The organism is Arthrobacter pullicola (assembly GCF_014836875.1).
GTDB classification, from domain to species: Bacteria; Actinomycetota; Actinomycetes; order Actinomycetales; family Micrococcaceae; genus Arthrobacter_B; species Arthrobacter_B pullicola.
The window spans coordinates 1-56,465 of the sequence record NZ_JACSQC010000009.1; the positions used below are offsets into that span (position 1 = coordinate 1).

At 66.7% G+C, this 56,465-nt stretch carries 56 protein-coding genes (1 of these 56 running past the window's edge); 33 read left to right on the plus strand and 23 right to left on the minus strand.

The genetic code is table 11. The features are described 5' to 3' along the window. Positions 1 to 184: 184 nt before the first annotated feature. Positions 185 to 1,339 (minus strand): non-hydrolyzing UDP-N-acetylglucosamine 2-epimerase, encoded by a 1,155-nt coding sequence (wecB, locus tag H9638_RS15575; protein ID WP_404799677.1) that lies wholly within the window; start codon positions 1,337 to 1,339, stop codon positions 185 to 187. A gap of 120 nt (positions 1,340 to 1,459) precedes the next feature. Beyond that, complete coding sequence (locus H9638_RS15580; protein WP_191748962.1) at positions 1,460 to 1,681, minus strand: hypothetical protein; 222 nt, start codon at positions 1,679 to 1,681, stop codon at positions 1,460 to 1,462. A gap of 207 nt (positions 1,682 to 1,888) precedes the next feature. Here H9638_RS15580 and H9638_RS15585 point away from each other — a divergent pair, with 207 nt between their 5' ends. The 3 genes from H9638_RS15585 to rsmD are packed head-to-tail and all read left to right on the plus strand — an operon-like array spanning position 1,889 to position 5,759. Further along, entirely contained in the window at positions 1,889 to 2,887 is a 999-nt protein-coding gene (locus H9638_RS15585) for a DAK2 domain-containing protein (RefSeq protein ID WP_191749122.1), read from the plus strand. 6 nt (positions 2,888 to 2,893) lie between these two features. Then, positions 2,894 to 5,119, plus strand: a complete 2,226-nt coding sequence (locus H9638_RS15590; RefSeq protein ID WP_225217527.1) for an ATP-dependent DNA helicase RecG — start codon at positions 2,894 to 2,896, stop codon at positions 5,117 to 5,119. Between the two features lie 37 nt (positions 5,120 to 5,156). Beyond that, entirely contained in the window at positions 5,157 to 5,759 is a 603-nt protein-coding gene (gene rsmD, locus H9638_RS15595; protein ID WP_191748964.1) for a 16S rRNA (guanine(966)-N(2))-methyltransferase RsmD, read from the plus strand. Between the two features lie 26 nt (positions 5,760 to 5,785). Here rsmD and H9638_RS15600 read toward each other — a convergent pair whose 3' ends face one another. Further along, the gene (locus H9638_RS15600) at positions 5,786 to 6,580 is read right to left on the minus strand and encodes a spermidine synthase (protein WP_191748967.1); all 795 of its coding nucleotides are present in this window, start codon (positions 6,578 to 6,580) and stop codon (positions 5,786 to 5,788) included. Continuing rightward, on the minus strand, positions 6,580 to 7,824 hold the full coding sequence (locus H9638_RS15605) for an aminotransferase class I/II-fold pyridoxal phosphate-dependent enzyme (protein WP_191748968.1): 1,245 nt from the start codon (positions 7,822 to 7,824) through the stop codon (positions 6,580 to 6,582). Before H9638_RS15605 ends, H9638_RS15600 begins: the two co-directional genes overlap by 1 nt. 41 nt (positions 7,825 to 7,865) lie before the next feature. Between H9638_RS15605 and coaD the strand changes: the two genes are divergently transcribed. Further along, positions 7,866 to 8,339, plus strand: a complete 474-nt coding sequence (coaD, locus tag H9638_RS15610; RefSeq protein ID WP_191748969.1) for a pantetheine-phosphate adenylyltransferase — start codon at positions 7,866 to 7,868, stop codon at positions 8,337 to 8,339. A 52-nt stretch (positions 8,340 to 8,391) separates the two neighbouring features. On the opposite strand, the gene H9638_RS15615 is transcribed toward coaD, so the two are convergent. Next, positions 8,392 to 8,988 carry a YdcF family protein gene (locus H9638_RS15615; protein ID WP_191748971.1) on the minus strand — a complete coding sequence of 199 codons (597 nt, stop codon included), beginning with the start codon at positions 8,986 to 8,988 and terminating at the stop codon, positions 8,392 to 8,394. A gap of 227 nt (positions 8,989 to 9,215) precedes the next feature. Between H9638_RS15615 and H9638_RS15620 the strand changes: the two genes are divergently transcribed. From H9638_RS15620 to mutM, 4 genes are all read left to right on the plus strand, one after another. Beyond that, complete coding sequence (locus H9638_RS15620) at positions 9,216 to 9,782, plus strand: YceD family protein (protein ID WP_191748972.1); 567 nt, start codon at positions 9,216 to 9,218, stop codon at positions 9,780 to 9,782. Positions 9,783 to 9,784: 2 nt separating this feature from the next. Continuing rightward, complete coding sequence (rpmF, locus tag H9638_RS15625; RefSeq protein WP_055240805.1) at positions 9,785 to 9,988, plus strand: 50S ribosomal protein L32; 204 nt, start codon at positions 9,785 to 9,787, stop codon at positions 9,986 to 9,988. 82 nt (positions 9,989 to 10,070) lie between these two features. After that, a complete protein-coding gene (gene rnc / locus H9638_RS15630; protein WP_191748974.1) occupies positions 10,071 to 10,778 on the plus strand; it encodes a ribonuclease III in 708 nt (235 codons plus the stop codon). A gap of 11 nt (positions 10,779 to 10,789) precedes the next feature. Then, positions 10,790 to 11,755 carry a bifunctional DNA-formamidopyrimidine glycosylase/DNA-(apurinic or apyrimidinic site) lyase gene (mutM, locus tag H9638_RS15635; protein WP_191748976.1) on the plus strand — a complete coding sequence of 322 codons (966 nt, stop codon included), beginning with the start codon at positions 10,790 to 10,792 and terminating at the stop codon, positions 11,753 to 11,755. Positions 11,756 to 11,801: 46 nt separating this feature from the next. Here mutM and H9638_RS15640 read toward each other — a convergent pair whose 3' ends face one another. The 5 genes from H9638_RS15640 to H9638_RS15660 are packed head-to-tail and all read right to left on the minus strand — an operon-like array spanning position 11,802 to position 17,880. After that, entirely contained in the window at positions 11,802 to 12,293 is a 492-nt protein-coding gene (locus H9638_RS15640) for a hypothetical protein (protein WP_191748978.1), read from the minus strand. Between the two features lie 50 nt (positions 12,294 to 12,343). Further along, complete coding sequence (locus tag H9638_RS15645; protein WP_191748980.1) at positions 12,344 to 13,162, minus strand: serine hydrolase domain-containing protein; 819 nt, start codon at positions 13,160 to 13,162, stop codon at positions 12,344 to 12,346. Between the two features lie 10 nt (positions 13,163 to 13,172). Continuing rightward, a complete protein-coding gene (locus H9638_RS15650) occupies positions 13,173 to 14,201 on the minus strand; it encodes an NAD-dependent epimerase/dehydratase family protein (protein WP_191748982.1) in 1,029 nt (342 codons plus the stop codon). Further along, complete coding sequence (locus H9638_RS15655; RefSeq protein ID WP_191748984.1) at positions 14,198 to 16,861, minus strand: alpha/beta fold hydrolase; 2,664 nt, start codon at positions 16,859 to 16,861, stop codon at positions 14,198 to 14,200. Before H9638_RS15655 ends, H9638_RS15650 begins: the two co-directional genes overlap by 4 nt. Next, a complete protein-coding gene (locus H9638_RS15660; protein WP_191748986.1) occupies positions 16,855 to 17,880 on the minus strand; it encodes a 3-oxoacyl-ACP synthase III in 1,026 nt (341 codons plus the stop codon). Before H9638_RS15660 ends, H9638_RS15655 begins: the two co-directional genes overlap by 7 nt. Positions 17,881 to 18,093: 213 nt before the next feature. Here H9638_RS15660 and smc point away from each other — a divergent pair, with 213 nt between their 5' ends. After that, entirely contained in the window at positions 18,094 to 21,747 is a 3,654-nt protein-coding gene (smc, locus tag H9638_RS15665; protein WP_191748987.1) for a chromosome segregation protein SMC, read from the plus strand. A gap of 27 nt (positions 21,748 to 21,774) precedes the next feature. Here the strand turns inward: smc and H9638_RS15670 are convergent, their stop codons facing one another. Both H9638_RS15670 and H9638_RS15675 read right to left on the minus strand, forming a co-directional pair. Beyond that, positions 21,775 to 22,506, minus strand: a complete 732-nt coding sequence (locus H9638_RS15670; RefSeq protein ID WP_191748988.1) for a glutamine amidotransferase — start codon at positions 22,504 to 22,506, stop codon at positions 21,775 to 21,777. Then, positions 22,503 to 23,741, minus strand: a complete 1,239-nt coding sequence (locus tag H9638_RS15675; protein ID WP_191748989.1) for an MFS transporter — start codon at positions 23,739 to 23,741, stop codon at positions 22,503 to 22,505. The genes H9638_RS15670 and H9638_RS15675 overlap by 4 nt, the downstream gene beginning before the upstream one ends. Before the next feature lie 112 nt (positions 23,742 to 23,853). On the opposite strand from H9638_RS15675, the gene ftsY reads away from it, so the two are divergent. Continuing rightward, entirely contained in the window at positions 23,854 to 25,050 is a 1,197-nt protein-coding gene (ftsY, locus tag H9638_RS15680) for a signal recognition particle-docking protein FtsY (RefSeq protein WP_191748990.1), read from the plus strand. 89 nt (positions 25,051 to 25,139) lie between these two features. On the opposite strand, the gene H9638_RS15685 is transcribed toward ftsY, so the two are convergent. After that, the gene (locus H9638_RS15685; protein WP_318241908.1) at positions 25,140 to 26,627 is read right to left on the minus strand and encodes a hypothetical protein; all 1,488 of its coding nucleotides are present in this window, start codon (positions 26,625 to 26,627) and stop codon (positions 25,140 to 25,142) included. Between the two features lie 465 nt (positions 26,628 to 27,092). On the opposite strand from H9638_RS15685, the gene H9638_RS15690 reads away from it, so the two are divergent. The 16 genes from H9638_RS15690 to H9638_RS15765 all read left to right on the plus strand — a co-directional run bounded on the left by H9638_RS15690 (position 27,093) and on the right by H9638_RS15765 (position 38,942). Then, positions 27,093 to 28,388 carry an ammonium transporter gene (locus tag H9638_RS15690; protein WP_191748991.1) on the plus strand — a complete coding sequence of 432 codons (1,296 nt, stop codon included), beginning with the start codon at positions 27,093 to 27,095 and terminating at the stop codon, positions 28,386 to 28,388. Continuing rightward, entirely contained in the window at positions 28,385 to 28,723 is a 339-nt protein-coding gene (locus tag H9638_RS15695; protein WP_066303074.1) for a P-II family nitrogen regulator, read from the plus strand. The genes H9638_RS15690 and H9638_RS15695 overlap by 4 nt, the downstream gene beginning before the upstream one ends. Positions 28,724 to 28,949: 226 nt before the next feature. Next, complete coding sequence (gene ffh, locus H9638_RS15700; RefSeq protein WP_191748992.1) at positions 28,950 to 30,533, plus strand: signal recognition particle protein; 1,584 nt, start codon at positions 28,950 to 28,952, stop codon at positions 30,531 to 30,533. 103 nt (positions 30,534 to 30,636) lie between these two features. After that, entirely contained in the window at positions 30,637 to 31,185 is a 549-nt protein-coding gene (locus tag H9638_RS15705) for an NUDIX domain-containing protein (protein WP_191748993.1), read from the plus strand. Positions 31,186 to 31,218: 33 nt separating this feature from the next. Continuing rightward, complete coding sequence (locus H9638_RS15710) at positions 31,219 to 31,932, plus strand: alpha/beta hydrolase (RefSeq protein WP_191749001.1); 714 nt, start codon at positions 31,219 to 31,221, stop codon at positions 31,930 to 31,932. 60 nt (positions 31,933 to 31,992) lie between these two features. Next, entirely contained in the window at positions 31,993 to 32,169 is a 177-nt protein-coding gene (locus H9638_RS15715) for a hypothetical protein (RefSeq protein ID WP_191749002.1), read from the plus strand. A 59-nt stretch (positions 32,170 to 32,228) separates the two neighbouring features. Beyond that, positions 32,229 to 33,116 carry a VOC family protein gene (locus H9638_RS15720; protein WP_191749003.1) on the plus strand — a complete coding sequence of 296 codons (888 nt, stop codon included), beginning with the start codon at positions 32,229 to 32,231 and terminating at the stop codon, positions 33,114 to 33,116. 451 nt (positions 33,117 to 33,567) lie between these two features. Beyond that, complete coding sequence (gene rpsP, locus H9638_RS15725) at positions 33,568 to 33,975, plus strand: 30S ribosomal protein S16 (RefSeq protein WP_191749004.1); 408 nt, start codon at positions 33,568 to 33,570, stop codon at positions 33,973 to 33,975. 1 nt (position 33,976) lies between these two features. Further along, positions 33,977 to 34,219 carry an RNA-binding protein gene (locus H9638_RS15730; RefSeq protein WP_066303058.1) on the plus strand — a complete coding sequence of 81 codons (243 nt, stop codon included), beginning with the start codon at positions 33,977 to 33,979 and terminating at the stop codon, positions 34,217 to 34,219. Positions 34,220 to 34,338: 119 nt separating this feature from the next. Further along, positions 34,339 to 34,881: a ribosome maturation factor RimM gene (gene rimM / locus H9638_RS15735; RefSeq protein ID WP_191749005.1), complete on the plus strand. Its 543-nt coding sequence runs from the start codon at positions 34,339 to 34,341 to the stop codon at positions 34,879 to 34,881. Next, positions 34,882 to 35,682, plus strand: a complete 801-nt coding sequence (trmD, locus tag H9638_RS15740; protein ID WP_191749006.1) for a tRNA (guanosine(37)-N1)-methyltransferase TrmD — start codon at positions 34,882 to 34,884, stop codon at positions 35,680 to 35,682. A gap of 253 nt (positions 35,683 to 35,935) precedes the next feature. After that, positions 35,936 to 36,295, plus strand: coding sequence for a 50S ribosomal protein L19 (gene rplS / locus H9638_RS15745; protein ID WP_066303052.1), 360 nt, complete (start codon positions 35,936 to 35,938; stop codon positions 36,293 to 36,295). 62 nt (positions 36,296 to 36,357) lie between these two features. Continuing rightward, positions 36,358 to 37,008: a signal peptidase I gene (lepB, locus tag H9638_RS15750; protein ID WP_318241911.1), complete on the plus strand. Its 651-nt coding sequence runs from the start codon at positions 36,358 to 36,360 to the stop codon at positions 37,006 to 37,008. An 11-nt stretch (positions 37,009 to 37,019) separates the two neighbouring features. Next, a complete protein-coding gene (lepB, locus tag H9638_RS15755) occupies positions 37,020 to 37,805 on the plus strand; it encodes a signal peptidase I (RefSeq protein WP_225217531.1) in 786 nt (261 codons plus the stop codon). Next, on the plus strand, positions 37,802 to 38,611 hold the full coding sequence (locus H9638_RS15760; protein ID WP_404799678.1) for a ribonuclease HII: 810 nt from the start codon (positions 37,802 to 37,804) through the stop codon (positions 38,609 to 38,611). Before lepB (H9638_RS15755) ends, H9638_RS15760 begins: the two co-directional genes overlap by 4 nt. 7 nt (positions 38,612 to 38,618) lie before the next feature. Beyond that, on the plus strand, positions 38,619 to 38,942 hold the full coding sequence (locus tag H9638_RS15765) for a DUF2469 domain-containing protein (protein WP_066303048.1): 324 nt from the start codon (positions 38,619 to 38,621) through the stop codon (positions 38,940 to 38,942). Here the strand turns inward: H9638_RS15765 and H9638_RS15770 are convergent. Further along, a complete protein-coding gene (locus H9638_RS15770; protein WP_191749013.1) occupies positions 38,920 to 39,552 on the minus strand; it encodes a GNAT family N-acetyltransferase in 633 nt (210 codons plus the stop codon). The genes H9638_RS15765 and H9638_RS15770 overlap by 23 nt on opposite strands. Positions 39,553 to 39,603: 51 nt before the next feature. Between H9638_RS15770 and H9638_RS15775 the strand changes: the two genes are divergently transcribed. Further along, entirely contained in the window at positions 39,604 to 40,236 is a 633-nt protein-coding gene (locus H9638_RS15775; protein WP_191749015.1) for a 2'-5' RNA ligase family protein, read from the plus strand. 25 nt (positions 40,237 to 40,261) lie between these two features. On the opposite strand, the gene H9638_RS15780 is transcribed toward H9638_RS15775, so the two are convergent. Genes H9638_RS15780 through otnK form a run of 3 tightly spaced genes read right to left on the minus strand, consistent with a single transcriptional unit; the run spans position 40,262 to position 42,956 of the window. Then, the gene (locus H9638_RS15780) at positions 40,262 to 41,068 is read right to left on the minus strand and encodes a DeoR/GlpR family DNA-binding transcription regulator (RefSeq protein WP_191749017.1); all 807 of its coding nucleotides are present in this window, start codon (positions 41,066 to 41,068) and stop codon (positions 40,262 to 40,264) included. Positions 41,069 to 41,082: 14 nt separating this feature from the next. Then, positions 41,083 to 41,730 carry a class II aldolase/adducin family protein gene (locus H9638_RS15785; RefSeq protein WP_191749019.1) on the minus strand — a complete coding sequence of 216 codons (648 nt, stop codon included), beginning with the start codon at positions 41,728 to 41,730 and terminating at the stop codon, positions 41,083 to 41,085. Next, positions 41,727 to 42,956, minus strand: coding sequence for a 3-oxo-tetronate kinase (gene otnK / locus H9638_RS17125; protein WP_191749021.1), 1,230 nt, complete (start codon positions 42,954 to 42,956; stop codon positions 41,727 to 41,729). The genes H9638_RS15785 and otnK overlap by 4 nt, the downstream gene beginning before the upstream one ends. Before the next feature lie 179 nt (positions 42,957 to 43,135). On the opposite strand from otnK, the gene H9638_RS15795 reads away from it, so the two are divergent. The 6 genes from H9638_RS15795 to H9638_RS15820 all read left to right on the plus strand — a co-directional run bounded on the left by H9638_RS15795 (position 43,136) and on the right by H9638_RS15820 (position 49,944). After that, positions 43,136 to 44,506, plus strand: coding sequence for a homoserine dehydrogenase (locus H9638_RS15795; protein WP_191749023.1), 1,371 nt, complete (start codon positions 43,136 to 43,138; stop codon positions 44,504 to 44,506). Between the two features lie 57 nt (positions 44,507 to 44,563). Continuing rightward, positions 44,564 to 45,919: an SLC13 family permease gene (locus tag H9638_RS15800; protein ID WP_191749024.1), complete on the plus strand. Its 1,356-nt coding sequence runs from the start codon at positions 44,564 to 44,566 to the stop codon at positions 45,917 to 45,919. 221 nt (positions 45,920 to 46,140) lie between these two features. Next, complete coding sequence (locus H9638_RS15805) at positions 46,141 to 46,515, plus strand: YraN family protein (protein ID WP_191749026.1); 375 nt, start codon at positions 46,141 to 46,143, stop codon at positions 46,513 to 46,515. Beyond that, positions 46,515 to 48,068, plus strand: a complete 1,554-nt coding sequence (locus tag H9638_RS15810) for a YifB family Mg chelatase-like AAA ATPase (protein ID WP_191749028.1) — start codon at positions 46,515 to 46,517, stop codon at positions 48,066 to 48,068. Before H9638_RS15805 ends, H9638_RS15810 begins: the two co-directional genes overlap by 1 nt. Continuing rightward, a complete protein-coding gene (dprA, locus tag H9638_RS15815) occupies positions 48,065 to 49,324 on the plus strand; it encodes a DNA-processing protein DprA (RefSeq protein ID WP_191749030.1) in 1,260 nt (419 codons plus the stop codon). Before H9638_RS15810 ends, dprA begins: the two co-directional genes overlap by 4 nt. Positions 49,325 to 49,419: 95 nt before the next feature. Further along, a complete protein-coding gene (locus H9638_RS15820) occupies positions 49,420 to 49,944 on the plus strand; it encodes a methylated-DNA--[protein]-cysteine S-methyltransferase (protein ID WP_191749032.1) in 525 nt (174 codons plus the stop codon). Between the two features lie 96 nt (positions 49,945 to 50,040). On the opposite strand, the gene H9638_RS15825 is transcribed toward H9638_RS15820, so the two are convergent. From H9638_RS15825 to H9638_RS15850, 6 genes are all read right to left on the minus strand, one after another. After that, positions 50,041 to 51,522, minus strand: a complete 1,482-nt coding sequence (locus tag H9638_RS15825; RefSeq protein ID WP_191749034.1) for an FGGY-family carbohydrate kinase — start codon at positions 51,520 to 51,522, stop codon at positions 50,041 to 50,043. Further along, the gene (locus H9638_RS15830) at positions 51,519 to 53,156 is read right to left on the minus strand and encodes a fucose isomerase (protein ID WP_191749036.1); all 1,638 of its coding nucleotides are present in this window, start codon (positions 53,154 to 53,156) and stop codon (positions 51,519 to 51,521) included. Before H9638_RS15830 ends, H9638_RS15825 begins: the two co-directional genes overlap by 4 nt. Before the next feature lie 100 nt (positions 53,157 to 53,256). Next, positions 53,257 to 53,703 (minus strand): GlcG/HbpS family heme-binding protein, encoded by a 447-nt coding sequence (locus H9638_RS15835; RefSeq protein ID WP_191749038.1) that lies wholly within the window; start codon positions 53,701 to 53,703, stop codon positions 53,257 to 53,259. Between the two features lie 35 nt (positions 53,704 to 53,738). After that, complete coding sequence (locus H9638_RS15840; protein WP_191749040.1) at positions 53,739 to 54,647, minus strand: dihydrodipicolinate synthase family protein; 909 nt, start codon at positions 54,645 to 54,647, stop codon at positions 53,739 to 53,741. Next, positions 54,641 to 55,468 (minus strand): SDR family oxidoreductase, encoded by an 828-nt coding sequence (locus H9638_RS15845; protein WP_191749042.1) that lies wholly within the window; start codon positions 55,466 to 55,468, stop codon positions 54,641 to 54,643. Before H9638_RS15845 ends, H9638_RS15840 begins: the two co-directional genes overlap by 7 nt. Before the next feature lie 108 nt (positions 55,469 to 55,576). Further along, on the minus strand, positions 55,577 to 56,465 hold the 3' portion of the coding sequence (locus H9638_RS15850; RefSeq protein ID WP_225217532.1) for a mandelate racemase/muconate lactonizing enzyme family protein. It continues 191 nt past the right edge of the window; the window shows 889 of its 1,080 coding nt (coding positions 192–1,080); its start codon lies beyond the right edge, outside the window — the gene reads right to left on this strand; the stop codon is at positions 55,577 to 55,579.

The following is a 56,465-nucleotide window of genomic DNA, read 5'->3' on the forward strand; positions in this document are numbered from 1 at the left end:
GACGGCACCTTGTTCGAAGACCCCGTGCCCAAGAACCTGCCCTCAGCCGCTTGACGAAAACCATAGAGGCACCCCCCAGCCAACAGATCGGCCGGTCGAGCGTATTCCTCCGAGGCTGCAGTACTGGGCATCAACCCAGCAAAGTGGAGTCGATGAAAGAATCATCCATGGAAATAGAGCGGTTTTATGGAAGATGACATTCCGTTTGGGCATCGCCAAATTCAGCGATCCGCGACCCTACCCCAAGGAGTTCCTCGATAGCTGCCACCGTCCGCGGTGCCGCTTTACCGTCGCCGTACGGGTTGACGGCATTGGCCATGGAATCGAAGTGCGCGCGGTCGTTCAGCAGCTGATCCACTTCCGCAACGATACGGTTTTCGTCAGTGCCGATCAGCTTGACCGTGCCGGCCACCACGGCTTCCGGACGCTCGGTGTTCTCGCGCATTACCAGTACAGGCTTGCCGAGGCTGGGAGCTTCTTCCTGGACTCCGCCGGAGTCAGTCAGCACAACGTGCGCCATGGAGAGCATCCGGGTGAACTCACCGTATGCCAGCGGCTCCACCACGATGACGTTCGTCCTACCTTCGATGAACGGGACGACGGCCGCGCGGACAGCCGGGTTTTTGTGCAGCGGAACGACAATCGTTAGATCAGGTTCCGCGTCAGCGATTCGAGCCAAAGCCCGGCCCACACCGCGCATCGCCTCGCCCTGGTTCTCGCGGCGATGAGTTGTCACGAGAAGAATGCGGGCTTCCTCGGCGACGAGCTTTTCAAGCTGCGGGTCCGTGAACGGCACCTTCTTGTCAACGGTCATGAACAGGGCGTCGATGACGGTGTTACCCGTGACGACAATGTCGCTGGCAGGAATGTTTTCCTGGAGCAGATTCGCGCGGCTTGTAGTTGTGGGAGCCAAGTGCAGGCTGGCGATCTGGGAAGTCATTTTTCGGTTGGCTTCCTCAGGGAACGGGGAGAAGAGATCCCCGCTGCGAAGGCCTGCTTCAACGTGCACAACCGGGATGCCGTGATAAAAGGCTGCGATAGCGCCTGCCGTGGAGGTGGTGGTGTCGCCCTGGACGATCACGGCATCCGGACGGTTGACGCTGAAGAGTTTGTCTAGCCCGTCAATCGTGCGGGTCAGGATCCCGTTCAAGGTCTGCCCCGGAGTAAAAATATTCAGGTCGTGATCCGGGACGATTCCAAACAGGCCGTTGACCTGGTCCAGCATCGAACGGTGCTGCCCCGTCACGGTCGTGAAGTGCTCCAGGGAAGTGGACTCCTGAAGGGCAGAAACGATCGGCGCCATTTTGATAGCTTCGGGCCGGGTTCCATAGATAGGCATAACGAGTGGCAAAGCGGTACCCCATAAGACGTGAGACTTAAAAAGTGTGAATGTTAGCGTGTGGTCCGGTCATCCTAGCCCATTCCCAGATTATTCCTGGGTCAGGGCGACTTCTTCGATTCAGCCAAAAAAGACCAGAAGCGTTACAAGCACAGGCACCGACACAAACACGCCCACAGTCAGAATCATGGCCACCGCACGCTTCCTGCGATAAGCCCTGGCCGGCTCGGCCTTGAACCCGCCGGAGGCACGCACCACTTCCTCCTCGAAAACGGGGCTGCGGTCGGTCCCCGAACTCATGTGCCGCGCTGCCGCAACCTCCGTATATAGCCGTTTGCCCATGTGCTCCACTTTCCCACAAGAACCGCAATCCTTAGGGGTGGCTGTCAGAGCCCTGCGGTACGCTTCTCACTGGGCAGGTTACTGATCGGGTCAACGGAGCCCCGGAGGCTGCCCAAGAACGAGCTGGCACAAACCGGAGTTCACGTATGAGCTACAGCACGGAACGGGATTACTTTGCAGACTAAGATCACCGCCAATGCGCAAGCGCTGAAGCGATGGTTGAGCAAGGCCGAGGTCTCTCTGGGGAACCACAGCGACCGGCTGAATGCCATCAACATTTTCCCGGTGGCCGACGGCGACACCGGAACCAACCTCTACCTCACCATGCGCGCTGCCTCCGCCGCAGCAGCCGATCAGGAAACGCATGACATCGGCGAACTGCTCTCCACGGCCGGCCGGTCTGCCATGGAACAGGCCCGCGGAAACTCCGGCACGCTGCTCTCCGTCTTCCTCACCGCGATGGCCGAGCCGCTGCAGGGACACAGCAGGCTCTCCGCGCCGCTTCTGGCCTTGGCGCTGGACCGGGCGCAGCTGCGCTCCTGGTCGGTGCTCAGTGATCCCGTTCCCGGAACCATGCTCTCCGTACTGGAAGAGGCTGCCCGGGGAGCATCACGGGTAGAGCCGGCCCAGAACGGCGATGATTCCAACGCGGGCCTGGCTGTAACCCTCCGCGCCATGATGACCTCCGCACTGGCCGCCGTCGTGCGCACCGAAGAGCAGCTGCAGACCCTCACCGATGCCCGGGTTGTCGACGCCGGCGGCGTGGGGTTCCTGCTGGTCCTGGATGCCCTGCGGGCCTCCGCCCTCGGCGAGGAACTCCAGGGAGAGCTCCTTGACGGACTGCACGGCTACGACGTCCAGGACCCGCATATCCACAGCAACCAGCCGCAGCTCGAAGGCGTGGAAGTCATGTGCACCATCACGCTTAGCCCGCTCGACGCCGCCACGATGCGGCTTTCGCTCGATGAGCTGGGGGAGTCCGTGATCATGAGCGCGGTCAGCCCCGTGGGGGACGGCTACCGGTGGCGGGTCCACGTCCATACTCCGGATGCGGGGGCTGCCCTGGAACTGCTGCGCACGGTTGGCGAACCGACCAATGTCACGATCACCGAGCTGTCCGCCAACGGGCACCAGACAACGGAAATCCCGCAGGTCCCGGTCCCCGGTGACCCCGCCGCCGGTGGCGGTCTGGCCCGCGAAGCCTAGAGGCCCATGCAGGACAGGATTCCCGGCGAACTCGACTACCCGCTTGACCGCCGGATTGGTAAACGCTCTGCGGACAGGATTGCCCAGCAGCTTGGGATCACCACTGTCGGTGAGCTGCTGCTGCACGTTCCCCGCCGCTACCTGGAACGCGGTGAACTCACGCCGATAGCGGAGATTCCCTTCGATGAGGAAGTCACGCTGGTTGCCCGCGTGCAAAGCAACAACGCCAGGCGGATGCAGACCCGCAAGGGAATGATTGTTGAGATCACGGTGACGGACGACGCCGGCGGATCGCTTGGGCTGCTGCACCTGACCTTCTTCAACGGCTACGGGGCACAGAAAGACCTGCAGGTGGGCGCCCGGGCCATGTTTTCCGGCAAAGTCGGCGTCTACAAAGGTCAGCTGACACTGACCAACCCCAACTACGTGCTCCTGGCCGACGATGCCGATGACGAAGAGGAAGCCAAACGGCCGATCCCCGTTTACCCGGCCACCGCCAAACTGACCAGCTGGGACATCAAAAAGACCATCGACCTGCTGCTGGACACCCTGCAGGCCGAGCGGCTGCGCGATCCGGTCCCGGAACAGATCCGCAGCCGGGAGCACCTGATGCCCCTGGCCGCAGCCTACGAGGCCCTCCACCGGCCGGCGGACATCCAGGAGGCGTATAAGGCACGGCACCGTTTCCGCTACCAGGAAGCCCTCGTCCTGCAGACGGCCCTGGCCCGCCGGCACGCGTTTACCGCGCTGCAGGACGCCACCGCCAGGCCGCCGGCACCCGGGGGTCTGCTGGACACCTTCGACGCCGCCCTGCCTTTCACCCTCACCGGCGGCCAGGGTCAGGTCGGGGCGGAACTGGCCGGTGACCTGGCCCGGGCACACCCGATGAACCGGCTGCTGCAGGGCGAAGTGGGGTCGGGTAAAACCCTGGTCGCGCTGCGGGCCATGCTTCAGGTGATCGACGCCGGAGGCCAGGCTGCGCTGCTGGCTCCCACCGAAGTCCTTGCCGCCCAGCACCACGCGTCGATTACCCGGACGCTGGGGCCGCTGGCGGAAGGCGGACTGCTCGGGGGCAGCGAACAAGGCACCCGCGTCACGCTCCTGACCGGGTCCATGGGGGCCGCCCAGCGGAAGGCTGCCCTGCTGGAAGCTGCCAGCGGATCCGCGGGAATCGTCATTGGTACCCATGCCCTGCTCGCCGAGCACGTTCAGTTCGCGGACCTCGGCCTCGTGGTTGTGGACGAACAGCACCGGTTCGGCGTCGAGCAGCGGGACATCCTGCGGTCCAAGGGCCGGCACAGCACGCCGCACCTCCTGGTGATGACGGCCACCCCGATTCCGCGCACCGTCGCCATGACGGTTTTCGGTGACCTCGACGTCTCCACGCTGGCCGAACTGCCGGCCGGCCGGGCACCGATTTCCACGTATCTGGCGCCGCTGACCGACAAGCCGGCGTGGGGTCCGCGGATCTGGGCGCGGGCACGGGAAGAGATCGACGCCGGACGGCAGGTCTATGTGGTCTGCCCCAAGATCGGGGACCGCGAAGAGGAGCCCGGCACCGAACTCGCCCTGATCGAGGAGCTCCCTGGCAAACCCGCTGCCCAGCGCAACCAGCGCCCGCTCGCTTCCGTGCTGGAGACCATGGAGCGGCTGCAGGAGCTGCCCGTCCTCGCCGGCACCCGGATGGCGATGCTGCACGGCCGGATGGACGCGGCGGATAAGTCAGCAACCATGGACGCCTTCAACCGCGGGGAGATTGACCTGCTGGTCTCCACAACGGTGATCGAAGTCGGAGTGGACGTGCACAACGCCACCATGATGGTGATCCTGGATGCCGAACGGTTCGGAATGTCCCAGCTCCATCAGCTCCGCGGCCGCGTGGGCCGGGGCGGGCTGCACGGCACCTGCCTGCTGGTGACGAATCTTGAACCCGGGCACCCGAGCCGGGAACGGCTGGACGCGGTGGCCGCAACGACGGACGGATTCGAACTCTCCCGCCGTGACCTGGAACTGCGCCGGGAAGGCGACATCCTGGGCGCCTCACAGTCCGGCGGGCGCTCCACCCTGAAGCTGCTGCGCGCCATCCAGGACGAAAAAGTCATCGAAAAGGCCCGGACAGACGCACAGGAACTTGTGGCCGTTGACCCCGACCTGCTCGATTATCCCGGCCTGAACGAAGCGATTGACGCGTACCTGAACCCGGAAAAGGAAGCGTTCCTGGAACGGGGCTGATGCCGGGCGGGACCCCGCGGCTGGATAGAGTGGAAACATGAGCCGCATCATTGCCGGGGCCGCCGGCGGAACCACCCTGTCCAGCGTTCCCGGATCAGGAACCCGCCCCACCACGGACAGGGTGAAGGAAGCGCTCTTCTCCCGGCTCGAGTCCTACGAAATCCTCTCCGGCGCCTATGTCCTTGACCTGTTCGCCGGATCCGGCTCCCTGGGCGTCGAAAGCGCCAGCCGCGGAGCTGCCCGGGTTGACCTGGTGGAGCTGGCGGAGAAGGCTGCGGGGGTCTGCCGCAGCAACGCCGGACTGGTGAACCGCGTGCTGGGCAAGGAACGCGTGCGCGTGCACCGGGCCAAGGCCGAGACCTATCTGCTCCGGGTTCCCGAGGGCCTGGCCTGGGACCTGGTGTTCCTTGACCCGCCTTATGACCTGGATGAAGACGGCCTGGCCGGCGTTCTGCAGGCCCTCACCGCGCACCTCGCGCCCGGCGCCGTTGTGGTGGTGGAACGTTCCACCCGGTCTCCGGAACCCGTCTGGCCCGACGGGCTGGAGCGCTTCAGTGAACGTGCCTACGGCGAAACAACCCTCTGGTTCGCCGAACCGGCCCAGACAGAACCAGCCCAGCCCGGTGACGCCAAAGGCTGACGCCTAAACGCCTAAACGCCCAGCGCTCAGCGCCCGGCCGCGAAGGCGTCCAGCTCGGCCCCGGTGAGGACGGCTGCGGGATGCGGTCCCGCCCCCAGCAGCGCCGTGGTCCAGTCCTGTGGCCAGCGGAACGGGGCCCCGGCCAGCACGATGTTCCCCGGGTGACGGCCGGTGAACATACTCGTGTCGCCCAGGGCAGCAACCTCGCCGCCGGCCGCGCCAAACACTGCCTGCATCGACGCGGCCTGCCGGCGCGCAAAGTTCAGCGGCGGATCATCGCCCACATTGACCAGCAGCACACCGGTGGCAGTGAGCAGCTCCAGCAGTTCGGCGTAGTACTCCGGCGCCGCCAGGTGTTCCGGAGCATCGGCACCGGCAAAGACATCCAGCACAATAACGTCGAAAGACGCCGGTTCGAACCGGTCGAGCTCCGCCCGGGCGTCACCGATGATGGTCTGCAGCCGGGTTCCTTCGGGCAGCGGCAGGTACGCCAGCACGTAGTCCAGGAGTTCGCGTTCAAGCTCGACGGCGGCCTGCTCCGAGCCGGGCCGGGTGGCCTGGACATAGCGCGCCAGCGTCAGGGCGCCGGCACCCAGATGCAGGGTCCGCAGCGGCTGGCCGGCCGGTGCGGCGAGGTCCAGGACGTTGCCGATCCTCCGGAGATACTCGTAGAAGATCTCCTGCGGCTGCGCTAGGTTCACATGCGACTGCTGGGCACCTCCGATGGACAGGATCCAGGCGCCCTCGGTGAACGCGTCCTCGTCCAGTTCGGCATGCGCACCGATACCGCGGAGCAGGCGCGACGGCGGACGGCGGGCCACTAGAGGACCTCCCCGAGGCGTGCGATGCGTTCCGCGGCTTCCTGCAGCACGTCGAAGCGTTTGCAGAACGCGAAGCGCAGCAGCGTGCGGGTCCGTTCGGCTCCCTCCGGATGGCAGAACATGGCCACCGGGATGGCGGCAACGCCCACCAGCTCCGGCAGCCGGCGGGCCAGGGCGGTGGCATCGGTAATGCCCAGGGGAGCGACGTCGGCGTTGACGAAGTAGGTGCCCTGCGGCGTGTAGACGTCCAGGCCGGCGGCCCGCAGCCCGGCGGAAAGGACGTTGCGCTTGGCCCGCAGGGTTCCGGCGGCGTCGGTGAAGAAGGAATCCTCCATCCGCAGGCCCGCGGCGATGGCGGCCTGGAACGGCGACCCGGAGCTGTAGGTCAGGAAGCTCTTGACGGTGCGTACCGCGGCCACCAGCTCGGCGGGCCCGCTCAGCCAGCCAATCTTCCAGCCGGTCAGGGAGAACGTCTTGCCGGCCGAGGAGATGGTGAGGGTCCGGTCCGCGGCTCCCGGGAGGGTGGCCACGGGGATGTGCCGGGGACCGAAGGTGAGGTGCTCATACACCTCATCGGTGAGGATCACGACGTCGTGCCGGATGGCCAGGTCCACGATCCGCTGCAGGACCGGTTCCGGGAAGACCGCGCCGGTGGGATTGTGCGGGTTGTTCACCAGGACCACGCGGGTGCGGTCGGTGAACGCCGCTTCCAGGGCGTCCAGGTCCGGCATGAAATCCGGTGCCAGCAGGGGAGCGGTGGTGTGGGTGGCGCCGCTCAGGCCGATGATGGCGCCGTAGGAGTCGTAGAACGGTTCGAAGGTCAGGACCTCATCGCCCGGCCCGGTCAGTGCCAGCAGCGCCGAGGCGATGGCCTCGGTGGCGCCCGTGGTCACAATGATTTCGGTCGCCGGGTCCAGGGTCAGCCCGTAGAAGCGTTCCTGGTGCTCGGCGACAGCCTCGCGCAGCACCGGCAGTCCCTGGCCCGGAGCATACTGGTTGGCGCCGGCCAGGATGGCCTTGCGGGCAGCGTTCCGGATCTCTGCCGGACCGTCCTCATCCGGGAATCCCTGGCCCAGGTTGATTGCCCCGTGCACGCCGGCCAGTGCCGTGATCTCCTCGAAGATGGTCACTCCCAGGTTTCCGTCCGCGCCGAGCAGGTTGGCACCTGCGGCTGTCCGCTGCCAGGGGGCGGGAGCTCCGTCCCGGGAGTCGCGGAGGGTTTGTGCGCGGGGTGTTGAAGTCATGCCTTCAAGTATTACCCGCACCAAGCCGGTAGATTCGACTTATGCGACGCGCAGTATGCCCCGGTTCCTTTGACCCGATCCACAATGGCCACCTGGAAGTGATTGCCCGGGCCGCCAACCTCTTCGACGAAGTCATCGTGGCCGTTTCCACGAACTACGCCAAAAAGTACCGGTTCTCCGAGGCCGAACGGCTGGAGATCGCCGCGGAAACACTCGGCTCCCTGGCCGGGGTGTCGGTGCTGCCCATGGGGCACGGGCTGCTGGCTGAGTTCTGCCGCGACCACGGTGCCAACGCAATTGTGAAGGGCCTGCGCTCGGTCCAGGACTACCAGTACGAGCTGCCGATGGCCGTGATGAACCGGCACCTGACCGGCGTCGAAACCGTGTTCCTTGCGGCGGATAACTCCTACACGCACCTGTCCTCCAGTCTGATCAAGGAAGTTGCCGCACTGGGCGGGGACATCGCCGAGTTCGTGCCGAGCGCCGTCCTGAAACGGATGGACGCGCTGCGCTAGCCGTGCCGGGGCACCCTGACCAGCTCGTTCCCAGCCGTGCGGGGCGCCGCTCCTAGCCGATCCGGCTGCCGCACGCCGGGCGCAGGAAAGCCGCCAGCAGGCCGCCTGTTTCCTCCACAAACCGCCCGGCCCACCGCGAGGGGCTCATCGTGGGCTCCGAAGCAACCATGGTGAGGTGGGCTGCCGAGCACTGGGTGATGTTGGCCTCCGCACGGACCACATGGTACGTCGAGGTCACCACGATGATCTCGTCCCAGCCGTTATCCGCGGCCAGGCGGGCAACCGAGCGTGCCTCGGCCCGGGTTGTCAGAGGAGACGGGGTGAAACACTCGATCGCCGGGTTGGTGGTGTACTCACAGACGAAGTCAGTGTTCGCATTGCCCGGAGTATCGGTGGTGGACAGGACGAGGACGGGAGCGTAGCCGTCCCGCAGCAGCTGCTGCCCGACCGGCAGGCGCTCCGCGGCAGCCCCGGCCAGCACCACAATGGCGTCCGCGCTGACCGCCTCACCGCTGGGATCCTTTGCGGCCTGGGGATACAGGAAGAGGTTGGCGGCGGCGAACAGCCAGACCAGCAGGGCGCACAGCACTGCCGTCCCGATCCGGACAAAAACGCGCCGGAAAGCGGCTGCGGGGCGAAGGAGAGACACACCGCAAGCGTAGGTGAGAGCTGGGCGTGAGCCGGAATCCGCCGTCGTGCCCCGGTGCGGCTAAACTGGAGCAGCAGCCGCGGTACGGCAGGCACGGGGCCCGGCCCCAGCGCCCGCCGGCGGGCCGGTTTGAGAGATTCCCTCCGGTCAGGCTAAGATGATATGTCGGTCTATGTTCTACAGGAGTTCTCATTAGCGTTTCATCGCGGTCACATCCGAGTTCCCCCTTGGCAGTCAATGTCAAGGATCTCGGGCGCAGCCCGGGAACCATGCGGACAATGCATGAGCATCTGCCGGCACCGAAAGACTTCGGTGTTGCGCTGATCGGCGTACCCGTGGGATCGGACATTGAGCTCGATCTGCGGTTTGAGGCCGTGCACGAAGGGATTTTGGTATCAGGAAACGCGGTTGTCCCAGTCCGGGGCGAGTGCGGCCGGTGCCTGACGCCCATCGCGTACGACCAGGACGTCGATGTGCAGGAACTCTTCTACTACGAGGACGCTGAGTCCTTCGGAGAAGAAGAGGAAGAAGAGCAACGCCGGATCGAGCGAGATGTCATCGATCTTGAACCGGTTTTGCGGGACGCAGTGGTCACCACCCTGCCGTTCCAGCCGGTGTGCCGGGAAGACTGCGAAGGTCTTTGCCCCGATTGCGGGGTGCGCCTTGAGGAGGATCCGGGTCACCACCATGAAGTCGTGGATCCTCGCTGGGCAGCCCTTGCCGGGTTGACTGGCACCGCCGCTGACAACGAAGCGGCAAAAAGTACAGAGTCAGACGAGAGAGAAGAGAGTTAGTCGTGGCTGTTCCCAAGCGGAAAATGTCCCGCTCGAATACGCGTGCACGCCGGTCCCAGTGGAAGGCAACTGCGCCCAACCTGGTGAAGACCGTTGAGAACGGCCGCGTAACCTACAGCCTGCCCCATCAGGCCAAGGTCGTAACCGACTCCGCAGGCACTGCGCTGTTCCTTGAATACAAGGGCCGCAAGGTAGCGGACGTCTAAGACCAGTGTTTACCCCTTTTCCGTCTGTCCTCTGAGGACATTCGTTGAAGGGGCACACTGCTTTTCGGGGCGATCTCAGCACGTGAAGAATACTGAAGAGCTTCAGAAGCGTCTCGGCGTCGACATCGATGCCGGGACGCTTCGTCTTGCGCTCACACACCGGTCCTACGCCTACGAACACGGCGGGATCCCGACCAACGAACGCCTCGAGTTCCTTGGGGATTCCATTCTCGGTTTCTCCATCACCGACGCGCTGTACCGGGACAACCCCGACCTCTCCGAAGGGGAGCTGGCCAAGCGCCGCTCCTCCGTCGTGAGCACCAAGGCGCTTGCCTCAGTTGCCCGCCAGCTGCAGCTTGGAGATTTCATCCTGCTGGGACAGGGCGAGAAGCTGACGAACGGCAAGGACAAATCCTCCATCCTGGCCGACACCACCGAAGCCCTGATTGGTGCGGTGTACCTGTGCCACGGGATCGAGACGGCCCGCGCCATGGTGATGCGGCTGATCGGTCCGCTGCTGCACGACGCAGACACCCTGGGCGCCGGAACCGACTGGAAAACCAGCATCCAGGAAATCGCTGCCGCCCGGAAACTCGGCGACATCGAATACCGGGTTACCGGCACCGGACCGGACCATTCCCGCAGCTTCGTGGCTGTCCTGCACATCGGCGGCCAGGCTTACGGCACCGGCAGCGGACGCTCCAAGAAAGACGCTGAGCAGGAAGCCGCAGCAGACACCTGCCGCCGGCTGAACGATACCGGCGTGCGTCCGGTCACCCCCTCCGTCTAGCAGATCCGCCCATGCCGGAACTTCCCGAAGTTGAGGTTGTGCGCCGCGGCCTGGCCCGGTGGGTACGGGGACGGAACATCGACGCCGCAGAGGTCCTGGACCCGCGCTCCGTCCGGCGGCACGCCCCGGGGCCGGATGATCTGCGGGCAAACCTGGAAGGCGCCCGCGTCCTGGACGTGGTCCGGCGCGGCAAGTTCCTGTGGATGCCGCTGGTCGAGGCCGGTGATGACGCCGGTGCCGTTCCTCCCTTCGCCCTCATGGCGCACCTGGGCATGAGCGGCCAGCTGCTGATGGAAGACCCGGCGCTGCCGGACGAGAAACACCTCAAAATCCGGCTGACCCTCAGCCCCGCCACGGACACCGACGGGTCACCCATGCCCACCGAACTCAGATTCGTGGACCAGCGCATCTTCGGCGGGATGTTCCTTGCCGATCTGGAGCCGACTCCGGACGGCGCGCCGGGCGGGCTCTCCGAAACCGGAATGCCGCTGCTGCCCTCTGAAGCCGCGCACATAGCCCGTGATCCGCTGGACCCGGCGTTCTCCTTCGACGAGTTCTACCGCAGGCTGCGTTCCCGCCGTACCGGAATCAAACGGGCACTGCTGGACCAGGGGCTGATCTCCGGCGTGGGGAACATCTACGCCGATGAAGCGCTCTGGAGCGCCAAAATCCACTTCGCCCGGCCCACGGACACCATGCGCCGTGCCGACGCCCTGCGGCTGGTGGAGACCGCACGGGACGTGATGACACGGGCGCTGGCCGCGGGCGGCACCAGCTTCGATTCCCTCTACGTCAACGTGAACGGAGCATCGGGGTACTTCGCCCGGTCCCTGAACGCCTACGGACGGGAAGGCGAGCCCTGCCTGCGCTGCGCCGAAGCCAGCCGCACCACGCTCATCCGCCGGGATTCCTTCATGAACCGGTCCTCCTACAGCTGCCCGGTGTGCCAGCCCAAGCCCCGCAACGGACGCTGGTAACCCCTCCCGGCGCCTGACGCGGGACGTCTGAGGCCTGGCAGTCCGCTCAGCGCAGGACCTCGATGAGGACCACCCACGCGAAGGCCGCCCCCGCGATCACGCCGAGGATTGCCCCGGCCCCCAGCCAGGCCAGCCCGGCGCCGTCGTCCATCAGGAGCAGGACCGCGCCCGCCGCATAGGCGGCAACCGGGGCCAGGAGCAGGAGAGCCTTAGGGAACCGCGTCCCGCGGGGCGCGCCGGAGCTGCGGTACACGGAGCCGACGGCGCGGATCACCACCACGGCCAGCGCGGCGGTGCCAAGCGCTGTCTCGGCGCCGTAGGCCCAGAGCGGCTGGCCGGGGACCAAGCCGAGCGCGCACACCACCAGCGCCAGCGTGAGCGTAGCAACGGCTGCTGCGGCACGGGACGGGAGCGGTTCCGCGGCGAGAATATCCTTGATATTCACCGACATCGCCACGATCAGCAGCCCCACCAGCGCCGCCGTGCCGCCCAGCATGGCCACGTTGAACTCACTCCAGGCTTCCAGCGGGGATTCCATGCCAGCACACTGTAGCGTGCACGGCCGGTGTTCTCAGCCGTGCCGGCGCGTTAGCTGCCGCGCAGCTCCGCAACCAGGGCGTCGTTGTAGACCGGCCAGGCTTCCGCTGCCCAGGGACCAAAGTCCCGGTCTGTGAGGGCGACGGCGGCTGCCTGCAGCTCGGGGTCCACCCACAGGAACGTGCCGGACTGCCCGAAGTGCCCGAACGTGCGCGGCGAATTGGTGCTCCCGGTCCAGTGCGGGGACTTGCTGCCCCGGATTTCGAACCCCAGCCCCCAGTCGTTCTCCTTCTGCCGGCCGAAACCCGGCAGGACTCCGGCGAGACCCGGATAAACGACCGTGGTCGCCGCGGCCAGCGACTCCGGCGTGATCAGCCGGGGCGCCTGCAGCTCCGCGGCGAACCGGGCCAGATCCGCGGCGGTGGAAACGGCGCCGGCCGCCGGAGAGCCCTCCAACGTGGTGTCCGCCATCCCCAGGGGCGCCAGCACGGCCTCCTGGAGATAGTCGGCAAACCCAATGCCGGTGGCCTCCTCCAGTGCCTCGGCCAGGACCTCGAAACCGGCATTGGAGTACAGCCGCCGCGTGCCCGGTTCGTACCGGACGGTACGGTCCCCGAAGTCGTAGCCGCCGGTGTGGGCCAGCAGGTGGGCGATCGTGGAACCGGGCGGCCCGGCGGGATCATCGAGGACCACGGCTTCCTCTACGAGCGCAACCTGGAAGGCGTACGCCGTCAGCAGCTTGGTCACGGAGGCCAGTGGAAAGCGCCGGCCCTGGTCGCCGTCGGCCCCCAGCACGGTGCCGTCGGCGGCGATGACAGCCGCGGCGGCGTGCTCGGCGGGCCAGTCCTGGATTAGTGCTGTGCTTTTCATCCCTGCCATCCTATGACGTCGGCCGGCTGGTGCTGTCCGGCACCGGCGCGGCCGTGCCGCCGTAGTGGGCGGCCAGGCGGCGCATACCCTCGTCGATGGAGACCTCGGGCGTCCAGTCCAGCACCTTGCGGGTGTGGCGCTGATCGAACCAGTGCGAGGTGGAGAGCTGCTCGGCCAGGAACCGGGTCATCGGGGGCTCATCGTGGACCAGGCCGCGCGCGCCGGCCGCCAGCCAGGCCTTCTCGATGATGCTTCCCGCGCCTCTGGCCAGCCAGCCCGGGACGCTGAACCCCGGTGCACGGACGCCGCCGGCGGCACAGATACCGGCCATCAGCTCGCCGACGGTGCGCGGCTGGCCGTTCGTGACCACCAGCGCCTGCCCGTGGGCGTGCTCCATCCGTTCCAGCCCGCGGACGATCGCCGCGGCGGCGTTGTCCACGTAGGTGGTGTCGATGAGGGCCGCTCCGCCGTCCAGCAGGGGCAGCCGGCCGGAGCGCGCCCGGTCGATCACGCGTTCCACCAGCTGGGTATCACCGGGGCCCCAGACGACGTGGGGACGGATCGCGGTGACCCGGAAGTCCGGCGAGTCAGCCGCCAGGGCCAGCAGTTCCGCCGCGGCCTTGGACCGGGCGTAGTAGCCGCGGGCCTGGTCCGGATCGGCCTGCCCGGCGCCGGCTCCGGCGATCGGCTCGCCGAAGTGGGCCACGGAGGGGGAGGAGACGAAGACCAGGTCACGGACCCCGGCGGCGCGCGCGGCGGCCAGGATGTTGCGGGTGCCCTCGATGTTGGTTGCTTCGAACTCGGACCACGCGCCGGTGAAAGACACCTTGGCCGCGAGGTGCACGACGGCGTCCATTCCCGCTACGGCCCGTGCCACGGCGGCCGGGTCGGTCACCGAGCCGGCCACCGATTCCAGACCGGAACCGGCTGCCGGCCGGCGCTGGAAGGTGCGGACCTGATGCCCGCGGTCGGCCAGCAGCTGGGCGACGGCGCCGCCGAGCAGGCCGCTGGCGCCGGTGACGAGGATACGCCGGCTCATCGCCGGGCTCCCGGTGCGCTGATCCGTCCGCCGGCCAGGACCTTCGCGGCCCAGTCGCCAAGGGCGGCGCGGTCGATTTTGGAGTTGTGCCGGATGTCGGTGGGCATCTGCGGCAGCACCAGCACCGCGGCGAGGTCCAGCCCGCAGGCTGCGGCGACGGCGTTCCGGACAGCCGCTGCCGTTTCCTGATCGGCCGGCCCTGCCCTTCGGGTGCCGCCGGCGGGTTCAATGACCGCCACCGGCACCTGTGCTCCGGCGGGGCCGACGCCGACCAGGGCGGCAAGCCGCACCGCCGGTACGCTCTCGGCAGCCTGCTCCGCCGCGACCGGTGTGACCGGACCGGCGGCCGTGGTGAGCACGTGCCCCAGCCGGCCTTCGACCCAGAGGCGGCCGTCGGCGTCGAAATGGCCCACGTCCCCGGTCCGGTGCCAGCCGGGCACCGAGGAACTGTGCTCTTCGGTGATCCAAAGCCTGTCGTACCGGTCCTTCACGTGCGGGGCGCTGACCAGGATTTCCCCGGTGACATCCGCAGCGTCGGAGAGCCCGGTTCCGGCGGAGCCGTCCTCGGCCAGCGGGGCGATGGCCACCCGGGCGCCGGCGACGGCGGTCCCCACGCAGACACCGTTGCCGGTGCCGGCCTTGCGGATCTGCTCCAGGCTGATGTCGGTGACCGGCAGGGCCTCGGTCATGCCGTACGGGGTGTGCAGGGCAGCCTGCGGTACCAGCAGCTGGACCCGGCTCAGCAGTGCTTCCGGAATCGGTGCGCCGGCGGAAAGCAGCAGGTCCACTCCGGCCAGCGCGGCACGCTGCGCCGCGTTGAGCTCATCCGCCGTGGCCAGGACGTTGGCCAAAGCGGCCGGAGACGCGAACACCGTGGTGGCATTCACGGCGGCTGCTGCGTCCGCCAGCGCCCGGGCGCTGAGCGTGCGCGGCGCGGTGACGTCCATGTCCGGGGTCACCGATGTGGCACCGAGGGCCGGGCCCAGCAGCGCGAACGGGGCGAAGCCGGCCACCAGTGAGGAACCGGCCCGCAGGTCGTAGGTCTCCTTCAGGGTGTCCCGCATCGCGGCGAGACGGCGGTGGGTGTACACGGCGCCCTTAGCCGGTCCGGTGGAACCGGAAGTGAAGAGGACGGCGGCATCGGCGTCGGGGTCCGTGCGGTAGTCCGGAACCGGCTGGCCGGTGCCTGCCTGCACCAGCTCCGAAACCGTGTGCTCCACGCCCAGCAGCCTGCGCCGCAGGGGCGCGGCTTCGCCGGCCAGGATCCGCTGCCCGGGCCAGCCGAAGAGCCGGGCTCCGGTGATGGCCCGTTCGATTCCCACGATGAACTGCGGTCCGGCGCCCTTGATGGCCCGGCTCAGGCCCTTGGTGCCCAGCCCGGCGTCCGCCACCACCACCACGGCGCCCAGGCGCAGGCAGGCGTAGATCAGCGAGGTCAGCTCGATGCCGGGCGGCACCAGCAGGTTCACCCGGTCGCCCGGACGGACGCCGATTCCGGCGAGCCCCGCGGCGAGGGCATCAACCCGGACGGCGAGCTGTTTCCAGGAAAGAACCTTAGGAGCAGCAGGGGCGGCTGCGTCACCGCCGGAGGTGGCCGGAGCCATGTCGACGACGGCGGGGGAGTCATCCCCGGAGCGCTCGTCCAGTTCCGCGAGCATGGGCCGGAAGGGGACCTGCGCGGCACCGGTTTCTGCGGAGGATGCTGCGGTGGTTCCCGCGGTGGCGCTGGGCGCGCTGACATTTTGCTGCAGCCAGCTGAACACGGGGGAAGCGATGTCCCGGTCTTCGGGCAGCAGATGGCCGGCGCCTTCGAACCGGTGCACATCGGCGTGCGGCAGCCGCCCGATCAGGTCCCGCAGGTAACGGTCGGAGAACACCGGGTCCTTGGGGCCCCACAGGGCCAGGGCGGGGACGTTGAGCCGGCGGATTCCTTCCGCAACCCGGGTCAGGGCCCGGTAACTGGGATGGGCTTCGTCCGCGGGAATATCCGCCACGAAGTTCCCGACGCCGGCGCGCCGCGGGGTTCCGCGGTACGGTGCGGCAAAGGCGCGGCGGACCTCCGGTGCCAGTGCCGGCTGGGCCAGGGCATGGGTGACCCGGAGGAAGGCATCGGTGCTGACGGTGCCCCAGCCATGCACGGCGGGATGAAGCGCCAGCCGGAGGGCCGGCGGAAGCGAGAATCCGGCGGGGTGCACGGCGGTGTTGGTCAGGACCACCCCGGCCAGCTGGCTGCGGTGCGCCAGCGCCCAGCCCAGGGAGATGATGCCGCCCCAGTCGTGGCCCACGGTGACCACCGGTCCGTCCAGCTCCAGGGCCGTGGTGAGGTCGGAGAGATCGCTGATCCGGTCCGCCAGCCGCCGGAAGGTGCCGGTGCGGGCCGAGTAGCCCATGTCCAGCTGGTCAACGGCGATGACCCGCCAGGGGCGTTCGGCGGTGCTGCCGGCAGCGGCCAGCGTCCGCCAGAGGTAGGACCAGGTGGGGTTGCCGTGCACGCAGAGCAGGGTGCCGGCCGGTTCCACGCCCCGGGCCTCGAGGTCCGGCGCGTTGTCGAGCAGATGCCACTTGTGGTGTGTTCCGGGGCGGTCGACGGCGGCGGTGGAGGGAACGTGGACATAGCGGGACCAGGCGGCCGGAACACCGGGCCAGAGTTCAGCTACCACGCGATTTCCATCATGGTGGTGTTCAGGCCGGAGCCAACGCCCATACACAGCACCCGGTCACCCGGGGCCAGGGTCTTGGATTCCTGCGCCAGGGTCATGGGCAGGGAGGCGGGCCCCACATTGCCCCAGCGGGGGAAGGTGATCGGCACCCGTTCACGGTCCAGGTCCACTGCCTTGATGATCGCGTTGGTGTAGGAATTGGACACCTGGTGGGTCACGTAGCGGTCCATGCCCTGCCAGTCCCACCCGTTCCCCTGGGCTTCATGCCAGGCCGTGACCACCAGCTCCAGTCCGCCGTCGAGCAGGCCCTTGGTGTCGGTGTACATGCCGCCCTCGCTGCCGACACAGAGTTCGTGGTGCTCGGTTCCGGCCCGGGAGACCCCGCCCAGGATCCGGTGCGAGCCGGGGTGGTCCGCAGCGCGGCCGATCACGGCGGCAGCGGCGCCGCTGCCCAGGGTCAGGGTGGCGAATTCCCGCAGGTAGTCCTGCCGGGTGGAGTCTTCCCGGTTCAGCCGCCCGAAGGTGGCTTCCTGGACGCCCTGGGAGTCTTCCCCCGCGACAATCAGCGCGTAGTCGATCTGCCCGGACTCGATCATGTTGGAGGCCATGGTGATTCCGTTCACAAATCCCAGGCAGGCGTTGGCCAGATCGAAGTTGAGGGCGGAGGAGGGCAGGCCCAGGTGGTGGTGGATCTTGACGGCGACGGACGGCTCCAGGTTCCTGCGCGTCACGGAGGTGTTGATCAGCAGCCCGATCTGCGACGGCTCCACCCCAGCCTCGGCCATGGCCTTGGCGCCCGCTTCGATGGCGCCGTCTTCGAAGGTGGTGCCCGGCGCCCACCAGCGGCGCTCGCTGACCCCTGCCACCCGCTCCAGCAGGCCCTTGGACAACCGCAGCCGCTTCAGGGAGGGAGAAAGCCGCTCATCGAATTCCGGTGAGCTGACAACGACGGGCGCCTCTACGCTCTTCACGCTCAGGAGTGCGGTGTTGGTGTGATGGAAGTTGAAGTTCCCGCTCAAAATGCCTGCCTTGTCTGCTGCCAAAAAGATCGCGGTCCGGGCCCGGTTGTAACCCGTAACGGCGCCGCCGAACCATATGATTCTTCTAGAAGCCTACTTTCCTGCCGGGCCCGGAAAGCGCGAAAGCCCGGATTACGCTCTGCGAGTACTGCGGTTAAGTGTGGGGGAAGCACCGGCTTTAGGGAATCTTCCACAAACGAGAGACAGCGGACAGTGCATTTAAAAACCCTCACGATGCGGGGCTTCAAATCCTTCGCATCGGCCACCACCTTTGAGTTCGAGCCGGGGGTGACCGCTGTTGTCGGTCCAAACGGCTCGGGCAAATCCAACGTGGTGGACGCCCTGGCCTGGGTGATGGGGGAGCAGGGCGCAAAAACCCTGCGCGGCGGCAAGATGGAGGACGTCATCTTCGCCGGGACGTCCGGCCGCCAGCCGCTGGGCCGTGCGCAGGTTTCCCTGACCATCGACAATTCCGACGGCGCGCTGCCGATCGAGTATTCCGAAGTCACCATCTCCCGCACCCTTTTCCGGGCCGGCGGCTCCGAGTACGCCATCAACGGAGCGCCCTGCCGGCTGCTGGACATCCAGGAACTGCTCTCCGACTCCGGCCTGGGCCGGGAAATGCACGTGATCGTTGGGCAGGGCCAGCTCGACAAGGTTCTGCACGCCTCGGCGGAGGACCGCCGCGGCTTTATCGAAGAAGCGGCGGGAATCCTCAAGCACCGCCGGCGCCGCGAAAAGACCGTCCGCAAGCTGGACGCCATGCAGGCGAACCTGGCCCGGCTGACCGACCTGACCACGGAACTGCGCCGGCAGCTGGGGCCGCTGGGCAAGCAGGCCGCCGTCGCCCGCCGGGCCAGGCAGGTCCAGCTGGACGTGCGGGACGCGCGCGCCCGGCTGCTGGCCGATGACCTGGTGACCCTGTCCACCGCCGTCGAGCGGGACACAGCCGCCGAAGAGGTTCTGAAGCAGCGGCGCCGGGAGGTGGAGCAGACGGTCCAGGTCCAGGGGGCACGCCTGGCCGAACTGGAACGGCTGGCGGCCGTTGCCACCCCGCGGGTGAACGCCGCGCGGGACGCCTGGTACCTGCTCTCCTCCGGCCGGGAACGGCTGAACTCACTCCAGGCGCTCGCCCGGGAACGCCAGCGGCTCCTCGGCTCCAGCGACGCTGCCCCGGACCCGGGGCGGGACCCGGAAAAACTCCAGGCACAGGCGGAGCGGATCCGCGCCGAAGCCGCCGGCCTTGAGGCCGAGGTTGAGGACCGAGACGGCGCGCTGGAAGACGCGGTGGAGATCCGCGCCGCAGCCGAGGAAGAGGCCGCCGCCGAAGAACGCCGGCTTGCCTCCCTGCTGCGCGCCGCCGCCGACCGGCGGGAGGGACTGGCCCGGCTGGCCGGATCCGTGGCTGCCGCCCGCTCCCGGGTGGAAGCAGCGGAAGCGGAACTGGGCCGGCTGCGCGCCTCCATCAGCCAGGGCGAGGAACGGCGCCGGAGCGCGGAAGCTGAATTTGCCGCCCTGGAAAACCAGGCAGCCGGCGCCGAAGCAGGCGAAGAAGGCCTGGATGCCCGCTATGAAGAAGCCGTTGCCCGGCTGGAAGCAGCGGAGGAACGGCTGGCTGAGCTGCAGGGCCAGGAACGGGAGGCCGTCCGCGCCAGGGAAACGCTGACCGCCCGGCGGGATGCGCTGGCCGTGGGCCTGGACCGCAAGGACGGTTCACAGGCGCTGCTGGATGCCGGAATCGACGGGGTCCTGGCGCCCCTGGCAGATCTGCTGAGTGTGCGTCCCGGCTATGAGCGGGCGGTCAGCGCCGCCCTGGGCCCGGCCGCGGAGTCCCTGGCAGTCCGGGGCACCGAACCTGCGCTCGCCGCCCTCGCCCTGCTCCGGGAATCCGGTGCGGGCCAGGTTTCGCTGGTCTTCGCCGGAAGCCCTGATCCTTCCAACGCGGGCGACGGCGGCTCGGCAGTGTCTGAACTGCCTGAACTGCCTGAACTGCCTGAACTGGCGGAGCTGCCCGCCGGCTGCGTCCGCGCCGTGGACGTGGTCGAAGCCGCCTCCGGGACCGGCGCCGCCCTGCGCGCCCTGCTGCGCGGCGTCGTCGTTGTCCCCTCGCTGGCGGAAGCCGCGGCTCTGCTGGCGGACGCACCCGGGGCGACCGCTGTGACCACTGTGACCATGGAAGGAGACGTGCTTTCCGCCTTCAGCGCCCGGGGAGGGTCAACCAGTGCTCCCGGGCTGATCGAAATCCAGGCCGCCGTGGAGGAAACCGAGGCACGGCTGGCCGAAGCAACGGCCCGTGCGGAGACCGCCCGGTTCGCGATTGCCGGAGCCGTAGGGGAACGGGACGCGGCGCAGGCACAGGTTGATGCCGCGCTCGCTGAACTACACGACTCCGATGCCCGGCTGGCTGCGGTAGGGGAACGGCTGGGCTCGCTGGGCTCCCTCCTGCGCTCCGCGGCCGGCGAAGCGGAACGGCTCTCACACCTGGCCGGAGCCGCCGAGGCGAACCTGGCACGGGAACAGGAACAGCTGGCCGCCGTCACGGAACGGCTCACCGCGGCACAGGAGAGCCCGGACGAGGCAGGGGAACCCTCCACCGACCGGCGGGACGCCCTGGCGCTCGCCGCCGCCCAGGCCCGGCAGGCGGAGATGGACGCCCGGTTGTCCCTCCGCTCGGCCCAGGAACGGCTGAAGGCCGTCTCCGGACGTGCGGAGTCCCTGGAGCGGGCGGCAGCAGCCGAACGCCGGGCACGGGCCGCCGCCGCTGAACGGGCCCGGGCGCGGGCTGCGCAGGCCGCGCGTGCGGCAGCTGTTGCCGAGGCTGCGGCCGCCGTCCGGCGCTGGGCCGATGCTTCCCTGGAAGCCGCCGCGGCGGAGCGGGATGAGGCTGAAGCCGTGCGGGCCGAATGGGACACCGAGCTGGCTGCCGTGCGGACCGCCCACGCTGCGGCCACAGCGGAACTGGCCAAACTTACCGACTCGGTTCACCGGGAGGAGCTGCTCCGCGCCGAGAAACGGCTGCGGATCGAAGCCCTGGAGGCCCGGGCCGTGGAGGAACTTGGCATCACCGCCGACCACCTGGTCGCCGAGTACGGGCCGGACCAGCCGGTCCCGGTGCCCGTGGAGGCCCCCGAAGCGGCGGGCAAGTGGGCCGCGCTCCACGTTCCGGTGGATGAAGACGGCAACCCGCTCACGGAGGGAATTCCCTATGACCGCGCCGAGCAGGAGAAGCGGCTCAAGCGGGCCGAGCGTGACCTGAGCTCGCTGGGCAAGGTCAACCCGCTGGCTCTGGAGGAATTCGCGGCCCTGGAGGAACGCCACCAGTTCCTCAGCACCCAGCTTGAGGACCTGAAGGCCACCCGCAAGGACCTGCTGGACATCATCCGGGAAGTGGACCAGCGGGTGGAGGAAGTCTTCACGTCGGCTTTCCAGGACACAGCCGTGCAGTTTGAGCGGGTCTTCGGCCGGTTGTTCCCCGGCGGCGAGGGACGCCTGGTGCTCACGGATCCCGCGGACATGCTCACCACCGGCATCGAGGTGGAAGCCCGCCCGGCGGGCAAGAAGATCAAGCGGCTCTCGCTGCTCTCCGGCGGTGAACGCTCCCTGACCGCCGTCGCGCTGCTGGTGGCGATCTTCAAGGCCCGGCCCTCGCCCTTCTATGTGATGGACGAGGTTGAAGCGGCGCTGGATGACACCAACCTGGGCCGGCTCATCACCATCTTTGAAGAGCTGCGCGAATCCAGCCAGCTGATCGTGATCACCCATCAGAAGCGCACCATGGAGGTGGCAGATGCCCTGTACGGGGTGTCGATGCGCGGCGACGGGGTCTCCGCGGTGATCAGTCAGCGCCTGGACAAGGCCGCCGTCTGACCCGGGCCGGGTACCTGTCCGGTACGGCTAGCGCGCGTAGCGGGCGGTGAAGTTCCGCAGGATCAGCGGAGGATCGGTGACCTCCTGGAAGCGGATCGAGTCCATCACGGCATCGGCTTCCTCCGGCGGGAAGTATCCGGCGTTGCGGTAGACCGAAATGCGGGTCAGCAGGCCGGCCACGTCGAGTTCGGGATGGAACTGCGTGGCGTACAGGTTGGTCCGGACCCGGAACATCTGCACCGGGCAGCCGGGGGAGCCGGCCAGGTTCACGGCGTGGGCCGGGAGCTTGGACACGGCTTCCTTGTGGCCCACGAACGCGGCAAAGGTATTGGGCAGCCCTTCCAGCAGCGGATCCCGGCGTCCTTCAGGGGTGAGGGACACCGGCACCGCCGCGATGGCCTCACCGAACTGCCGGTCGACGACGGCGCCCTGGTGCCGTCCCAGCGTGCCGACTCCGTAGCAGGCACCGAGGAACGGGAAGTCCCGGGCCACCACAGCATCCAGCAAGGCGCCGAGTTCCTTCTCCACGCGCAGCTGCAGGGAAGATTTGGTTTCCTCCGGGTCCGAGGAGTTGAAGGGGCTGCCGCCCACAATGATGCCGCTGTAGCGGTCCAGGTCAATCGGGGGCAGGGGAGCGGCTTCCACCCGGACCCGGTGCAGCTGGGCAGGCAGCAGGCCGCCGAAGGCCAGATAGGACTCATATTCCTCCTCGGCGGCACCGTCTTCGGCGCGCGAGGCCAGCAGCAGGAAGGGCTTCATTCCTCGATGGTAGTTCGCGTCCCGCGCGTCCGCTTCACCCGCATCTGCGGTGCCAGGGATTCGCGGGCACCGAGCCAGACGAGCAGCGCTACGGCAGCGATCGCGCCTGTCACTGCGAAGGCCCAGGTATACCCGAGCCGGTCGGCCAGCACACCGGCCAGGATGGGCCCAATGATGGCACCGGTGTCGGAGGACATCTGGAAGGTGGCCAGGACCTTGCCGCCGCTGCGGCCGGAGCCAACGACGTCGGCCACCGCCGCCTGCTGTGCCGGGTTCAGCAGGCCCGTACCGATTCCGGCGATTCCCGAGACGATCAGGAACACGGCCACGGAACCGGAGAAACCGATGGCCGCAGTGGCGGCGGCATTAATCGCCAGGCCCGTGATGACCAGCGGTTTGCGCCCCCAGCTGTCCGCCAGCCGGCCGGAGAATGTCAGCGCCAGGGCTGTCCCGGCCGCGAAGGCCGTGAGCGAGATGCCGGCGATCTCCGGACCGGCGGACAGCACCGCTGCCGCGAACAGCGGCAGCAGGGAGTTCCGGACGCCGAAGGAGGACCAGCCGTTGGCGAAGCTGGAGACCAGGGCGGCCCGGTACGCGGAATCGGAGAGGGCTTCGCGGACGGTCAGGTTTGCCGGGGCCGGGCCGGCGTCCGGGCTGGGCCTGGTGCCTCTGGCATCCCGGAGCAGGAACGCCACCAGGACGGCGGTGATCAGCAGCGCCGCCGCATAGACCAGGAACGGCACCCGGAGTCCGAAGCCGGCCAGCAGCCCGCCGAGCAGCGGTCCGCCGATGTTGCCGAGCAGGAAGGAGGAGGCATAGGCGCCGGAGATCCGGCCGCGGATGGCAGGCGGAGCCAGGCGGATGATCAGGGCCATCGCCGAAATGGTGAACATGGTGGAGCCGATGCCGCCCAGGCCGCGGAAGATGAGCAGCTGCCAGTAGTTTTCCGCAAACGCACACGCCGCGGTGGACAGAGCCACGATCAGCAGTCCCATGACGTAGACCGGGCGCTCGCCGAGTTTTTCCAGCAGCGCTCCGCCGGCGGGGGCGAAAACCAGCCGGGTAAAGGCAAAGGCACTGACCACCACCGAGGACGCGGCAACGCCCACGTTGAAGCTTTGGGCAAACTGCGGCAGGACCGGCGCGACCAGGCCGAAGCCCAGGGCGATGAGGAAGGCGGCAGCGATAAGGACTTTGATTTCGCGGGGGATTGGAATCCGGGGAGAACGCACCATGATGTTCTGATTCTCGCAGAATCCTCCGCCGTTCCGCCCGGGGCGGAACGGGGGTGCGCCCGCCGGCCGCGGCGGGTGCCCCGCAGCTGTGGCGTATGACATGCTGGAAAGCGTGAATGAGACTCTTTCGATAGTGATCTATGTGGTCATCGGGCTTGCCGTAATCGGCTCGGTGGCGGCGCTGCTGGTGCGCACCCGGCGCATGCCCAAGGGCATGTACCCCACAACCCGCGACGCCGACGACCAGCCCGGCGGCAGCACCGCTGTCCTGGACCGTCCCGGGACGGCCGAGCCCGGAACGGATACCGCCGTCACGGTCCCCGACGATCTGCGGGACCTCGAGGAAGCACCGGCTGAGCCCCAGGCACCGGCGCTGGAGACCCCCGAACCCGTCCAGGGCCGCCTAGCCCGGCTGCGCGCCCGGCTCTCGAAGTCCAACAACGCCCTGGGCAAGGCCCTGCTTGCGCTGCTCTCCAGCGACAAGATCGACGAGGACGTCTGGGAGGAAATCGAGGAAACCCTGCTGCTGGCAGACCTCGGTACCGAGCCCACCATGGAACTGGTGGACGCCCTGCGCGAACGCGTCCGGATTTCCGGCAGCCGCGATCCCCAGGAAGTCCGCGGCATGCTGCGCGAAGAGCTGATCAAGCTGGTGGACCCCACAATGGACCGTTCCCTGGCCGTGGAACGCCACGCGGACAAGCCTTCCGTTGTGATGGTGGTGGGCGTCAACGGCGTCGGCAAGACCACTACGGTCGGCAAGCTGGCCCGCGTGCTCGTCGCCGAGGACAAGGACGTGCTCCTGGGCGCTGCTGACACCTTCCGTGCCGCCGCCGCCGAACAGCTGGCCACCTGGGGCCAGCGGGTAGGCGTGCCCACCGTGCGTTCCGACGTCGACGGCGCCGATCCGGCATCCGTGGCGTTCGAAGCCGTGAAGGCCGGAATCGACGGCGAAGTGGACACCGTGCTGATCGACACCGCCGGGCGGCTGCAGAACAAGGTTGGCCTGATGGACGAGCTTGGCAAGGTCAAGCGCGTCATTGAGAAGCAGGCCGAGGTGGACGAGGTCCTCCTGGTCCTGGACGCCACCACCGGCCAGAACGGACTGACCCAGGCGAAGGTCTTTGCCGAGGTCGTCAACATCACCGGCATTGTGCTGACCAAGCTGGACGGAACCGCCAAGGGCGGGATCGTCGTCGCCATCCAGCGCACCCTCGGGGTGCCGGTCAAGCTGGTCGGGTTGGGCGAAGGGCCGGATGACCTGGCACCGTTCGACGCCGAAGAGTTTGTGGACGCCCTGCTCTCCTGAGCGCCCAGTAACGTACAAAGCTCCCCGCACCGGATCGGTGCGGGGAGCTTTTTTGTGCCGTACGGCTGCGGTCCGGTTACCTGTAGCGGTTAATCCTGGAACGTGAAGTTCAGGACGGTCACTGTGCCAGCCGTCAGGACGAACTCCTGGGTTGCTGAACCGTAAGCGAAGCCCGGGAGCGTGAGGCGCTCGCTTACCGGCACAGCTTCAGTTAGCTGACCATCAATCATGGTGCTGTCCTCGGAGGTGTACGAGCTCCCCGTCAGCTGGGACATCGCCGCGGTGAGTGGACGGCCCGGGAGCACCAGGCTGACGTTCATCTGCGCGTCAGTTTCCGGGTTGTTGGCGTTGACCAGAACCACGCTGATGCTGCCGTCCGCATGGCGCACCGCGTAGGAGTGGCTGAGGCCTCCGCCCGTCTCTTCCGCCGCCAGGAACTCTCCGGGCTGCATCTCGGCGATCATGGACAGCCCAAAGTAATTGGCACGTTCCTCCACTGCGCCATTGGGCTGCAGGTATTCTCCCCCGGAGCAGATGGCGGACATGGGCGGGCCGCCCCTGCATGTGATGAGCGAACTGTGGAAACTCAGCCGGCTGACGCCCAACTGGGCGCCGCTTATGGCGTAGTCAGCCGCCCAGAGCGCCGATGCATGGGTCTTGGTCGTCTCATTCGATCCGGGGCACGCAGAAACACCGGTCTCAGTGATCCAGGTTTCCAGGCCGGCTGCGCTCGCAGGTTTTAGTGCTTCACCTCGGTAATAGTCCGCGTGGTCATGAACGTTCTGGCTCATCAGGTTCGCCAGGATGGGTTCACCGTTGGCATCGCTCTTCCCATCACAGCTGGAAAGGGGGTAATGGTGGAAGGAAAAGACCTTCTGCTGGGGCAAATCCACCTTGGCGAAGGGCTCCCACCAAGCCTCGGAATAGACGCCGGGGCCAACAATTTTCACATCCGGCGCCACCTCATAGATCGCCTGTGCATAGGCCTTGAGTTCCGTGAGGTAATCCTCCATGGTCCAACCGGAATCCCGCAGTCCGTTGCTCGGGTACCCGTTGGGTTCATTCCCTACCGTGATTCCCGCCAGCCGGTCCCCGAAAATTCGGGATGCATGGGCCGCCATGTCGGCGGCACGCGCAGGATCGTAGTGGCCCAGGTCAACGGTCAGGTTGATGGCGGCATCCGTTGCCTCCAGCAGCGTGTTCACCCGTTCAAGGTCAGCGGGGGCGACGGCGCGCACGGGATGGGCTTTGTCTCCCTTCAGATTGCTCGGAACCGGTTCTCCGGCCGAGGTCCAGAAGAAGCGCCGGTCCACGGCATTTCCGCCGAAACGCAGCAGGGGCTTGCCCAGCCCGGTGAGGGATTGAACCATCTCCGGGTTGTCTCCGGACATTGCCGGATCTGCCAGGTCGGTGGCTTCCAGCGACAAACCCACCAGTCCCGCTGGCAGGGAGGTTCCAGTCTTCGCTGCGCCTACCGTTAGCGCCAGCGGTTCAACCGAAGTCAGAGGAGATCCCTCCGGCGGGCCGATCTGGGTGTAGTAGGAGAAGACCGGTTCCGGGGGAAGCGGAGTTTCCACAGCTATGGTTTCGGGCTGCACCGGGGCCGGCGCGGCCGGATCCTCAAGGAGGAGCGGAACGCTGATACCGGCTGCAGCCAGGAGAAGCGCAGCGGTGCCGGCGGCTATCCATTTCCCCCGGCCTGGGCGGGGTGGCCTTTGGTGCCGGCGGCTGGGCGGGTCCTGGTTGGCAGGCCCAGGTATCGAAGTCCGTCCGGGCAAGGGCGGGTTGTCAGGCATGGGGGATATTCCTCCGGGGTAGTGAGACTCAGGGAACATCCTAGCCGTGGCCGGCTCGCACGCTGCGACGCAGCACCCCCGGCCGGTTCCCACCGGGTAACCTGCACGAAATCTCCCCGTCACCGCGGTTTTACCCAGCGGAGGGCTTTGTAATCTGCCGGCAATGGATCCGGCCGAATGCCGAAACTTCGCCCCGGCAGAGTTCTTTACGCGGGAGATGCCCGTGGATCGTGGAAGGACGTGGAGATGGATCTGTCAGCAGGTCACGTCTGGGTGATGGTGTCGGCGGCCCTGGTGCTGCTCATGACCCCCGGAGTGGCATTCTTTTACGGCGGTATGACCCGCGCCAAAGCGGCACTGAACATGATGATGATGAGCTTTGTGTCGATCGGGCTGGTCGGCGTGGTCTGGGTTCTGTGGGGGTTCTCCATGACGGGCGGCGAGGGGATCGCGGGCCTGTTCGGCAGTCCCTTTGCATCCTTCGGCCTTGAGGACCTGATCGGCACCGAGGACATGATCAGCGCCGGCTTCGGGGCTACGTTCGCCATCATCACCGTGGCCCTGATCAGCGGCGCCATTGCAGACCGTGCGAAGTTCAGCGCCTGGGCCGTCTTTGTCCCGGTCTGGGTCACCCTGGTCTACTGCCCGCTGGCCTTTATGGTCTGGGGCGGCGGACTGCTCGGAGCCGAGGGTGCCATCGGCTCGGTGGTCGGGGAGGCCATCGACTTTGCCGGCGGAACGGTCGTGCACATCAACGCCGGTGTCGCAGCCCTGGTCCTGGCCCTGATCATCGGCAAGCGCCGCGGCTTCGGAACCGACCCCAGCCACCGTCCGCACAACATTCCGTTCGTGATGCTCGGTGCGGCACTGCTCTGGTTCGGCTGGTTCGGCTTCAACGGCGGTGCCGCCGGCACCGCGGAGGAGGCCGGCCTGATCTGGGTCAACACCCTCGCAGCACCCGCAGCCGCCATGGTCGGCTGGCTGATTACCGAACGCATTCGCGACGGCCGCCCCACCTCGCTGGGCGCAGCATCGGGGATCGTCGCCGGCCTGGTGGCGATCACCCCGGCCTGCGCCAGCGTCAGCCCGGCAGGTGCACTCGGTCTCGGACTGGTAGCCGGTGTCGTGGCTGCGCTCGCGGTCGGGCTGAAGTACAAGCTCGGCTATGACGATTCCCTGGATGTTGTGGGTGTCCACCTGGTTGCGGGCCTGATCGGCACCGTGGCCCTGGGCTTCATCGCCCTGCCGGTCGACGGCGTTGGCGGCGGCCTGTTCTACGGCGGCGGATTCGCCCAGCTCGGCGCCCAGATCGTGGCGACCGTGGTGGCCATCATCTTCTCGGCCGTGATGACCCTCATCATCGGTCTCGCAATCCACAAGACCATCGGCTTCCGGGTTTCCGAGGAAGAGGAACTCAACGGCGTCGACCTCAGCGAGCATGCTGAGACCGCCTACGAACTCGGCGGAGTCGGCGTGGGCGGGACCTTCCGCCCGGTCGCCGAAACCGCGTCCGCAGCCACCAAGGAGAGCGTCAACTCATGAAACTCGTCACCGCAATCGTCCGGCCGGAGAAGTTCGACTCAATCCGCGGCGCACTGGAGAGCTACGGCGTCCAGGGGCTGACGGTCAGCCAGGCCAACGGCTACGGCCGGCAGCGGGGCCACACCGAGGTCTACCGCGGCGCGGAGTACACAGTGGACCTGCTGCCCAAGATCCGCGTTGAAGTCCTGGCCGCCAACGAATGGGTCAATGACATCGTTGATGTGCTGGTTTCCACCGCCAACACCGGCCGCGCCGGCGACGGCAAGGTGTGGGTCACCAACGTCGAAGAGGCGCTGCGCGTCCGCACCGGTGAACGGGGCGACTCAGCACTCTAGCTTCCACACCCAGGGCATCTGAGAAAGGAACCGCCCGGCTGCCATCCAGCCGGGCGGTTCCTTCGTTTGGCTGCAAAAGACCATGAACGGCTGCGGTGTGCCGCAACCTCCCTGCCGGCCGCAGGCAGATAGGAACCCGGCGGCGAATACCCACCGGCGCTTGGTACCCTTAACAGCTGGGCCTGGCAAACATGGCGAACTACCCGATGAAAGAAGTGCGCAGCGCGTGTTCAATTCACTGTCTGACCGGTTGACTTCCACGTTCAAGAACCTGCGTGGCAAGGGGAGGCTGAGCGAGGCCGACGTTGATGCCACAGTGCGGGAAATCCGGCGTGCGCTCCTGGACGCCGACGTCGCCGTCCCCGTGGTCCGCAGTTTCACCGCTTCGGTCAAGGAACGTGCCCTCGGCTCCGAGGTGTCCCAGGCCCTGAACCCGGGCCAGCAGGTCGTCAAGATCGTCAACGAGGAACTCGTTGGCATCCTGGGCGGACAGACCCGCCGCCTCACCTTCGCGAAGAACCCCCCGACTGTCATCATGCTCGCGGGCCTCCAGGGCGCCGGTAAGACGACGCTGGCCGGCAAGCTTTCGCGCTACCTCAAGGACCAGGGCCACAGCCCGCTGCTGGTCGCCGCCGACCTCCAGCGTCCCAACGCCGTGAAGCAGCTGCAGGTCAACGGCGAACGCGCCGGTGTTCCGGTCTACGCACCCCACCCCGGTGTCAGCTCCGAGTTTGAGGCAGCAACAGGTGATCCGGTCGCCGTCGCCCGCCAGGGCGTGGAGGAAGCCCGGACCAAGCTGCACGACATCGTTATTGTGGACACCGCCGGACGCCTGGGCGTCGACGCGGAACTGATGCAGCAGGCAGCTGACATCCGTGCCGCGATTACTCCGGATGAAGTCCTCTTCGTCATCGACGCGATGATCGGACAGGATGCGGTCGCCACCGCACAGGCGTTCAACGAAGGCGTCAACTTCACCGGCGTCGTCCTGACAAAGCTCGACGGCGATGCCCGCGGCGGTGCCGCCCTTTCCGTGGCCTCGATCACCGGCAAGCCCGTGATGTTCGCGTCCACCGGTGAAGGCCTGAAGGACTTCGAGGTCTTCCACCCGGACCGCATGGCCAGCCGCATCCTGGACATGGGCGACATCCTGACGCTCATTGAGCAGGCGGAGAAGTCCTGGGACAAGGACGAAGCCGCCCGCATGGCGAAGAAGTTCGCCGACCAGGAGGATTTCACCCTCGACGATTTCCTGGCGCAGATGCAGCAGCTGCGCAACATGGGCTCCATGAAGAAGATGCTCATGATGATGCCCGGCGCAGCCGGCATGCGTGAGCAGCTGGAGAACTTCGACGAACGCGAAATCGACCGCGTCGAAGCAATCGTCCGCTCCATGACCCCGCACGAGCGCGTTGCCCCGAAGATCATTAACGGCTCGCGCCGCGCCAGGATCGCCCGCGGCTCCGGTGTCCATGTCTCCGAGGTCAACGGACTCCTGGAACGCTTTGCCCAGGCCCAGAAGATGATGAAGAAAATGGCTGCCGGCGGCGGCATCCCCGGAATGCCGGGCATGGCCGGCCCGGGTGGTTTCAGCGGCGGACGCAAGAAGCAGCAGGCTGCCAAGGGCAAGAAGAAGGCCCGCTCCGGCAACCCGGCCAAGGCCGCCCAGGAGCTGGCCGAAGCGGAGGCACGGCGCGCCGGTGCCCGCAAGTCCCTGCCCACCGGCTCCGCTTTCGGCGCGCAGGGCGGCGACTTCGATCCCTCCTCGCTGAACCTGCCGAAGGGCTTCGAGAAGTTCCTCGGCAAGTAAGCTCCCGGTAACGGCTTTGGCTGTGCGCCGGCATTTGCTCCGGCGCACAGGATAGGCTTCTGCGGATTCACGCAGTAACCACCGGCGGTGCGGAGGGCAGGCTTTGGCAGGACAAGGACTGACACGGTTCTATGGCAGTGTCTTCCGGCGCCGGGTGGACACCGCGCTGCTGCTCCGGGACGGCTCCGGCGGAATCCTGATCGTGCGTGCCGGCAACGGCCCGTGGGCGCTGCCCGGTGGAGTGGTCAAAACCGGGGAAGACCCGCGCTCGGCAGCCGCCCGGGAAGCCTCGGCGGTGCTGGGGGACCGGGTCCAGGCCGGCAGGATGCTTGTGTTGGACTGTTCTGTGGTGCCCGCCCAGGACGGCGGTGCCTTGTCCTTTGTCTACGACGGCGGTTCGGTGGCGGCTGCCACCAGCGAGTTCCGTGCCGCAGGCGGTTCGCTCCAGGCCAGATTCCTTCCCGCAGAGGATTGCGCACGGCTGCTCGACGCACCGGAGGCAGCCCGCCTGGCAGCAGGCCTGCGCGCCTTGGAACTGCAGGGGGTGGCGGAGCTGGTGGACGGACAGGACACCACCGAGGACCTTCCCCGCCCTGCCGGTGCTCCGGCACTGATGCCGCGTCTGCCGGAAGTGTCACACCTGCTGGGGTAAACCGCCTTGGCTCTGCGGCGATACGCTGTTTGGATGGCTCAGCAACGCATTGTTTTTGTGCACGGTGCCGGCCGCGTTGGCGCCGCCGCGTGGCCCCGGCAGCATTCCCTGGCAGGCAGGTACGACGCCCTGTTCCTGCGCAGGCATGGCTACCGCCCGGATCTGCCGCCGGCTCCTACCGATCACCGTGCCGATGCCGCCGCCGTGCTGGCGGCGCTCGGTGCCGGCGGCCACGTCGTTGCGCATGCCGAAGGCGCTGTTTCGGCCATGATGGCGGCGGTGCTGGCCCCGGAGCGCGTCTGGTCCCTGACCCTGTGCGAACCTGCAGTTTTTTCCCTGACCCGTGACCTGCCGGCCACCTCGGCCCACCGTCAGCATCTGCAGGCGCTCTTCAATAATGCCCCGTACCTGAGCGATGAGGAGTACGCCGCCGAGTACCGCCGCCTGGTGTTCTCCGCGGAGGCGGCTGCTCCTCCCGGCGGAGACCCTTACGCCGCCGCCCGGCAGCGGATGCAGTCACCGCCGTGGGAGGCGCCGCTGGAGATTGTCCCGGGCGTCCCCACCCTGGTCCTGACCGGTGGATGGGAGCCGCTGTACGAAGAAGTGGCAGGTTTCCTGGCCTCGACGGGTGCCGACCACCGGGTCATCGGCGGTAACCACCGCCCCCAGGACACGGACGCGGGGCAGGAAGCGATCCGCGGGTTCCTTGCCGGCAGTCAGCCAGCCACAGCGGCAGCGGCCGGCTGATGCCTTCCATTCGGACCGCAACCCCCGCGGACCTGGTCCGGCTTCCCCGGCTACCCGGGAATGACCCTTTGCACGTTCCTGGATGTTCCGTTCAACGCACCCTTTTACCGCAGCTGCGGATTCGAGGTCATTGAGCCGCACGGCAAACCGGCCGCGCTCCGCCGTCGCGAAGCGGAGTGCGGGCTGGACGACGCGGGACGACGCGTCGCCATGTCCATCCGCTTCGGACCGGTTTAGTTCCGGTTTCTTCCGGGGGTCTCTTGGGATTACTCGAAGCTTCAAGTAATATGGTTTGCATGAACCTTCAAGTAAATTCCGCGGACCTGCTGCCTGCTGACCTCTCCATGGGGACGGTCATGCTCAAGGTGGGGGACCTGCCCAAGTTGTCCGCCTACTATCAGAGCGCCCTGGGCCTGGAAGTGGTGGCAGAGGCCGACGGCGGACTGTTCCTCGGGCGCGGAAATGTTCCGGTGGTCCATCTGGCGCCCGCCGGGGGACTGCAGGTCGCAGCGCGCGGGGAAGCGGGCCTGTTCCATACCGCAATCCTCTTTGAAACCCAGGCAGACCTCGCGGCCACCGTGGCCCTGGCTGCGCAGTATGATCCGGCAGCCTTTGTTGGCAGTGCCGATCACCTGGTCAGCGAGGCCTTCTACTTTACCGATCCCGAGGGGAACGGGATTGAGCTCTACTGGGACCGTCCGCGGGAAAACTGGGACTGGGACCAGGATGTGAACGGCAGGACGGTCCGGATGGCGTCACTGGCGCTGCCGCCCCAGGACTATTTCCGCAAGCATCTGTCCCAGACCGCGCTCGACGGCGTGTCTGATGCCGGTGCCGGGGTTGGCCATGTGCACCTGCAGGTAGGGGATACCGCCACCGCCGCCGCGTTCTATGTGGACACGCTCGGATTCGAGCGGACCGCCGATTTCCATGGGCAGGCACTTTTTGTCTCAGCCGGCGGCTACCACCACCACATGGCCATGAATGTCTGGAACAGCCGCGGCGCCGGCCCCCGCCGGGACACCCTCGGACTGGGGGAGGTGCTCATCAGCGTTCCGGATCAGGATGCGGTCGGGGCCCTCGCCGAGAGGCTGGCCTTCGCCGGGGTCGCCAGCCATCACACCGGTGCTGAACTGCGCTTCGAGGATCCCTGGCGCAACCGCCTCCGCGTCGCGGCAGCCTAAATCCGCCCTGTTCTGTCCGGGCGGACCTCCGCGTGGTGCTTGTTCTGCCGCCGACGGCAGTGTCGCGCAGTGAGGTTCTGCATGTTTTGGGACATTCCTGCCGCCAAGGGACTTTCCTGCCACGGCGCCGCGCAGGAAAGTCCCAATATGGCAGGGATGTCCCGGATGGGAGGGGATCGGCGCCGTCTGGTGTCCCGATCCGGCAGGGGTGTCCCAATCCGGCAGGACTATCGCACAAGCGCCGAGAACCCTGCCTCAACAGACCAGCCAGGTCCGCGGAGCGCCGCGAGTCGCGAAAGATGGTCCCGTCTGGCACAATGGACAGGTACTCGATCTGCGCGGCCCCTCTCTCCGTGCAGTATCTTGTCCTTTTGAACCCCAACGTTATGGCCCGCCCCACGGGAGCAGAAGTACGGGTTCGCCCCATTTCAGATCAGGAGTGACCACAAAAGTGGCCGTAAAGATTCGCCTTAAGCGCCTTGGTAAGAAGTTCTCCGCACACTACCGCGTTGTTGTCATGGATTCCCGTGCCAAGCGCGATGGCCGTGCCATCGAGGAAATCGGAATTTACCGTCCGACCGAGGAACCGTCGTACATCGACATCAAGTCCGACCGTGCCCAGTACTGGCTCGGCGTCGGCGCCCAGCCGACCGAGCAGGTCGCAGCTCTGCTGAAGATCACCGGTGACTGGCAGAAGTACAAGAACATCGATGGCCAGGAAGGTACCCTGCGTACCAAGGCTCCGAAGGAAGCCTTCGTGGCTCCCGAGAAGAAGTCTGTGATCGTCCCCGAGGCAATCACCCCGAAGGCCAAGAAGGAAGAGGCTGCAGCCGCTTCCACTGAGGCTGAGGCTGAGTAGATTGCTGGCTGAAGCGCTGGAGCACCTCGTCCGTGGAATCGTTGACTCCCCTGAGGACGTCAAGGTTTCCGCCAAGAACAACCGCCGGGGGGAAACCCTCGAGGTTCGTGTTCACCAGGAAGATCTCGGCCGGGTCATCGGCCGCCAGGGCCGTACCGCCCGCGCTCTGCGCACGGTGATGTCCGCCCTGGCCGGCAGCGACCAGGTTCGTGTCGACGTCGTCGACACAGACCGCCGCCGCTGACGCACCAGCAATTCAAGCAGTTCTTAGCATCCGGCCCCGGCACCAGATAATGGTGAAGGGGCCGGATGTTTTTTCGGCTCCGGCCCAATCGGCCGAGCTTTTCGATCCAAGGAGAATCCATGCAGTTGCAGGTCGCACGAATCGGCAAGCCCCACGGTATTCGGGGTGAAGTGACCGTCCAGGTCCTGACCGATGCACCTGAGGACCGCTTTGTTCCAGGTGCCGTCCTCACCGTCGAACCGGCTGCCAAGGGCCCGCTGACAGTGATCAGTGCGCGCTGGAACAAGGACATCCTGCTGCTCGGCTTCGAGGAAGTCGAAGACCGCAACGGCGCTGAGGAGCTGCGCGGGGTCAAGCTGTTCATCGACACCGATGAAGCTGACGCGGACGACGACGGCGAAGGCTGGTATGAGCACGAACTGGTGGGCCTGAAAGTGAAGGTGGGTAACGACGTCGTCGGCACCGTCACCGCGCTGCGCACCCTCACGGTTCAGGACCTGCTGGTCATCGAGGACACTGCGGGCCGGGAAGTCCTGGTTCCGTTCGTGGAAGCCATTGTTCCCGAGGTGAACACCGAAGACGGTTTTGTGCTGCTGACGCCGCCGGCTGGCCTGTTTGAGCTGAACCTGCCCGAGGCAGACAAGGGCGGGGCAGGGCGCTAAGTGCGTATTGACGTCTTCTCGATTTTTCCGGAGTACCTCGCCGCACTGGACCTGTCCCTGATCGGCAAGGCACGGCAGGACGGGATCCTGGACGTGCGGGTCCAGGACCTGCGCGCGTTCACCACCGACCGGCACCGCACAGTGGACGACACACCCTATGGCGGCGGCGCCGGCATGGTGATGAAGCCCGAACCCTGGGCCGAGGCGCTGTCCACCGCGCTCAGCGGCGGGACAGCCGAGGGGGAGTCCGGAGCCGGAGAACGCCCCACGCTCATTGTTCCCTCACCGGCGGGGGAAGTGTTCGCCCAGGCCACCGCCTATGAACTGGCGGAGAAGCAGCAGCTGGTCTTCGCCTGCGGCCGGTACGAAGGCATCGACGAACGGGTCCTGGAATGGGCGGGCGAGAATTTCGATGTCCGGCCCATGAGCCTGGGCGACTACGTGCTGAACGGGGGAGAGGTGGCAGTGCTGGCCATGGTGGAGGCCATTGGCCGCCTGGTGCCCGGCGTCGTCGGCAATCCGGAGTCCCTGGTGGAGGAATCGCACTCCGACGGCCTGCTCGAGTACCCCGTGTACACCAAGCCCTCGCTGTGGCGGGACCGGCCCATCCCGGAAGTCCTGCTCAGCGGTAACCACGCGAAGATCGCCCGGTTCCGGCGCGATGAGCAGCTTCGGCGTACCGCCGAACGCAGGCCGGACCTGATTGCGAAGCTCAACCCGTCCACGCTGGACAAAGCCGACCGCGCCGCACTGGAGGCACTGGGCTGGACGGTCACGGCGGAGGCCGTGCTGCCCCGGTAATCACAGGGGTTCCCGGACCCCCGGCGCAGCTGCCGGTTGGTTGGCTGCTCAGGGGTGTGGCAGAATGGATAGTTGTGTCATCTGGGTCCGCACCTGCCACAGGGGGAGCGAGACTAACAGCGAGACACACCGGCGCACCGATTCCCGGACAGCCGGTTTCTTTAGCTTCGGCGGTATTTGTGCGCTTACGGGCGCATCCTTGCCGCCGTGACCAAAGTGGATGACCTGTGGCGTTCACCAGGAGTGATAAACAATGCACATCCTAGATTCTGTTGATGCAGCTTCGCTGCGTTCAGACATCCCCGAGTTCCGCGCCGGTGACACGGTCAAGGTTCACGTAAACATCGTCGAAGGCAAGAACACCCGTGTTCAGGTCTTCCAGGGCTTCGTCATGAAGCGCCAGGGCGACGGCCTCCGCGAGACCTTCACGGTCCGCAAGGTCAGCTTCGGTGTTGGCGTGGAGCGTACCTTCCCGGTGCACTCCCCGGTCCTCGACAAGGTCGAGATTGTCACCCGTGGTGACGTCCGCCGTGCCAAGCTGTACTACATGCGCGACCTGCGCGGCAAGGCTGCCAAGATCAAGGAAAAGCGCGACTTCCGTCCCGCCAAGTAATTTTCTTGTCTGACACATCCGCAGATGGGGCCACGCCCCGGAAGCACACGAAACGCCGGTCCATTGCGGGCTGGCGTTTCGTGCTCTGCGCCGTCGCCGCCGCCGTCGTGCTGGGCGGTCTGGTCCGCGCGTTCGTCGTCGACGTCTACTACATTCCCTCGGGCTCCATGGAACCGCTGCTGGAACCGGGGGACCGGGTCCTGGTCTCCCGTACCGAGTACCGCACGGGCGAAATCCAGCGCGGCGACGTCGTCGTTTTCGACGGACGCGGCTCCCTGGCCCCGCTGCACAGTTCCGATCCTGTCCTGACGCAGGCCGTGAAACAGGCCGGGCAGTGGCTGGGGCTCACCGGCAGCGACACGGTCTACGTCAAGCGGGTTATCGGCGTCGCCGGAGACCGGATCGCCTGCTGCACCGCCGGAGATCCGCGGATCACGGTGAACGGCCAGCCGGTGGACGAACCGTACCTCTACCCGCAGGACGCCCCGAGCGAGCAGGCGTTCGACGTCGTGGTCCCGGAGGGGCGGCTCTGGCTGATGGGGGACCACCGGTCGGAGTCAGCTGACTCCCGGGCGCTGCTTGGCGCCCCCGGCGGCGGCCTCATCCCGGAGGACCGGGTGATCGGCCGCGCCCAGCAAATCCTATGGCCATTCGAAAGAAGCACAGAGATTCAACGGCTAGAGTTGGATTCTGTATGGAATTCAGCGGAATAAGAGGACAGCACATGGCGCAGGACTTCCCGGACGATCCCCAGGACGGGAACGCAGCCTCCGGCGAACCGCGCTCCCACGCCGCCCATGCTGCCGGGCAGAACGGCAAGGACGGCAAAAACCGGGGCTTCGGCGCCTGGCTGCGCGAGGTAGCAACGATCATTGTCATCGCTCTGCTGCTGTCCTTCCTGATCAAGACCTTCCTCTTCCGGGCGTTCTTCATACCTTCCGGGTCGATGGAGGAAACCCTGGAGATTGACGACAGGATCTTCGTGAACCTGCTGGTCCCGGAACCCTTTGACCTGGAGCGCGGCGACGTCATTGTCTTCAAGGACACCCAGGCCTGGCTGCCGCCGACGGAAAACGGCGGCGGGAACTTCATCCAGGACGCCCTCACCTTCGTTGGCCTGCTTCCGGACGAGTCCGAACAACACCTGGTCAAGCGGGTCATCGGTATGCCCGGGGACCATGTGGTGTGCTGCGACGCCGACGGCAAGATCACGATCAACGGCCAGGCCATCGACGAGCCCTACCTGTACCCGGGAGCACTGCCCTCGGAGACCCCGTTCGATGTAGTGGTTCCGGACGGAAAGGTCTGGGTGATGGGAGACCACCGCAACGCTTCGGCGGACTCCCGCGAGCACCAGAATGGTCCAAACGGCGGATTCATCGACATCTCCGATATTGAGGGCAAGGCGTCGGTTATTGCCTGGCCGCTGAGCCGGGCAGGCTTCATTGGAAGCTATCCCGAAGTCTTCGAGAACGTGCCGGACCCCGCCGGCGCCACGGTTGCACCGTGACCGCTGAGCCCCAGGCGGCACGGCGTGCTCCGGCAGGCGCCACGGCGGCCGCTGCTCCAGCCACGCGTACGGCACGGCGAAAGACCACGGGGACGACGGCGCCGACCCTGCGCTTTGAACGCACCTTCGCCGCCCTGGGACACCGGGTCCTGGCCGGATGCGACGAGGTGGGCCGCGGCGCGCTGGCCGGGCCCGTCAGCGTGGGGCTGGTGGCGGTCCAGCTGGACTCCGTCCGCTCACTCAAGGGCGTGAAGGACAGCAAGCTGCTCTCCGCCGCGGACCGTGAAGCCATGGCGCCGCTGATCAAGAAATGGTGCCCGGCCTGGGGTGTAGGCCACGCCAGCGCCGCGGAAATCGACCTGCTGGGACTCATGGGAGCGCTGCGCCTGGCCGGGACCCGCGCCTGGACACAGGTCCGCGGGACCTTGACACCCGACGTCGTGCTCCTGGACGGCAATCACAACTGGCTCTCACCGGCCGTCCAGGCCAGCCTGTTCGACGACGTCGAGGAGGTGGACGAAGCGGCCTGCACCGCACCCGTCCACACCCGGATCAAAGCGGACATGACCTGCCTCAGCGTCGCAGCGGCCTCCGTCTTAGCCAAGGTGGAACGCGACGCACTGATGACCGAATACGCTGCACTGCATCCGCAGTACGGCTGGGAGATCAATAAGGGTTACGCCACCGAGGCGCACCGGGCGGCAATCGACCTGCTCGGTCCCTCGCCGCTGCACCGCCTCTCCTGGCGGCTGGGCTCGGCGCGATCCGATGACGAAGGGCCCGCTGCGGGCCCGCTTGGGGGATGATGGTGCCATGAGCGCAGAGGATCTTGAGAACTACGAGACGGATATGGAGCTGCAGCTCTACCGCGAATACCGCGACGTCGTGGGACTGTTCAGCTACGTCGTCGAAACCGAACGGCGCTTCTACCTGGCGAATCACGTGGACCTGCAGGCCCGCTCGGCCGACGGGGAAATCTACTTCGACCTCACGCTGCAGGACGCCTGGGTCTGGGATGTGTACCGCTCGGCACGGTTCGTCAAAAGCGTGCGGGTCATCACCTTCAAGGACGTCAACGTCGAGGAACTCACCCGTAACGATGACCTCACCCTGCCTAAGCCGGACGACCTGAACTAGGGGATCCGGGCGCCGTGTCAGGCGGCGCGCCCTGCGGGACCACCGGCAGCAGCCGGAGGCAGTCAGTCCACAGGATCCTGGGAACCCGGGGAGCGGCCGCTTCCAGTTCGGAGAACCACGCATCCACCATCTCCCCGCGGTGGGCGAGCATCCGGGGGACGGTCACCGGCAGTGGAAAGCCGCTGCGCCAGACGGGTTTATAGCTGCCGATGTTCCCAACGTTCGACGTCCAGTTGACCCGCTCCCACCCGAGGGAATCGAAGGCGTAGGTTACCGCCAGCCGCACCGCCCGGCTCATCAGCCCCTGGCCGCGGAACTCCGGTGCCGTCACGAACCCCAGACCCCCGGTCCCCGCCCCCTGCCAGCGCAGATCGATACTGCCCGCGTACCTGCCGTCCTGCTCCAGGGCCCAGGCGATCTTGTCCTGCTGCGGGACCCCGACGGCCCTGACGTAGTTCAGCGCCATCTCACGGCTGTAGTCCAGCGGCACCGTGGTCCATTCGACGGTCAGGGGATCCCGGGACCGCTGCAGCACGGCGTCGGCGTCCGCCTCCACATGGGGCCGCAGCAGAAGCGATTCATCCTGCAGCCGTGGGATCTCCAGCACCATTTTTCCAAGGTACCGCGCCGGCGGGCGCCCGCGGCATCATAGACTGCGTTCGTGGCTCCTTCGCTGCCTGATCCAGATTCCGGCGCTCCGGCAATTCCTGACGCGTTCTCCGGGGTGCGCATCTATGCGCAGTTGAAGCCCGACGCCGCCGGGCTGGCGGAACTGCTCCAGCTCCAGGCGGCCGCCCGGGAACGGGCACCGGGGACCCGGCGGGTGTCCGGGGACCGGCTGCACCTGACCCTGATCCATTTCGGGAAGGCCGACGACGCGTTTGCCCGGCTCACTGTGGCCACCGGCGTCGCGGCGGAAGACTATGGCCGGGCACTGGCCAGGTACCTGCACGCGACCGCTGCTGCCCTGCCGGAAGACGCATTTGTCCTTGAGCCCCGCGGGCTGGCGGGCTTCGGGCGGGACGGTTCCACGCTGGCCGTGGAGTATGCCGCCACGGCCCGGCTCGAAATGGTCCACGCTGCGCTGTATTCGCTGCTGCTGGAGTTCCTGGCGGCCTGCGGGGTGCCGGACCCGGCCGGCTATGCAGCGCAGGACCCTGCCCTGGGCTTTGCGGCGCGGCTGCACCCGCATGTCAGCCTCCTGCATGGGTTCCGCGGCTTCAACGGTCCGCCGCCGGTGCTCGATCTGCAGCCTGTCCGGCTGCGGGCGACGCCGGTCCTGTACCGCAGCTGACCGGGTCTGGCCCTGGTGCGGGGACCTAGCGGAGGGCGGAGGCGGGCAGGAGGGTTTCCCGGACAACCTCGACGCCGCGCTCCTGGATCTGGCGTGCAGCGCTTTCGCTGAGCCCCGAGTCGCTGATGATGAGGTCAAGTTCCTCCAGGGCCAGCACCCGGTACTTCGCGTAGCGCCCAAACTTGCTGCTGTCCGCCAGCAGCACCGTCTTCTCGGCGGATGCCATGGCGGCGCGTTTCGGATCCACCTTGGCCTCCACCGGCGTCGTGATTCCGTGCTGCACATCCCAGGAACTGGAGGACAGAAACGCGATGTCCAGGGACAGCTCGGCCAGCGTCAGGGTGGCAAGGCGGCCGATCATCGACTTGTTGTCCCGGTCCACCCGCCCGCCTACGCAGATGAGTTCGACGCCCGGAAACTCGAGGAATGCTGCGGCGGTGGCCAGGTCATTGGAGACGACGGTGAGGTTCCGGCGGTCCTGCAGGTAGGGGCACATGGCCTGGACCGTGGTGCCTGCGTCCAGGTAGACGGTCATGGAATCTGACACCAGCTCCGCAGCATGGCGGGCAATCGCCGCCTTGGCCGGCAGATCGGCCGCTTCCTTCACGGAACGGGCCGGTTCCTCCAGGAGCCTGGTGGGTGCCAGGACGCCGCCCTGCGTGACTTCGACGTCTCCCGCTTCGGCGAGAGCCGCGACGTCGCGGCGGGCTGTCATGTGGCTGACGCCGAGCAATTCGGTGATTTCCCGGTAGCTGAGCACTCTTTGGGCGCGCAGGTGCTGGAGAATCTGCTGCCTGCGCTGCTCCGGGATCAGGGATATCGACTTTGCCATTGGTGCCTCCCGGTTCAATCTACCGGAGAATGCGTCCAGGGACTGTTCCACCGCTCAGCGAGCTCGCGGATCTGGACCGGCGTGAGTTCGCGGCGCGGGGAGTTCTCCGTCAGGAGGGCGATCCGGCAGGCTTCCTCCAGCTCAGCGGCCCGTTCGACGGCGTCGTCCAGGTCCTTTCCGGACACCACGGATCCGTGGTTGGCCAGCAGGGCTGCACGGAAAGGGCCCCGCGCGCTCCGGATGTCTTCGCCGAGTCCGGCGTCGCCGGGATGCCGGTAGGGCAACAGGGGAGTCTGCCCGACCCGCATCACGAAGTACGGAGTGAGCGGCGGAACGGCATTGTCTTCAGACCAGGTGGTCCGGCAGGACAGGGCGACCGCCTGCGGAGAGTGCAGGTGGACGATCGCCTGGTGTTCTTCGCCGCGCCGGTAGAAACCTGCGTGCAGCGGCGTTTCCTTTGAAGCGGGGGCTCCGCCGAGGTGGACGCCGGTGAGCGAGACCCGGGCAAGGTCGGCCTCGGTCAGGTGCCCCAGGGAGGCACCGGTGCCGGTGATGAGGAAGCTGTCTCCGTCCCGCAGACTGAGGTTGCCGGTGGCTCCCGGGCTCAGGCCCATGTCGACGAGCCGGCGTCCGGCAGTGATGAGCTGGTTCTGGATGCTCATGCCAGGTGCTCCCAGGCTGAAACAAAAAGGTCATGCTCGCCGAAGTTGCCGCTCTTGAGCGCCAGGGCAAACGGGCGTCCGCCGGCATCCGCCGTGGACCAGCACACGCCAGGCGCGAGCTCGGGGCCGATCTGCAGGGACTGGATGCCCAGTCCGCGCACCACGGCACCACTGGTTTCGCCGCCTGCGACGATGAGCGCGGAAACGGCTGGGTCTGCAGTGAGGTGAACGGCAATCTGAGTCAGCACATGTTCGATGACGGGCGCGCTCTCCACGCCGTCGACCAGGGTGTGGACGTCTTCACGGCTGCGGGCCGCGCAGACTACGGGCGTGGAATCGGGTGCCTGCGCCAGGAACCAGGCAGCCAGTTCGGCGGCCACCGCCCCGGGGTCGGCAATGGCGGCGCGGATGTCGATCTGCCGCACCGGCTGGGTGCGTGCGGCGTGTGCAACCTGGGCCAGGGTGGTGGTGGAGACGCTCCCGCACAGGACGCCTCCCCGCCCGCGCTGCGGCGGCGCCCAAGCGGCGCCGCTCCCGCCGGGGCCGGTCAGGCCAAGCGCCAGTCCGGAACCGCCGGAGACCAGCACATGCTCCGAAACCGCCGCGGCAATGATGCCAAGATCCTCATCATCGATGGCGTCCACCACCACGTAGCGGCCCTCGGCTGCATCGATGGCTGCACGCAGCTCCGCGGGCCCTTGCCGGACAACCGGGCGGAACACTTCGCTGACACCGTGCGTGGTCTGCGGACCCAGCAGTTCGGTCAGGCGGGAGCGGGTCATGGGAGTCAAAGGGTGGTGCCGCATGGAGGAGTTCTCAAGGAGCACACCGTTCACAAAGAGGTGCCCGTTGTAGACGGTGCGTCCGTTGGCCGGAAGGGAAGGCACCACAACGCACCTCTGCGCGCCAAGTTCATCCGCGACGGCGTCGAGCACCGGCCCGATGTTTCCCTGGGCGGTGGAATCAAAGGTGGAGCAGTACTTCACGTAGAAACGGGCTGCACCCCAGCTGCGGAGGCGGCGGAGAGCGTCCAGCGACGCGGCTACGGCGGCCTCCTTGGTCTCGGACCGGCTCTTGAGGGCAATAACGACGGCGTCAAGGCCTGCCAGGTCCCCGGCGGCGGGCGTCCCGTCCTCGATGACGACGGCTACCCGGTGGCCCGAGCGGCGAAGCATGGTGGCTATATCCGTGGCGCCAGTGAAGTCGTCAGCGATGATTCCAAGCACTTCTGTGATCCTTTCCGAACCAGCCGGTGAGGCGGCGGTTATCGGACTCGACTGTAACACCGCACTGTGAACGGTTGTTAAGTATTGGTAATTTGTTGTACGAAATTAGAAATCTGTGTCACAGTGATTCCCGGCACGTTCGAAGGTCGAGCGGTGCTCACGAAGATTTGGACGCCACCGTGATTCTCCCTCACCGCGCTCGACGACGAGCTCCCATCCGCGTAGCCCTCACCGGGGCCAACGGCGGTTACGGGCGCACGTTCCTTGCCCAGCTTGCCTGCACCCCCGAAATCCTGCCCGCCGTCCTGGTGGATCCGGATACCGCCGGCGTGCTGGCCATGCTCGAAGAACTGGGTATCCCCTCCTCCCGTGCCGCCGCATCCAGCGGCCCGGCACAGACCGCGGAAATTACTGCCAGCGGCCGCATCGCCCTGGTCGGTTCCCTGGACGCCCTCGACTGGGCCGGCATCGACGTCCTGGTCGAGGCCTGCGGCCGGGTCGGGGCCGGCGCCGCCTATGCCGAGGCAGCACTGGAGAACAACACCCATGTGGTGATGGTCAGCAAAGAGGTGGACACCGTTGTCGGCGTCGAACTCAGCGCCCGTGCGGCGGACAAGGGGCTCAGCTATCTCCCGGGCGACGGCGACCAGCCGGCCAACCTGCTGCGCCTGGTCGACTGGGTCAGCGCCGTCGGGCTGGACATCGTGGCCATCGGCAAGGCGGGGGAATACGACCTCGCGTTCGACCCCGCAACCGGCCGGGTGAGCCAGGCGGGCGAAAGCATCGATGCCCCGCAGCTGACCGGGCTGCTGGAACTTGGCAGCAGTATTACCGACACCCTGGACCAGCGGGCCGAAGCAGTCAGCCCGCTCAAGCGCGCAGCAGCAGCTGACTCGTGCGAAATGACGGTTGTCGCCATGCGCACCGGCATGATGGCCGACGTCGAGGCCATGCATTACCCCGTGGCCCGGATCAATGAACTTGCCGACATCTACGCCGCACGCGAAGACGGCGGCATCCTGGCGGGCGACGGCGTGGTGGACGTTTTCTCCGCCCTCCGGCTGCCGGGTGAGGCGAGCTTCGCCGGCGGCGTCTTCGCCATCGTCCGCACCGGCGATCCTGTCACCTGGGAAATCCTGCGCGGCAAGGGCCACGTCGTCAGCCGCGACGGCAGGTACGCCTGCATTTACTGGCCGTACCACTACATGGGCGTGGAGACCCCGCTCACGGTGCATGCCGCCGTCGAACTGGTGGAGGCTCCGCCGGCGGTGCCGGGCATGATCCTCGCGGGCCGTGCCCTGCGCGACCTGCCGGCCGGGACTGACCTGGCCGTAGCGGGACATCACCACGAAATTGACTCAGTTGCACCCGTGATGATCGCTTCCGACCCCGCGGCCTCCCCGTTCTACCTGCTCGACGGCGCCCGCCTGATCCGGCCGGTTGCCAAGGGCAGCCTGATCGGCTTTGCCGATGTGGAAGGCGTGGACGCCGGAGCCCTCACCCTGTACCTCGCGGGAGCCTCCCGCGGACGAACCACCCGATCGGAGTAAATCAATGACGTTCTTTACTTCCCCCGCCCCCGGGCTCGTCTCCTTTGAGCGCGCGGCATGAGCCCCGAGATTATTGCCCTCATTGGGCTCGCGGCAGTTTTCACCATCTCCTCTGTCCGCAACGTGCACATGGGTGCACTGGCTCTCGTGGCCGCTTTCATTATCGGCATCGGCGTCGTCGGCGAAAGCCTGAAGGACGTCCTTGGCGGTTTCCCCGTGGATGCCCTGATCATCCTGGTGGGCATCACCTATCTCTTCGGGCTGGCGCACGAAACGGGCACGATTAAGTGGCTTGTTGACCGTTCCCTGGACCTCATCGGCGACAGGGTTGCACTGCTTCCCTGGGGCCTTTGGGCCATTGCAACGGCGGTTGCCTGCATGGGCACCTCCCACGCTGCATTCGCCGTCGTCCCCATTGCGATGACGCTGGCACACAGCCACAGGATCAACTCCACCATGATGGGCATCGCCATGAGTTCGGCGATTGTCGGCGGCGCGCTGGCACCCACCAGCATCGTCGGCATCACCGTGCAGACGGTTGCCTCCGAAGCCAACGTTCCCTATAACGCGGCGCTGATGTTCGGCCTCTCCATCGGGGTCAACGCACTCGTCGTCCTGATTGCCTTCTTTATGTTCGGCGGGCGTGAACTGATTGCCCGCACCCGGGCCGGCTCGGCCGGCCGCAGCGGCTCCACCGGTGAAGGCCCGTCCTCCGGCGGCACCCGCAGCGCCAGCGGCGGCACCCTGACACTGTCCCGCACCGAAGCCCAGGTTCAGGCTCCGGCGCGTCCGAAGCTGGAACCCATGCAGCTGCTCGTCATCATCTCCATCTTCGTGCTCGTGGGCGGGTTCTTCACCCTGACCCAGCTCGACGTCGACGTGAACCTGGGCGTGGTGGCGCTGACCATCGCCGTCATCCTCTCCCTGGTGGATCCGGGCGTGGGACGCAAGGCAATCGCACGCATCGACTGGAGCACCACTCTGCTGCTCGGCGGCATCATCACCTACGTGGCGGTCCTGACCCGCCTCGGCGCCATTGACCAGCTCGGCGAAGCAGCCCGCTCGGTGAGCCAGCCGCTCCTCGCAGCATTCGTCATCTGCGTCATCGCGGCACTGGTCTCTGCCTTCGCATCGACCATCGGCATCATCGGTGCGCTGATCCCGCTCGCGGTTCCGCTCCTGGTTCCCGGCGGCGGACTGGAGATGACAGGTTTCATCTACGCGCTGGCAATCTCGGCGTCCCTGGTGGACTGCGCACCCTTTGGCACAACCGGCGCCACGATTGTTGCCTCGACCGTGGAAGAACACCGCTCCACGGTGAACAAGCACCTCACCATCTGGGGTCTGTCGATGGTGATCATTGGACCGGTCATTACCCTCGGGGTCCTCGTGGTTCCGTTCCTCTGGGCCTAGGCCTAGATTCCCCGGACCGATCCCTGGTCCGGTAGACCGCAAAGGGCGGGCGCTGCTTTACGCAGCGCCCGCCTTTGTTTTCGCTCCGGGCCCCGTCCCAGGCCCCGCCCCGGGCAGCACCCATCCTGACTAATCCTGCACACCCCTGCCAGCGGGGCAAGCTGCCCACAGTAGGACGCGATGCCGCCGGCCGCTGCGCTTCCCGGAGCCAAGCTGGGGGCATGAAAGCCAAAGACGTTTTAGGCCGGACCGGTGAAGACCTTGCTGCGGACCACCTGGCCGCTGCCGGATATGACATCGTCGAGCGGAACTGGCGTTGCCCGCAGGGCGAAATAGACCTCGTCGTCAGGGACGGAGCCGTCCTGGTGGTGGTGGAGGTCAAAACCCGGTCGTCGCTGAACTATGGGCATCCGTTCGAGGCGGTCAGCTCCGCAAAGCTGGCCCGGCTGTATGTGCTGGCTGCCGCCTGGGCCCGGGCGCACCCGGCCGCCCCCAAGGACTGGCGCGTCGATGCCGTCTCCGTGCTGCTCCCGGGTCCCGCCGGCCCGGCAGCCAACCCGGACCCCGTCATCGAACACCTGAAAGGGATCGGCTGATGGGGCTCGGACGCACCTACGCGGTGGGACTGACGGGCCTGGAAGGAAGAATTGTCGAGGTGGAGGCTGACATCGGCCAGAACCTTCCCGCCTTCATTCTGCTGGGCCTTCCCGACGCGTCCCTGAACGAGTCACGGGACCGGGTGAAATCGGCAGCAAAAAACTCCGGGCTTCCGCTGAGCCGGCGCAAGATCACGGTGAACCTCATGCCCGCTGATGTCCACAAGCGCGGCTCCGGCTTCGACCTGGCGATCGTTATGGCGGCGTTGGCGGCAGCGGGCGATGTGCGGGGCACAGACAGGACAGTGTTCCTTGCCGAGCTGGGACTGGACGGGAGGCTGCGTCCGCTGCGCGGCATCCTGCCCTCCGTCATGGCAGCCGTTGACGCCGGCTTCCAAGACATCGTGGTGGCAGAAGCCAACGGCGCTGAAGCTTCACTGGTTCCGTCTGCCCGGGTAGCCCGGTTCACATCCCTGGCCGCTGTTGCCCAGCGGTTCGGGGCCGACCCTGAACAGCTCGTTTTTCCTGCCGAAACTCCCGCGGCCAAGCCCGGCGAGCGGACGGATGAGGGGCCCGCCCAGCCGCAGCACGGCGTCCCGGACCTCGCAGACATCGCCGGCCAGTCCGGGGCCCGGTTCGCGCTGGAGGTCGCTGCAGCCGGTGCACACCACCTGCTGATGACGGGTCCGCCCGGAGCGGGAAAGACGATGCTGGCCGAACGGCTGCCCGGCCTGCTGCCGGATTTGGAAGACACCGCGGCGATGGAGGTCACGGCCATTCATTCACTCGACGTCCGGGGAGGTCCCTGCACCGGACTGATCCGCCGGCCGCCGTTCGAGAGTCCGCACCATACCGCCACCGCGGCGGCCGTGATCGGAGGAGGGGCAGGGATCCCGCGCCCCGGAGCCGCCTCCCGCGCCCACCGCGGAGTCCTCTTCCTGGACGAAGCACCCGAATACGAGGCACGGGTACTGGATGCCCTGCGCCAACCGCTGGAGAGCGGCACGCTGATACTGCACCGTGCCGCCGGGACGGCTGTGTACCCTGCCCGCTTCCAGCTGGTCCTGGCTGCCAACCCCTGTCCCTGCGGACTGGCCAGCGGAAAGGGCATCAACTGTACGTGCAGCGCACAGCAGCGGCGGCGCTACTTCGGCCGGCTCTCCGGACCGCTGCTGGACCGGGTGGACCTGCAGCTTGAGATCCGCCGCGTTTCGCTGCCGGAGTTCGCTGCGGCGGGCGAAGCGGAGAAAACGGCGGATGTTGCCCGGAGGGTGGTCCACGCGCGGCAACGCCAGCGGGAACGGCTCAGCCCGTGGGGCTGTGAGACCAACGCGGAGGTCCCGGGGCAGGTACTGCGCGGTGCGCTCAAGCCGCCGGGGAACGCCACCAAGGCCCTTGACCGCGCCATGGACCGGCAGTCCCTCACTGCCCGCGGATATGACCGGGTGCTGCGGGTGGCCTGGTCCATTGCCGATCTGGCGGGACATAACGGGCCCGACGCCGATGACATCGGTCAGGCCCTGGGCTTCCGGCAGCAGGCGGTGGCCGCATGAACGCGGCTGTTCCCGGGATCCTGCTGGCACGGGCTGCCCTGTCCCGCCTCATTGAACCTTCTGACACCGTTGGCCAGGCGCTCGTTATGGCCGTGGGTCCTGAAGCCGCTGCACGGATCGCGTCCGGCCGGCAAATGCCCGGTGCCGCGGACCGCCGTGGCCTCAGCGCCCTTCTGGAGGAGAACGGCATCCGTGGATCGGAACAAACATTGAACGAGGCGCTCGGCCGCTGGCGCCCACGCGCCGCTGGCCTCGCCCCGGAGCGCGACCTGGCCACGGTCTCCCGGTTCGGCGGAACGTTGCTGGTGCCGGAGGACCACCGCTGGCCCGGGGCGCTGGATGAGCTGGGGCTGGGGACGCCGTTCTGCCTCTGGACCAGGGGAGGCACCGCCATCCCGCCTGCGGCTCAGTGCGTCGCGGTGGTTGGCTCCCGGGATGCCACTGCCTACGGACTCTCCGTGACCGGGGACCTTGCCGCCGGTCTGGTGCAGCGCGGCCGGACGGTCATCTCCGGAGGCGCCTACGGCATTGATGCGCAGGCGCACCGGTCGGCGCTCGCCGTGTCCGGCAGGGAGCCGGAGCCAGGAGAGCCTGCTCAGATTCCGACCCTCGCCGTGCTGGCCGGCGGGATCGACCGCTTCTACCCTGCGGGCAACGAGGACCTGCTCCGCGCTGTGGTGGACCGGGGCCTCATCCTCAGCGAAGTTCCGCCCGGGTCGGCGCCCACGCGCTGGAGGTTCCTGCAGCGCAACCGGCTCATCGCCGCCCTCAGCGCCGCCACCATCGTGGTGGAAGCACGCTGGCGTTCAGGTGCACTCAATACTGCCCATCACGCGGCCGGGCTGGGGCGCGGTGTTGGTGCTGTTCCGGGACCGGTGTACTCCGCCAATTCCGCCGGCTGCCATCGGCTGCTACGCGACGGCAGTGCGGTCTGCGTGACAGACGCCGCCGAGGTAGTGGAGCTCTCCGATCCTCTTGGTCTCCCGTCCGCGGAACCAGCCGGGCCGGGCGCCGGTCCGATCGAGAACAGGCCTGACAAACGGGCGGACCACGACGGCCTGGCAGTCGAAGACATCCTGCTGCTGGATGCCCTGCCGCTGCGTACCGGATCCCCGGTGGAGAAGCTGGCCATGGTCGCGGGCCTGGGTCTGCCGGCAGTGCGGGCCGGTCTGGCGCGCCTTGAACTCGAAGGCCTTGCCCGCCGCTCAAACACCGGCGCATGGCAGCGGGCAAGGCGAAGCGGCCCCGGCCGGTAAGCCGGGCGGAGAGAAACGCGTGACAGGAACAGATCCACCTGACGGGCATCCAACAACAAACCTGACGGTCATCCCACAACAAAAAGGACAGCAACATGCGGACCCACAAAGTAATCACCTCACCCCTGGGCATTCTCACCCTCGTGGCCGAAGATGCCGTGCTTATCGCAATCGAACCGGCGGCCCCGGACCCGGCCGCACCGGGAGCTGCCCGCTACGGGCTCTCTGCCGAGAACGGCTTTGAAGCGGTTGAACGCCAGCTCCAGGAATACTTCGAGGGACGGCGGTGCTGCCTCGACCTGCCGGCCAGCCAGCCAGGGACACCCTTTATGCAGCAGGTGTGGGCCACAGTCAGCTCCATCCCGTACGGCCAGACGCGCAGCTACAAGCAGCTGGCGCTGGAACTCGGCGACGCAGCCAAGGCCCGCAGTGTCGGAGCAGCGCTGTCCCGCAACGCCCTGAACATCCTGGTGCCCACTCACAGGGTGGTCGGCACCCGCGGAGCCCTGACGGGATACTCCGGCGGGGTGGACGCCAAACGCGTCCTCCTCACGCTGGAAGCCAGCCCCGGCAACGAAGCGCTCCGCCAGCAGTGTTCCGGAGCCGGTGTGCCTGCTTGAAGCCCTGCTTGGCCTTTCTGATTCCTTTCCTGGAGCCGTCCGGAAAGTGCGAGCGTCGATGACCATCCGTGTGTTCCGTGCCGGAACAGTTCCGGGTTAGCCGTTGACCCCGCCCGTTGCTGCCAGGACGTGTGAGATCTCCCGGGTTGCCGGATAGAGGGCGCGGTACAGCTGGTAGCGCTCGTTGTAGGCGTCTTCCAACGACGGGATGGGGACGACTGTCTGTGCTGGCGGGTTCCAGCCGTCGATACTGACGTCAGTGACGACGGCTGCCGCCAGGAGGGCCGCCCCGTAGCTGGCCCCGATCGTGATGGACGGGATGACCTGGGTCAGGCCGGTGACGTCGGAGACGATCTGTGCCCACAGGCCCCCTTGTGTACCTCCACCTGCAGCGACAATGCGCTTGGGCCTTACGCCAGCGGCCACCATGGCTTCGACGTTGTGCCTCACTCCAAAGGCCGTCGCCTCCAAAGCTGCCCGGTACAGATCCCCACGTGTGTGCGACAGCGTCAAACCGGCGATGACTCCCCGAGCAGCCGGATCCATGACGGGGGTGCGTTCACCGGCAAAGTACGGCAGCATCAGCAAGCCGCCGGCCCCGGGGCCCGAGCCGCGGGCTTCCGTCAGCAGATCGGCAAAATCCGGAGCTCCGAACAGGCCACGGAGCCAGCCTGTTATCGCACCGGATGTTGCCATGCCTCCGGCGAGGTTCCGGGTACCCGGGTATACACCGACGGTGCTCCAGAGGTTGGGTACGGTGACTCTTTCCTCTGTGGTCGCCACCAGGAACATCGTTGTGCCGTACATGAGCATCAGATCGCCGGGGTTCTGCGCCCCAACACTCACGGCCTCGGTCCAGGCATCAATGGTCCCTGCGATGACCGGAATCCCTGCAGGCAGCCCAGTCTCGGCTGATGCGTCCGCGGTGATCGTGCCCGCGGTCTCATTCGCCCAAAGCAGCGGCGGAAGATCGATGCCGGGTGCAATCAGGTCTGCCCACGGCCGGTACCAGCCCTGGGCTGCGGTGTCGTAGAGCGGTGTGCACTGGCTGGCGGAGTGATGGTCCAGGACATACTGGCCACTGAGCTTCCACACGAGCCACGAGCTGGGCATGAACAGCCGGCGTGCCCGTTCCATCACCGCTGGTTCGTTGCCGGCCAGCCACGCCAGTTTCGGCCCGACGGCTTGGGAAGAGAGCGCGGAACCGGTTCGTTCCATGATCGCCGAGGCACCCAGCTGCTGGCTGAGGGCCTCGATTTCGGCGGTAGCGCGGGTGTCGACTCCGTACAGAATGGCCGGACGCAGGGGAATCCCGCTGTCGTCGGTGACGAGCACGCAGGGCCCCATGCCGCTGACCCCAACTGCGCGGATGTCAGCATTCGTCCCAGAGGTAAGCTCCTTGGCGATCGAGGAGAACTCCTCCCACCATTCATCGGCGCCCATTTCCACCCAGCCAGGGCGGGGACGTGACACCTCGTGGGTGCGTACGGCGGTGGCCAGGATGGTTCCGTCATCGCTGACCAGTACGCCCTTACTGCTGGAGGTGCCAATATCGACACCTATTACCGCTGCTGTCATGGCACGTTAACAGTTCCGCAGAGGTGGACCCGGACTCCCAGGCCGGCGAACAGGGCAGCCTTGGCCAGGAGGCCTTTATCAGCTGTTTCCGCGTCAGGCGCGTAGACAACCTGCGCGTGGTTTGCCTTGTGGCGGCTCATGAACTGGTTTCGGTCCACACCGTGGAGCACAACGTGCGCGATCGGCCATTCGGGGTTCGTCGAATTCTTTCGGCGCCGGGTTTCTTCCTCGGGGAGTTCAACGACGCTGGCGCGGCCGATGTCCAGGTTGAGCTCGCCGTCGGCAATGAACAACCGGGACCAAACGATTTCGCCCGGCTTGGACACACCGTTGATCGTGCTGCCGCCCGCAGGAAAGAACACCTGCCCCTGACGCCAGCCCTCGGCATTCTGGTAGCCGCCGAGATGGGAAGGGGGAACCGATCCGGAGATTTCGTACACCCAGACGAACCGACCGTCGAAGTCCTCGCCCCAGCGGACGTCGTGCAGCGTGGTCGCCGGGTCCAGTCCCATGGCTGTCCACACCCGGTTCGTTGCCAGGGCATCCACGGCAACACCTTCGTCAGCTTCGTTGAAGTGCGGAAGTGCCTGGCCCTCCCACAGGATGCGGGAACCGTCGCGTGAGGTTACCGGTGGGCGCTCGACGTTGTTCAGCAGCCCTTCGACCAGGTCACTGGCCGGGCAGAGGTCTTTGAGTCCCTGCTGGTACTGGATTCCGACGGCGTCCAGTCCGAAGTCATCGCTGAGGCGCAGGGCAGCGATATACATCTTGTACTGCCACCTCAACTGGTTCTGCGTCAGTTCCGTTGCTTCGTCACTGCCGAGCCGGAACGTCATTCCCTTGTCCAGGAGCCAATCACCCACAGCGTCGGCTTCCCCGTCATCGACTGTGAGCATCTCGGCCCAAAGAGCGCTCTGGGAAAGACGCTCCTTGTAAATGCCGATCGGGTTGAGCAGCTCATCATCGATGATCGCGTTGTACATTCCCATGCACCCCTCATCGAAGACACCGATGATGGCCTTGTCCCTCAACAGTTCCTGTGCCAAGGCTTCACCAAGCTGCTTCTCAGGGCTGTCGGCCAGCTGAGGGAGCGGCCGGACATGGGAGTTGTCGTGGGGGACGCTGCCGGTCTCCACCCAGCTTCGGATGCCGTCCTTGAACCACTGGTCCTCAAAATCCACACTCCAGAGGGTCGAGTAGCGCAGACCCATCTTGGTCATACCCGCGTTGAGGCCCAGCAGACCGACCAGCCCGGGCCAGTCGGGGGCGAAGTTCGCCACGGTGAGGATTGGCCCACGGTGGGTCCGCAGCCCGGCCAAGACGTGATGGCTGTACTGCCAGACTGCTTCGGCGACGACCAGCGGTGCATCCTCGGGGATGTTCCTAAACACCTCCATGCCCATGCGCTGGCTGCGGATAAAGCCGTGGCCCAGACGGGAATCGACGTCGTTGGCCCGTTTCACCTCCCATCCCAGTTCCTCGAAGGCAGCTGTCAGATGCTTTTCCAGCTCCTGCTGCACCGGCCACCCAGCGACGTTTGCCGATTCGCGCAGGTCGCCGCTGGCGATCAGATAGGCGGTGTTCGGCTCGGCGACCGGTTTCTTCGGTGTTGAAGGTACGGCATATGCGGACATTTTGTTGCTCCTGTAGGTCTGGGAAGGGGCTGAAGGCCCGTTTCCAAGGCTCCGGCTGCTTGGTGCAGCCGGTGGCCCGTTGGAAAAGGCGTCCAGGGCGTTAGCGGGACGCAGCAAGCCCCGTGACGGTGACGTTGAATTCCGCCGCCGCTCTTTCAACGACATCGGCATCGCCGGAGGGAGGCAGGCCGCTGATGCCGATGGCTCCGACGATCACGCCGTTGATGAACAGGGGAGTGCCCCCCAGAGTGGGTGTCAGTTCCGGATCGTTGAGTCTGTCCAAATCGATCTGTCCGGCAGCGGCCGCCTCCTTTACCTCGGCGGTCGGCCGCCTGAGAATCAGAGCGGTATACGCCTTGCGGGCGGCCAGTTTCCGTGGGAGCGCACCACAGGAATCCTGTGCGCCAAAGGCGATGAGTTCTCCGAAGCTGCCGACTATGGCGCAGGCGACCCCAACCGGGACTCCGTCATGCAGGTGGGTGCGGCCGAGGACGGCCTGGAGAATGCTGCTGGCTGACTCAAAGCTCAGTGTTGGTCTTTCGAACATGCCGGCCCCTCCCTGGCCTGCGCTGACGCCGGCATTCACAGCTGTGCCGCAGCTTCGTGGATGCCAGCAAGCAGACGGTCCAGTTCCTTGCGCTGGACATCATTCAGCGGTTTGAACGGTTCACGCAGATCGCCGCAGTCGAGCACGCCGTCGCCGGCGAGGTACTTCGCTGCCCTGAAGACGCCTTGGCTGACAAGCTCCTCAACCGTGTTGTTGATCTGCTCTTGAACAAGCCGGGCCCCGGGCAAATCGCCGGTCTCAAACAGCGCCCTGGTGCGAAGGAACAGCTCGGGCTGAACGTTCACGGTTGTTCCAATGGTGGCTCTCGCCCCGGCCGCCAGGCTGGAGAGATAGATCTCGTCAAAACCGTTGAAGAAGACCTTCTCCGGATAGGCGGCTGTCATGCGTTCGAGCGAGTACAGGTCATGCGCGGTGTGCTTCACTCCCAGGACCTGCTCCTGGTCCAGGAGGGGGCCGGCAAGAGTCTTGTCGAACTGGACCTGCGTGAACTGAGGGATGTTGTAGATGATGACGGGCAGGCTCGTCGCTTCCATGACCCGGTTGTAATACCCGAGGATTTCCTCGGCCGTGAAGCGGTAGTAATAGGGTGGGATCAGCGAGACGGCATCAGCTCCGGCCGCTTCGGCATCCTTTGCCAGCGCAATGGCGTCCGCGGTGCGTATCGTGCCCACATGGGCGATGACCGGTGCCCGGCCGGCTGCCGTTTGCACCACGGTGCGGACAATCTCGGTGCGCTCATCAAGGCTCAGCAGGAGGCCCTCACCGGAGGAACCGCAGCAGTAAAACCCTTCCACGCCCCGGCCCAGCTGAAATTCCACGAGTTTAGACAACGTGGCAAAGTCAATCGACTCGTCAGCACGCATCGGCGACACAAGTGCGGAGAAGATCCGCTCAAACCGTGAGTAGTCCTGACTGGCTACCATGCAGTCCACCCCCCATCAACGATGAGATTGGCGCCGGTCATGTACGTCGACGCCTGGGAGATGAGGAAGACGACGGAACCGTTGTATTCGGAGGCGTCGGCCATCCTGCCGATTGGCATCCGGCTGGTGTAGTTGGCCTGGAACTTGGCATCCTGCGTTTCCCGGCCCACTCCGGAGGGCGTGAGGGTGTTGACCCTGATTCCGTGCCGTCCCCAATACGTGGCACAGTACCGGGTGAGGTTGTAGATGCCCGATTTGGCGGCACTGTAGGCCACCGGCTTCACGAAGGGGACACCGGTCTCCTCCCCGCGGTAGGCGTAAATGTCCTGGACGGGGGAGACCATTCCGTAGATGGAACCCACATTGACGATCGATCCGCCCTTTCCGGCCCGGCGCATGCGGCTTCCGACGGCCTGCACCATGAGGAACGTCCCGGTCAGATTGACGTCAACGACTTCACGGAAAATTTCGACTGGGAATTCTTCAAACGGGCCGGAGACTTCCGGCGGGGCGCTTGGCTGTGTGTCCAGGCCGGCGTTGTTGATGAGGGCATCAGGTACGCCCCACAGCGACTCCAGGGAATCGAGGGCTTCCTCGATGGTGGGTTTTTTCGTGATGTCGACAGAGAAGAAAGCGAGCCGGTCGCTTCCATGGATGTCCTCAAAGACTTCCTTGACCTTGGCCTCCGATACATCCCGGGCGAATACAGCCACCTTGGCGCCGCGTCCGTGGAGCTCCTGAACGAATTCGGCTCCGATCTGCCCGAGGCCGCCGGTCACTACGACAATCTTCTCTTCAACTGAGAACAACTGGTCATTCATCTTTGTATGGTTCCTATTTCGTGTATCTGGTCCGTCGGCACCCCGGTAGGCATGCGTTGGACATCAAGTGGGGAGCAACCCGGTGAGTCCTGCGCTCGCAGGCTGGTGCTAAAGACCGCCGGTCAGTGCCGGGATAGCGACCTCGTTTGCGGCAAGCTTTTCCCGGTTGAAGGCCAAACCATGGCCCGGAGTGCTGGACGGGGTGTAGTGCCCGTTGCGGAGCTCGCCGGTTCCTGGCAGGAGCACTCCGAGATCCGTGAGGGTTCCGCCGTCGGTGTATTCGGCGAGGTAGATGTTGGGAACGGCACATAGGACGGTGGCGCTGAGTTCCATGATGAAGTGCGGTGCCATGGGCAGGTTCCAGGCGCGTGCCATCGCCGCGATGTCCATGTACGGGGTGATGCCGCCCACCCGGCCGATGTCGGCCTGGACGAAGTCACACGTGTTGCTGGAGAAGTAGTGGTTGAACTGCTGGACGGTGTATAGATTCTCGCCGAGGCCGATGGGGCCGTCGGCGAGCTCGCGCAGCCGCTTGTGGCCGATGATGTCATCCACGGGCAGCGGCTCTTCGATCCAGGTCAGGTTGAATTGTTCGAATCGTTTGAACGCCTGGACGGCCTGGGGAAGTGTCCACCCCTGATTTGCGTCAATCATTAGCGGGTACGGGCCGACCGCCTCACGGAGCTTGGCGAGACGGTACACGTCCTCTTCCAGGTCCGGTTTTCCGACCTTGACCTTGCCGGCGGCGAAACCGTCGGCCTTCCAGCCCTGGACCTGGTCGATAACTTCTTCGATGGACAGGTGCAGGTTGATGCCGCTGCCATACAAGGGTGTCTTGTCGCGGCAGCGCCCCAGCATATCTGCCAGGGACATGTTGGCAGTCTTGCCCATGATGTCCCAATACGCGATGTCCAGTCCGGCCAAGGCAAGAGTAGTGATGCCGCCGGTGCCGTTGAACCGGAGGTATTTCCAGGCCTTGTCCCAGAGGGCGCGGGGG

Excerpts from the sequence above, each read along its gene's own strand:
- coaD (WP_191748969.1), top strand. The coding sequence starts at position 7,866 with ATGCGACGCGCAGTATGCCCCGGTTCCTTTGACCCGATCCACAATGGC.
- H9638_RS15720 (WP_191749003.1), top strand. The coding sequence starts at position 32,229 with ATGAACCTTCAAGTAAATTCCGCGGACCTGCTGCCTGCTGACCTCTCC.
- H9638_RS15840 (WP_191749040.1), bottom strand. The coding sequence starts at position 54,647 with ATGGTAGCCAGTCAGGACTACTCACGGTTTGAGCGGATCTTCTCCGCA.
- H9638_RS15675 (WP_191748989.1), bottom strand. The coding sequence starts at position 23,741 with ATGGTGCGTTCTCCCCGGATTCCAATCCCCCGCGAAATCAAAGTCCTT.
- H9638_RS15825 (WP_191749034.1), bottom strand. The coding sequence starts at position 51,522 with ATGACAGCAGCGGTAATAGGTGTCGATATTGGCACCTCCAGCAGTAAG.
- H9638_RS15710 (WP_191749001.1), top strand. The coding sequence starts at position 31,219 with ATGGCTCAGCAACGCATTGTTTTTGTGCACGGTGCCGGCCGCGTTGGC.
- H9638_RS15580 (WP_191748962.1), bottom strand. The coding sequence starts at position 1,681 with ATGGGCAAACGGCTATATACGGAGGTTGCGGCAGCGCGGCACATGAGT.
- H9638_RS15590 (WP_225217527.1), top strand. The coding sequence starts at position 2,894 with ATGCAGGACAGGATTCCCGGCGAACTCGACTACCCGCTTGACCGCCGG.
- lepB (WP_225217531.1), top strand. The coding sequence starts at position 37,020 with ATGGCGCAGGACTTCCCGGACGATCCCCAGGACGGGAACGCAGCCTCC.
- H9638_RS15845 (WP_191749042.1), bottom strand. The coding sequence starts at position 55,468 with ATGAATGACCAGTTGTTCTCAGTTGAAGAGAAGATTGTCGTAGTGACC.
- H9638_RS15690 (WP_191748991.1), top strand. The coding sequence starts at position 27,093 with ATGGATCTGTCAGCAGGTCACGTCTGGGTGATGGTGTCGGCGGCCCTG.
- H9638_RS15805 (WP_191749026.1), top strand. The coding sequence starts at position 46,141 with ATGAAAGCCAAAGACGTTTTAGGCCGGACCGGTGAAGACCTTGCTGCG.
- H9638_RS15650 (WP_191748982.1), bottom strand. The coding sequence starts at position 14,201 with ATGAGCCGGCGTATCCTCGTCACCGGCGCCAGCGGCCTGCTCGGCGGC.
- H9638_RS15645 (WP_191748980.1), bottom strand. The coding sequence starts at position 13,162 with ATGAAAAGCACAGCACTAATCCAGGACTGGCCCGCCGAGCACGCCGCC.
- rimM (WP_191749005.1), top strand. The coding sequence starts at position 34,339 with ATGCAGTTGCAGGTCGCACGAATCGGCAAGCCCCACGGTATTCGGGGT.
- H9638_RS15670 (WP_191748988.1), bottom strand. The coding sequence starts at position 22,506 with ATGAAGCCCTTCCTGCTGCTGGCCTCGCGCGCCGAAGACGGTGCCGCC.
- H9638_RS15800 (WP_191749024.1), top strand. The coding sequence starts at position 44,564 with ATGAGCCCCGAGATTATTGCCCTCATTGGGCTCGCGGCAGTTTTCACC.
- H9638_RS15835 (WP_191749038.1), bottom strand. The coding sequence starts at position 53,703 with ATGTTCGAAAGACCAACACTGAGCTTTGAGTCAGCCAGCAGCATTCTC.
- dprA (WP_191749030.1), top strand. The coding sequence starts at position 48,065 with ATGAACGCGGCTGTTCCCGGGATCCTGCTGGCACGGGCTGCCCTGTCC.
- mutM (WP_191748976.1), top strand. The coding sequence starts at position 10,790 with ATGCCGGAACTTCCCGAAGTTGAGGTTGTGCGCCGCGGCCTGGCCCGG.
- H9638_RS15820 (WP_191749032.1), top strand. The coding sequence starts at position 49,420 with ATGCGGACCCACAAAGTAATCACCTCACCCCTGGGCATTCTCACCCTC.
- H9638_RS15780 (WP_191749017.1), bottom strand. The coding sequence starts at position 41,068 with ATGGCAAAGTCGATATCCCTGATCCCGGAGCAGCGCAGGCAGCAGATT.
- rplS (WP_066303052.1), top strand. The coding sequence starts at position 35,936 with ATGCACATCCTAGATTCTGTTGATGCAGCTTCGCTGCGTTCAGACATC.
- H9638_RS15810 (WP_191749028.1), top strand. The coding sequence starts at position 46,515 with ATGGGGCTCGGACGCACCTACGCGGTGGGACTGACGGGCCTGGAAGGA.
- rsmD (WP_191748964.1), top strand. The coding sequence starts at position 5,157 with ATGAGCCGCATCATTGCCGGGGCCGCCGGCGGAACCACCCTGTCCAGC.
- H9638_RS15640 (WP_191748978.1), bottom strand. The coding sequence starts at position 12,293 with ATGGAATCCCCGCTGGAAGCCTGGAGTGAGTTCAACGTGGCCATGCTG.
- H9638_RS15695 (WP_066303074.1), top strand. The coding sequence starts at position 28,385 with ATGAAACTCGTCACCGCAATCGTCCGGCCGGAGAAGTTCGACTCAATC.
- H9638_RS15605 (WP_191748968.1), bottom strand. The coding sequence starts at position 7,824 with ATGACTTCAACACCCCGCGCACAAACCCTCCGCGACTCCCGGGACGGA.
- H9638_RS15765 (WP_066303048.1), top strand. The coding sequence starts at position 38,619 with ATGAGCGCAGAGGATCTTGAGAACTACGAGACGGATATGGAGCTGCAG.
- H9638_RS15770 (WP_191749013.1), bottom strand. The coding sequence starts at position 39,552 with ATGGTGCTGGAGATCCCACGGCTGCAGGATGAATCGCTTCTGCTGCGG.
- H9638_RS15785 (WP_191749019.1), bottom strand. The coding sequence starts at position 41,730 with ATGAGCATCCAGAACCAGCTCATCACTGCCGGACGCCGGCTCGTCGAC.
- wecB (WP_404799677.1), bottom strand. The coding sequence starts at position 1,339 with ATGCCTATCTATGGAACCCGGCCCGAAGCTATCAAAATGGCGCCGATC.
- H9638_RS15830 (WP_191749036.1), bottom strand. The coding sequence starts at position 53,156 with ATGTCCGCATATGCCGTACCTTCAACACCGAAGAAACCGGTCGCCGAG.
- H9638_RS15715 (WP_191749002.1), top strand. The coding sequence starts at position 31,993 with ATGACCCTTTGCACGTTCCTGGATGTTCCGTTCAACGCACCCTTTTAC.